The following is a 56,500-nucleotide window of genomic DNA, read 5'->3' as shown; positions in this document are numbered from 1 at the left end:
GGGCGACCTGCTCGACGAGAACCGCAACCTGCCGAAGTCGCAGCCGGTCCTGCTCGTCGACTCGCTGGCCGCCGCCGCCGGTGGCGCGGGCAGCGTCTCCTCCAACACCACCTACATCGAGAGCACCGCCGGCGTGGCCGACGGCGCCCGGACCGGGCTGGCCAGCATCGTCACCGGCCTGCTGTTCCTGGTCGCGGTCTTCTTCACCCCGCTGGTCGCGGTGGTCCCCTCCGAGGCGGCCGCACCGGCGCTCGTCATCGTCGGCGCGCTGATGATCAGCCAGATCAAGAACCTGACGTGGGACGACATGTCCCTGGTCATCCCGGCGTTCCTGACGATCGCGCTCATGCCGTTCACGTACTCGATCACCAACGGCATCGGGGCCGGCGTCATCAGCTTCGTGCTGCTGCGCCTGGCGGTCGGGCGGGGCCGGGAGATCCACCCGCTCATGTGGGTGGTGGCCCTGCTGTTCCTCGTCTACTTCGCGCTCGAGCCGCTGCAGCAGCTCCTCTGAGAGAGGACCCCCTCGCCCCCCACCACTCGCGAGCTCGCGGCGGGCCCTGCGAGGGGGCCGTCGGAGAGCGCGTCGACCGACAGATCGTTAGGTAGGCTACGAACCGTGGGCCGGACGACGCTGGACACCGCCGCGCTCGCCCACGAGCTGCGGCTGGCGGTCATGCGGTTCTCCCGGCGGCTGCGCAACCAGCGCGTGGACACCTCGGTGACGCTCACCCACCTCGCGGCCCTGTCGACGCTGAAGCGGCACGGCCCGATGAGCCCGGGGGAGCTCGCCGCCCACGAGCGGGTGCAGCCGCCGTCGATGACCCGCGTCGTCGTCGCGCTGGAGAACGCCGGGCTGGTCACCCGCACCCCGCACCCCACCGACGGTCGCCAGGTGATCATCGGGCTGACCGACGCGGCCGAGGAGCTTCTGTCGGCGGAGGCGCGGGCGCGCGAGGCCTGGCTGGCCGGCCGGCTGCAGGAGCTGACCGCCGAGGAGCGGGCGGTCCTCCGCGAAGCGGCCGAGATCATGGACAAGCTCGCCGGTGGGTGACCTGCACGAGCACTGACCAGCGGACGCCGCCCGAGCAGGGGAGCGGCATGTTCCGCGCTCTCCGGGTGCGGAACTTCCGCCGCTACGCCTCGGCCAACCTCGTCAGCCTGACCGGCACCTGGATGCAGCGCATCGGGCAGGACTGGCTGGTGCTGCAGCTCACCGACGGCAGCGGGGTCGCCCTCGGGCTGATCACCGCCCTGCAGTTCGGCCCCTCGCTGCTGCTGAGCGCCTACGGCGGCGTCCTCGCCGACCGCTACCCCAAGCGCCGGCTGCTCATCGCGGCCCAGGCCCTCATGGGGCTGCTCGCCCTGGTCCTGGGGGTCCTGGTGGCCACCGGGGCGGTGGCGCTGTGGCACGTCTTCGTGCTCGCCGGGCTGCTCGGCTCGGTCGCCGCCGTCGACGTGCCGGTGCGCCAGTCGTTCGTCCCGGAGATGGTCGGGCCCGCGCTGATCACCAACGCCGTCAGCCTCAACTCGACGATCTTCAACGGCGCCCGCCTGGTCGGGCCGGCGCTCGCCGGCCTGCTCATCGGCGCGGCGTCGGGCAACACCGCACCGGCGTTCTTCCTCAACGCGGCGAGCTTCGCCTTCACCATCGTGGCGATCGCCGGCATGCGCGCCGACGAGCTGACCCCCAGCCCGCCGGTGGCCCGGGGCCGGGGGCAGCTGCGCGCCGGTCTGGCCTACACGCGGGCGCACCCCGACCTGCTGCTGGCGATGGGGCTGGCCTTCGTCCTGGGCACCTTCGGCTTCAACTACCAGGTCACCATCGCGCTGATGGCACGGGAGACCTTCGGACTCGGCGCGGAGGCCTTCGGCCTGCTCTCGACCTGCTTCGCGGTCGGGTCGCTGAGCGGCGCCCTGCTCTCCACCCGGCGCAGCGTCCGCCCCCGGCAGCGCTTCCTCGTGGCGTCGGCGGTGCTCTTCGGCGCCTGCACCGTCGTCGCCGGGCTGATGCCCACCTACTGGGCCTTCGCCGCGATGCTGGTGCCCACCGGTGCGGCGGCGCTGGTCTTCAGCGTGGCCAACAACAGCTTCGTCCAGCTCGGCGTCGACCCGCAGATGCGCGGCCGGGTGATGGCGCTGTACTTCATGTGCTTCATGGGCGGCACCCCCGTCGGGGCGCCGCTGGTCGGCTGGATCTCCGAGCACCTGGGCGCCCCGTGGGGCCTCGTGCTGGGCGGCGGCGTCTGCGTGGTCGCGGGTCTCGGCGCCGCGGCCTGGCTGGCCCACCGCGGGTCGCTGCGGCTGACGGTGGAGCGCTCGCCGGTGCGGCTGCGCATCCGCCCCGTGGTCCCGTCGTCGCAGGTGCGCAGCGTCGAGGAGCAGCTCAGCCAGAAGGCCCCCGGTCAGCAGTCGCTCTGAGCGTTCCGCGCGTACCGTTCGCTGCACCCGTCCCGCCCGTGCGCAGGGGAACGCCATGGCCGCGCTGATCCAGCTCGTCGCACTGCTCGCCGCCTTCGCCGGCCTGGTCGCCGGACTGGGACCGCTCATCCGGCGGATCGAGGCGTGGTCGGCCCGCCGTCACGCGGTGCGCCACCCGGCACCCCCGGGACGCGCCCTGGAGGTCGTGGCCGCCGACGTGCGCCGGCTCGGCCGCCAGGTGGCGCTCGTCCCGGCCGGGATGCCGATGGCGCGCCGCCGCGCGCTGCTGGCCGCGTACGACGACGTCCTCACCGAGGCGGCCGGCATGCTGGGCCTGGCCTCGGCGCTCGCGGGTCTGCCGGAGGGCCGCGCCCGCGAGGTCGAGCGGCTCCGGGTCGCCGCCGAACTGCGCGCCGCGGGCCTGCAGGTGCCCCTCTGAGCAGCCCCGGGGCAGGGCGGCGGCTCTTCTTCGCCGTCGACCCGCCCGAGGGTGCGCGCCACGACCTCGAGCGCGTCCTGCTGCCGCTGCGCGACCTCCCGGGGGCGCCGCGCTGGGGCAGGCCCGAGCGCTGGCACCTGACGCTGCTGTTCCTCGGGGCCGTGCCCGACCCGCTGGTGCCCGGCCTGGTGGCCGCGGCCGCGCCGGCGGTGGCCGCGACCCCGCCGATGACGCTGCGACTGGCCGGCGGCGGGCGGTTCGGGTCGCTGCGCCGTCCCCAGGTCGCCTGGGCGGGGCTGGAGGGCGACGTCGACCCGCTGGTGGCGCTGGCCGGGCGGCTGGCGGCGGTCGCGCGTGCCCTGGGGCTCCCGGTGGAGGAGCGGCCCTTCCGGCCCCACCTGACCCTGGGCCGGTGGCGGCCGGGCCGGCCCGCCGACGCGACGCTGACCGACCGGCTCGCCGGCTATCGCGGCCCGGAGTGGCCGGTGGACCGGATCCGGCTGTGGGAGAGCCGCCTCGGCGCGGCCCCCGCCTACACGGTGCTCGCCTGCTGGCCCCTGGTGACGTGAGGGAACGGCCTCGTCTCAGGGCCCCGCGCCGAGCGAGCGGGGGGGGGGGGGGGGGGCGACGGTCCTTCACCAGGCGTACTCCATGGGGGCGGGGCGGTAGCCGGGGAAGATCTCGTCGAGCCGGGTCAGCGTGGCGTCGTCGAGCCGGATCTCCAGCGCCCGGAGCCCGCCCTCGAGCTGCTCCATCGTGCGCGGGCCGACGATCGGCGCGGTGACGGCCGGCTGGTGCAGGAGCCACGCCACGCCGACGTCGGCGGGCGCGTGCCCCAGCTCCCGGCAGAGCGCCTCGTAGGCCTCCAGCGCCGGGCGGTGCCGCTCCACCCGCTCCTGCGTGCGCTCCTCGCCGCGCCGGCCGCCCCCGGCCTCCTCCAGCACGCCGGCGAGCAGCCCGCCGGCCAGCGGGCTCCACGGGATGACCCCGATGCCGTAGTGCTGCGCGGCGGGCAGCACCTCGAGCTCCACGTGCCGGGTGAGGAGGTTGTAGTGCGACTGCTCGCTCACCAGCCCCTGGAAGTGCCGGCGGGCCGCCGCCTCGTTGGCCGCGGCCAGCTGCCACCCGGCGTGGTTCGAGGAGCCGACGTAGAGCACCTTGCCCTGGGCCACCAGCGTCTCGCAGGCCTGCCAGATCTCCTCCCACGGCGTCGCGAGGTCGACGTGGTGGAACTGGTAGAGGTCGATCCAGTCGGTGCGCATCCGGCGCAGCGACGCCTCGCAGGAGCGCACGATGTTGCGGGCGGAGAGGAATGTGTCGTTGGGCCAGTCGGACATCCCGCCGTAGACCTTGGTGGCCAGCACCGTCCTCTCCCGGCGCTCGCCACCCTGGGCGAACCAGCTGCCCAGCACCTCCTCGGTGCGGCCCTTGCCGGCCTCGAAGCCGTAGACGTTCGCGGTGTCCACGAAGTTCACGCCTTCGGCCAGGGCCCGGTCGAGGATCGCGTGGGAATCGCCCTCCTCGGTCTTCCAGCCGAAGTTCATCGTCCCCAGGCAGAGCCGGGAGACCGACAGACCGCTGCGGCCCAGGTGGGTGTGGTCCACGCCGGCCACCCTGGCACGCTGTCCGACGTGCCGCAGAACGATGACCAGGCTCTCTCCGACTTCGACGCCGCCACCGCCGTCCGGCGGGCCGAGGGTGGCGGCTTCGCCGCCGACCTGCACCCCGGCTGGGACGTCGGCAGCGGCATCCTCAACGGCGGGTACCTGCTCGCCGTCGCCGCGCGGGCGGCCGTCGCCGGCAGCCCGCACCCGCACCCGCACCCGGTGGCGGTGTCGGCCAGCTACCTGCGTGCGACGCCGCCCGGCCCGGCCACCCTGGCCGTCACGCCCGGCCCGGGCGGGCGCACGCTCGCGCACTCCGGCGTCGTCCTCAGCGGTGCCGAGGGGCCCACGCTCAGCGTGCAGGTGACGACGGCGACGCTCGGGGACGACGCCCCGCTGCGCTCGGTGCCGGCGCCCGACGTCCCGCCGGTGGAGGAGTGCCTGGACGCCCAACCGGGCGCCGACATGGGCGGGCACCCCGTGCCCGCGGTGGGGCTGCGGCACCGGGTGGAGACCCGGCTGGACCCGGCGACCGCCGGCTGGGTGAGGGGCACCCCGTCGGGGGAGCCGGTCATGCGCGCCTGGCTGCGGCTCGCCGACGGGCGGGAGCCCGACCCGTTCGCGCTCCTGCTCTTCGCCGACGTGCTGCCCCCGACGATCTGGTCCATGGGGCTGATGGGCTGGGCGCCGACCGTCCAGCTCCAGGTGCTGGTGCGCGCCCGGCCCGCCCCCGGGTGGTGCCTGGCCGAGGCGCGGGCCACCGAGATCGCCGGGGGCTGGCTCGACGAGGAGTACCGGATCTGGGACTCGACCGGCCGGCTGGTCGCGCAGAGCCGTCAGCTGGCGCGCGCTCCCCGCCCGCGCTGAGTGCCCCACGGTGAGCTGACCCGACCCGGAACGATCAGCGGTGGGGCAGCTCCACGTCGCCGGTGAGGTAGCGCTGCACCGTCGGGCCCACCGCCGCGACGATCGACTCCGGCGCGGCGGAGGCCAGCGGCTCCACCCGCAGCACGTACCGGGCCATGACCAGGCCCATGAGCTGGGAGGCGGCCAGGGAGCCGCGCGCCTCCCGCTCGGCGGTGGGCAGCCCCAGCGTGCCGACCACGCGCCGCAGGATCTGCGAGACCAGGAACTCGCGCAGCAGCTTCGCCGTCCACTCGTTGGCGACGGCGGAGCGGACCAGCGCCAGCGCCGCCGGTCGCATCGGGCCGTCCCACACCCGCAGCAGCAGCCGCACGATGTTCTCGCCCAGGTTCTCGCGACCGCCGGCGAGGACCTCGGGCAGCAGCTCCGCCGGGTTGGCGGGCGCCTCGATGGCGGCGAGGAAGAGCTTGTCCTTGTTGCCGAAGTAGTGGTGCACCAGTGCCGGGTCGACGCCGGCCGCGCCCGCGATCCCGCGGATGGTCGCGCCGTCGAAACCGCGCTCGGCGAACGCCTCGCGGGCCGCGGCCAGGACGGCGTCCCGGGTGTCGGGGTTCCCGGGGCGCCGTCCCGACCGTCGAGCCGGTCCTGCTGCGCTCAGCTGGTCCTCCTCCGCAGGGTCGCCGCCGCCAGGGCGAGGGCGAGCAGGGCAGCGCCGGCGACGATCCCGACGTCCACCCACATCGTGCCGGTCGCCGACGGCGACCGCCCGACCTCCTGCAGCGCCTCCACCGCGTAGGTGAGCGGCAGGACGTCGCTGATCGCCTGCAGCCACCCGGCCATCTGCTCGCGGGGCACGAGCAGCCCGCAGAGGAAGAACTGGGGCAGCACGACCACCGGCATGAACTGCACCGCCTGGAACTCGCTCCGGGCGAAGGCGCTGGCCAGCAGCCCCAGGGCGACGCCCAGCACCGCGTCGGCCACGGCGATGAGCACGACGAGGCCGATCGACCCGGTGACGTCGAGGTCGTAGAGCGTCGTCGCGACCGTCACGGTGACGACCGCCTGCAGTGCGGCGGCCAGGCCGAAGGCCAGGCCGTAGCCGAGCAGCAGGTCCAGCCGGGCCAGCGGGGTGGTGAGCAGCCGCTCGAGCGTGCCGGAGGTGCGTTCCCGCAGCATCGCGATGCTGGTGACCAGGAACATCACCACGAACGGGAAGATCCCGAGCATCGTCAGCCCGATGCGGTCGAAGGTGCCGGGCTGGCCGGGGAGCGTGGGCACGTCCTGCCACAGCAGGTAGAGGAGCCCGAGCAGCGCGCTGGGCAGCACCAGCATCATGGCGATGGTGCGGTGGTCGTGCCGCAGCTGGCGCAGGACCCGGCCGGCGGTGGCGGTGGTCAAGCGGGGGTTCGCCAGGGCGGTGGTCACGCCGCCACCCCCGTCCGGGCCCGGACCACGGCGAGGAAGGCCTCCTCCAGGTCCTCGGAGCCGCCGTCGGCGCGCAGCTGCGCCGGCGTGGAGTCGGCGAGCAGCTCGCCGTCGCGGAGCAGCAGCAGCCGGTCGCAGCGGCCGGCCTCGTCCATCACGTGGCTGGAGACGACCAGCGTCGTCCCGGCGGCGGCCAGGGCGTGGAACCTCTCCCACAGCTCGACGCGGAGCACCGGGTCGAGGCCGACGGTCGGTTCGTCCAGCACCAGGATTTCGGGTTCGCCGACGAGGGCGCAGGCCAGGGATGCACGACCCTTCTGGCCGCCGGAGAGGTCGGCGACCAGCTGGCCGGCGGCGTCGGCGAGCCCCACGTCGGCGATCGCGGCGTCGGCGTCCGCCGCCCGCCGCCCCTGCAGGGTGGCGAAGTAGCGCGCGTTCTCCCGCACCGTGAGGTCGGGGTAGACGCTGGGGGACTGGGTGACGTAGCCGACGCGGGGACGCAGCGCGGGGGAGCCGGCCGGCTCGCCGAGGACGGTGACGGTTCCCGAGCGGATGAGCTGCACGCCGACGAGGGCGCGCATCAGGGTGGTCTTCCCGCTGCCGCTGGGGCCCAGCAGCCCGGTGACCTGGCCCGCGGGGACGGTGAACGACAGCCCGGGCAGCACCCGGCGCTTCCCGCGGTCGACGACGAGATCGGTGACGGTGATGGCGTCCATGACGCACTCCCAGGAACTCAACGGGTGATGAACTCAACGCTAGGTGAGTTCCTTCACCCCGTCAACGGGCCAGCGCGCGGCCGAGCGCGGTGCCCGAGGACCAGGCACCCTCGACCTTCGCCGGTGCGTGCCACCCGTCCCCGCAGAGCCCGATCCCGTCGACCAGACCGAACGGCTCCTCCCGCGGCGCGGCCGGCCGGGCGAACGTCCAGCGGTGGACCTCCGTCCACTCGGGCTCCACGTCGATGCCGAGGGCGGACCGCACGGCCGCCACGACGGCCGGCACGGCGGCAGCGGGGTCCCCGAGGTGCTCGGCGGCCAGGCCGGCCGTCGTGTGCGCGACCAGCACCGGCGCGGCGTCGCCACGGCGGTCGCCGTCGTCGGCGATCCACTCCACGGCCGGGTCGTCGTGCACGAAGGCGCCGTGCAGATCGGCCGGCCAGCGCCGCTCGCGCCAGCCCAGCACCACCGCGAGGGCCGGCTGCCAGCTCTCCGCGGTGGCCAGGCGCCCCGCCCGGCCGGCCGGGTCGAGCAGCCGGGCGGCCTGGGGCCCGGGCATGGCCAGGACGGCGGCCGGCACGACCCGCCCGTCGACGGCGGGGCCGGCGGTCACCTCCCGGACGGTGGTCCCGGACCGGACGGGCAGCCCGGTGGCGAGGTCGACGGCCAGGCTGCGCGACCCAGCCGGCGTCCCGTACCGCAGCGGTCCGGACTTCCGCTCCCGGAGCCCCTCCGGTCCGAGCACCGCGAAGGTGTCCGTCCAGGGCCGGGCCAGGCCGCGGTCCACCCAGTCGGCCACCACGGCGGCGAACGGGGACCCGTCGCTCGCGGTGAGGTAGGAGGCGCCGAGGTCGACCGCCCGGCCACGCACCGTGCGCGAGGACAGCCGGCCGCCGGGGCCCCGCCCCCGGTCCAGCACCTGGACGTCGCGGCCGGCGTCCCGGAGGGCGCGGGCGCAGGCGAGGCCGGCGATACCGGCGCCGATGACGGTCACGCAAGCGTTGTCGGGGATCACGACCCGATCCTGGGTGCCGCGACCCGTCGGCGCCCACCCGGCAGAATCACCGGGTGCCCGAGACCATCACCGACCCGACCGACGAGCGGGTGGCCGACTTCCGCGACCTCAAGGCGGGGGACCGGCCCGCGGGCACCCCACGCGGCACCGGTCCGGTGATCGTGGAGGGCGTCCCCGCGGTCCAGCGGCTGCTCGCCTCCCCCTACCGGGTGCGGGCGGTGCTCGGGGTGCCCGGGCGGGTGAGCGCGCTCGACCTGCCCGACGACGTGCCGGCCTACGAGGCCGACAAGTGGGTGCTGTCGGAGGTGATCGGGTTCCGCCTCACGCGGGGCGTCGTCGCCTCGGCCGACCGCCGTCCGCCCGCCGACCTGGACGGGCTGCTCGCCGGGCCCGATCCGGGGGCGCCGCGCCGGCTAGCCGTCCTCGAGGCGCTGAACGACGCCGAGAACCTGGGGTCCATCGCCCGATCCGCGGTGGCGCTGGGGGTCGACGGCCTGCTGCTCGACCCGCGCTGCGCCGACCCGCTCTACCGGCGGTCGGTGCGGGTGTCCATGGGGCACGTGCTGTCGCTGCCGTTCGCCGTGCTCCCCGACTGGCCCGCCGGGCTGGACCTGCTGCACGACGCCGGCTACCTCACCGTCGCGCTCACCCCCGCCGCCGACGCCGTCGACCTGGCCGGCATCGACCCCGTGGCCCACCCGCGCACCGCGGTGCTGCTGGGCGCGGAGGGGCCGGGGCTGACCCCGGAGGCGCAGCGGGCGGCCCGGGTGCGGGCCCGGATCCCGATGCGCAGCGGGGTCGACTCCCTCGGCGTGGCCGCCGCGGCGGCCGTGGCCTTCGCCGCGCTGCGCAGCTAGCCGCGCTCCGCCGGCCGGGCTCCGTCAGCCCGCGCGCAGCGAGAAGCGGGCGAGCAGGGCGCGGGCCTCCTCGGCGTGCGCCGGGTGGCACATGATGTCGTACCGGCTGGCGATGATCTTGTTGGTGCTGGTGAAGTCGCGCTTGCCGCGGGTGGCCGCGTAGCCCATCCCGCCGAACGCGGCGCCGAAGGCCAGACCGATGAGCAGGCCGGTCAGCACGGAGCCGATCCAGCCCGAGCCGTCAGGGGCGAAGATGCCCAGCAGGAGCCCGACGAAGAGACCCCACCACGCGCCGGCCGCGGCGCCGGCGGCGATCGCCCGGCCCATGGTCATGCGGCCGGTCACGGTCTCCACCATGCGCAGGTCGGTCCCGATGATGGTCACGTTCTCGACCGCGAACTTCTCGTCGGAGAGGTGGTCGACGGCGGCCTGCGCCCGCTCGTAGCTGTCGAAGGACCCGACCTGCACGCCGCCCAGCGGCATCGACACCGAAGCACTCATACTGCATCAACTACCCAGCCGCGCGCGGGGTTCCACGCGGATCCGGTCAGCGGTTGCGGCGGACCCCGAAGACGATGTCCTCCCACGCCGGGATGCGGGCGCGCGGGTCCTCGTCGTCGTCCGTGCCGTCGCCGCCGCCCCGGCCGAGCACCACGGTGTCGTGCTCGGCGACCTCGTCCAGCAGGGCGGCCATCGGGTCGTCGTCGGCCGGGCTGCCGTCGGGGGCGTGCACGTCGCGGACGTGGGCGTCCTCCGCCGCGGCGGGGGCCGGCGCCGGCTCGGGGTTGCGCACCACCGCCACGGGGCGGCTGCGGGGCGCCGGCGTGGGCAGCCCGGCGGGCACCTCGGGCACGACCCGCACGAGGCGGGTGCCCTCGGCGAAGTCCGTCGTCGCCGCGTCGCCGGGGGTGACGGTGCGGGACGGGAGGTCGAAGTTCCACCGGGCGGTGCCGGACTTCGCCCCGGCGCGCCACTCGCCAGTGACCACCCAGGTGCCGTCCTCGTCGCGGAAGGCGTCCCACCGGACGGCGTCGATGTCGGTGTCGATCAGCCGCAGCCGCTCGACCATGAACTGCTGGAGCACGGCGCCCGGCGCGCCCTCGGTGAGCCGGACGCGCGCCTCGCGGGCCTGCGTGGCCACGCGCTCGCGCTCCTGCAGCACGGGGTGGGCGAAGCGCATGATCCGCTCCACCCGGGCGCCCGTGGCGGTGGCGACCTGCTCGGGGGTCTCGCCGGCGCGGATGCGCGACTGGATGACCCGGGGCGGCAGCTCGGTGCCGAGGTCGACGTCGATCTGGGTCAGCCGGCGGGCGTCCCCCCGGGCCGCGGCGCGCACGCGCTCGTCGATCGGGAGCTCGAACCGCTCGCCCTCGGGGTGCTCGGGGCTGTCCGCGACGAGGACGAGGCTCTTCCCGTCGTCGGAGAGAGCCACGAGGCGCAGCGTGCGCATGGGCGACCTCCTGCAGCCGGCGCGGCGGGCCCGGACGAGACCCCGGTCTCCGAGGCTATCGGGACCGGCCGCGCGCGGCGCGCAGGCGCCCCGGCGTGGCGCGGCCGGGCGCGGGGTGGTGCAGCTCCCTCCGGCGGGGGGTGCGGGCGGGCACGACGCACGCCGATGACAGCGCTGACACGTGCCGGAAACGAACCCCCGCCACAGTGGGGGGCTCGCCGGCGGCGCCGCACCGAGCCGAGGAGGAGCGATGGCCAGTCCCGTGACCGAGCAGTGGACGGCCGCCCCCGCGGGCTGCGCAGCGCTGGAGGCGCTCGCGCCGCCGGAGGCGCTCCCCGCCGCGGTCCGCCGGGCCATCGCCGGGATCGCCGGGGCGACCGCCGCCTGGTGCCCCGCGCCGTCGCCCGACGGCCGCCGCGTCGCCTACGTCACCGACCGGACCGGGCTGCCCCGGCTCGAGGTCGCCGCGCTGGACGGGCGGATCCCTCCGGTCCAGGTGTCGGGGGCCGAGCAGGAGGTCATCTCCGTCTCCTGGTCCCCCGACGGGGAGCGGCTGGCCTACCTGGTGAGCCCCGGCGGCTCCATCTGCGCCGAGTTGCACGTGGTCCGCCCCGACGGCACGGGTCACCGGCTGGTCGCCGGCGCCGACCCGCGGGCGGCCGTCCTCGCCGGCTGCTGGGTGGACGCCCGGCGCTACGCCTGCTCGATCGCCCCGGGCGCCGGGCCCGACGCCGACGTCGTGCTGGTCGACGTGGTCACCGGCGAGCAGCGGACGCTCGCCTCCGGGGGGTTCCTGGCCGTGACCGCGGTCTCCGCCGACCGGCGCACGGTGCTGGCCCGGCGCGGGCCGCGCGCCTACCGCCACATCGTCGTCATCGACGTCGCGACCGGCATCCAGCGGCGGGTGGTGCCGCTCGACGCCCCCGGCGGGATCGCCTCCGAGGACGGCCGCTTCACCGATGGCGGGGCCACCGTGCACGTGCGCGCCGCGCTCCCCGGCCCGCCCGGGGCCGACCGCGCCGGCCTGGTCGCGGTCCCCCTCGACGCCGACGGCGTGCCGGGGCGGGGTCGGGTCGTCCTGCAGCGGGCCGACGCCGACCTGGACGGGTACGCGGTCCGCCCCGACGGCACCGTCCTCGCGGTGTGGAACGCCGACGGGGTGAGCGAGCTGTGGCTGCACGCGCGCTGCGACGGCGCCGTCGTGCGGCGGATCGAGCTGCCCGAACCGGTGCTCTCCGGCTGGGCGCCGGCCGCCGACGGCGACGCGCTGGTCGCCGAGCTCTCCGGGCCGCGTGCGCCCCGGGGGCTGTGGCGGGTGCCGCTGGACGGCGCCACCCCCGAGCCGCTGCCCTGCTCGGCCGCGCGGCGGCGGCTGACGGGGCTGGTCGAGCCGGTGCGCCACGAGTACGTCGCCCCCGACGGCGTCCGGCTGTCCGGGTGGCTGTACGAGCCGGCGGGCAGCCGCGGCCCCAACCGCACGGTGGTCAGCTTCCACGGCGGCCCCGAGGGCCAGGCGCGGCCGAACTGGTCGCCGATCACGCAGAGCATGGTGGCCGCGGGGCTCACCGTCTTCGCCCCCAACGTGCGGGGCTCCGGCGGCTTCGGCCGCGCCTTCATGACCGCCGACGACGGGCCGGCGCGCGAGGCCTCCTTCGCCGACGTCCGGACGACGGTGGACGAGCTGGTGACGGCGGGCATCGCCGAGCCGGGCCGGGTCGGCGCGCACGGCTGGTCCTACGGCGGGTACCTCACCCTGGTCGCGCTGACCCGCTGGCCGGAGCTGTTCGCGGCCGGTACCTCGCTGGCCGGCATGAGCGACCTGCGCACCTTCTTCGCCGGCACCGAGCCGTGGATGGCCGCGGCCTCGGTGACCGAGTACGGCGACCCGGTCGCCGACCGCGACATGCTGGCCGCGCTCTCCCCGATGACGACCCTGGACCGGTTGACCGCCCCGGTGCTGCTGGCCCACGGGGACCGTGACACCAACGTGCCCGTGGCCGAGTCGGTGCAGGCCCACCAGGCGCTGCAGGCCCGCGGTGCCCGCGCCGACCTGCTGCTCTTCCCGGGCGAGGGCCACGCGATCGTGGGCCGGGAGAACCTGGTCGAACTGGGCGAGCGGCTCGCCGCCTGGTTCGATCGGTGGCTGTGAGCGGGGAACTCTTCGCCGGCTACCCCACCGACCGCACCGACGAGGCCGTCGGGGCCGACGGCCGGCTGCGCGACGGCTGGGCCGGGCCGGTCGCCGCCCTCGAGCGGCTGGGTGCCCCCGGGCTCGCGGCCGCGGAGGCGGAGCTGGCGCGGCGGCGGCAGGAGCACGGCGTCGTCGTCGGCACGTGGGCCGACGGCCGGCAGCAGCTGCGGCCGGTCGCCTTGGACCCGGTGCCGCGGCTGGTCGACGCCGGCGCGTGGCGGGCGGTGTCGGCCGGGATGGCCCAGCGGCACCGCGCGCTGAACGCCTTCCTCGACGACGCCTACCGGCCCGCGGGCCGCCGGCGCAGCGATCCGGACCGTGCGGCGGAGATCGTGCGGGCCGGTGCCCTGCCCGAGTGGGCGGTGGCGCACGGCCCCGGCCGGGACCCCGACGCCGTCTCCCGCGCCTGGCGGGGGCAGCCGCGCGCCGCCGTCGCCGCGGCCGACCTCGTCCGCACCGGCGACGGGGGCTGGGCGGTGGTCCGCGACCACCTGCGCGCGCCGGCGGGCATCGGCTACGCGCTCGCCGACCGGGACAGCGCCCGCGCGCTGCTGCCGCAGCTCCCCGCCGCCGCCGGGGAGCGGCTCCGGGACCCCGCCGACGCGATCCCGCTGCTGGCCGGCGCGCTGGCGGACGCCGCCCCGCCGGGGGTCGCCGGGGCGCCGCGCGCGGCGGTGCTCACCCAGGGCGAGAGCGACGGCGCCTGGTTCGAGCACCGGGTGCTGGCCGAGGCGCTCGACGCCCCGCTGGTGCGGGCCGGCGACCTCTGGCCGCGCGGTGACGGCGGGGTGGAGGCCGCCGTCGACGGTGGCCGTGTCCCCGTCGACGTCCTCTACCGGCGCTTCGACGACGCGCTGCTCGGCGCCTACCCGACCGGTGCGGGGGTGCCGCTGGACGCGGCCCTCACCGAGGCGGTGCGGGCCGGGCGGCTGGGGCTGGCCAACGTGCCCGGCAACGGGGTGGCCGACGACGCGGCCGGCTACGCGTGGGTGCCGGCGATGATCCGCTTCTACCTCGGCGAGGAGCCGCTGCTGGCGTCGGCCCGCACCTGGGTGCTCGCCGACCCGGCCGCGTGCGCCGAGGTCGCCGGCCGGCTGGACGAGCTCGAGGTGGAGACCGTCGCCGGGTACGGCGGCCGGCGTGTCGTGCACGGCCCGACCTGCTCGGGGGAGGAGCTGGCCGCGCTGCGCGCCGAGATCACCGCCGCCCCGCACCGGTTCGTGGCCCGCGAGCCGCTGATCCCCTCCACGGCGCCCACGCTGGTCGACGGGTGCCTGCGTCCGCGGCCGGTGGAGCTGCGGGTGTTCTCGGTGGCCGGGGGAGCCACGACCACGCTGCCGCTCGCGCTGACCAGGGTGCTGGGGGCGGAGCCCGTGACCAAGGACACCTGGCTGCTGCGCTGACGGCCGCGGTCGAACCCCGGCCGGTGGGCGAGCCTCGACTCCCGCGCCGGCGGCTCAGGCGGCCGGCCGCAGCGCCGACCGGATCCGGACCGTCGTCCCCTCGGGGCTCGGGACGGCGGTGACCTCGGCGACGGCGCTCATGATCGTCGAGCCGCGGCCGCGGTCCATGCTCGGGACGCGCTCCCGCCACTGGCCGTGGTCGCGGACGGTGATCTCCACGACGCCGTCCTCGACGACCGCGGTCACCTCGATGACCGGCTCGGTGGGGTGCTGGGCGTGCTCGATCGCGTTGCTGGCCGCCTCGCACGCTGCCAGGAGGAGGTCGTAGGACTGCTCCTCGCCGACCCCGGCGTCGGCCAGCAGGCCGCGGAGGCGGCGGCGCACGACGGGGATGGACGAGAGCGCGGACGGCAGCCGCCAGTGCGCCCGGTGCCCACCGTCCGGGGTGCCGGGCCGGGGCTCGGCAGCGGGCACCGGCCCCGGCCGCCCGACCGCCGTGGCGACCAGCGGGGCGGGCAGCGGGGAGGTCGCCGGCGGGGGTGGCTCGGCGACCCCGCCGGGCGTTGCCGGGGCCACGGCGCGCCCGGCTCCCCGCTCGAGCGCCACCCGGACCCGGGCGAGCAGCTCCGCGGCGCGGAACGGCTTGGCCAGGTAGTCGTCGGCGCCGGCCTCCAGCCCCTCGACGGAGGCCTCCTGCCCGGCGCGCGCGGTCAGCATGATCACCGGGAGGTGGCGGGTGGCCGGGTCGGCGCGCAGCGCCCGGAGCAGCTCGAAGCCGTCCACCTTGGGCATCATCACGTCGGTCAGCACGAGGGCCGGGCGCCGCTCGGCCACCGCGGCGAGCGCCTCCTCGCCGTCGGCCGCCGTGCGCACCGCCCAGAAGGACCGCAGCAGCCGGGCGAGGTAGCCGCGCATGTCGGCGTTGTCGTCGACCACCAGCACCTCGGCCGCGTCCGGGGAGGCGTCGGGCCGCCCGGACGGGCGTGAGCCGGCCTGCTCCCAGCCCTCGGCCTCCCCGCGGGCGGCGTCGGAAGGGGCGGCCGCGTCGCCATCGGTCGCGGCATCGGGGGTGCCGTACGGCAGGGCGACGGTGAAGGTGCTGCCGCGCCCCGGCTCGCTGGTGACCGTGACGGTGCCGCCGTGCAGCGCGGCGAGCTCCTGCACCAGCGCCAGGCCGATCCCGGTGCCCTCGCGCGTGCGTGCGGCCGCCCCGGCGACGCGGTGGAAGCGCTGGAACAGCCGGGGGAGCTCCTCGGCGACGATGCCCACGCCGGTGTCCGCGACGGTGAGCACGAGGCGGTCGTCGGTCCCGCGGAGGGCCACGTCGATCCCGCCCACGAAGGTGTACTTCACGGCGTTGGCGAGCAGGTTGACGACGATCTTCTCCCACATGCGGGGGTCGACGTGGGCCGCGCGGCCCAGGGGTGGGCAGTCGACGGTGAGGCGCAGCCCGGCCCGCTCGGCGGCCGACCGGAAGATGCCGGCGAGCTCGGCGGTGAAGGTGGCCACGTCCGTCTCGACCCGCACCGGCGTGGCCCGCCCCGCCTCGATGCCGGCGAAGTCCAGGAGGTCGTCGACCAGGCGCCGCAGCCGCCGGCCGTTGCGCACGGCGAGGGTGACCAGCTCGCGCACGTCGGGGGTGAGCGCGGCGTCGGGGTCCTCGAGCACGTCGACGAGCGGGCCCAGCAGCAGGGTGAGCGGCGTGCGCAGCTCGTGGCTGACGTCGGCGAAGAACGTCGTCTTGGCGCGGTCGAGCTCGGCGAGGGACTCGGCCCGCCGCCGCTCGCTCTCGAACGCCCGGACGGTCGTGACGGCGGCGGCGAACTGCCCGGCCATCACGTCGTGGAAGGAGGTGTAGTCCGCGTCCAGCGCGCGGTTCGGGTTGCGGCCGACCACCAGCCGGCCGAGCGGTCCGCCGTCGCCGCCGGTGGGCAGCGGCAGCACCACCGCATCGGTGACCGGATCGCCGAACGGGCCGCCGACGACTCCCAGCGCGGCCACGTCGCCGGGGAACCCCGCCGGGTCCAGCGGTGCGGTGGCCGGCAGCAGGTCGGCGGGGCACCCGGCGGCGGACACCAGGCGGAACCGCGCGTCGCCGGGCTCGGCCAGGTACACCGCGGCGAAGGGCACGTCCAGGCACTCCTGGGTCAGCGTGCGGCACATGGCGGCGACCACCTCGGCCTCCTCGCCCAGCCGCGTGCCCACGGCGGCGAGCTCGCGCAGCAGGTGCTGGCGGCGGCGGCCGAGCACCTCGTGGGTGACCTCGGCGCAGACGGCGTGGATGCCGGCGACCCGGCCGTCGTCGTCGAAGGCCGGTGCGTGGGAGACGGTGAAGTAGGTCTCCTCCCGGTACCCGGCCCGCTCCAGCGGCAGCAGCAGCTCGGGCATCCACGACGCGTCGAGGGTGCTCATCGCGTGCTCGATGGGTGGCCGCAGGGCGTCCCACGTCTCGGGCTGGGTCAGCCGGATGTCCTTGCCGATCGCCGGGTGCTTCGCGCCGAGCACCGGGGCGTAGGCGTCGTTGTAGAACTGCAGCAGGTCGGGGCCCCAGCAGACGATCATCGGGAACCGCGAGACCAGCACCGTGCGGACGGCCATGCGCAGGCTCACCGGCCACGTCTCGACGGGGCCCACCGAGGTCGCGGACCAGTCGAAGGCCGCCATCAGCCGCGCGGCCTCGCCCCCGGCGGCGAAGAGCTCACCACCGTCGGCGCCCGCGGGCACACCGGGTCCCACACCCACCTCCACCGAGAAAACCCTGCACGACCCCCCCGGTCGGCTGCCCGACCGGCTCCGACCCCACGGGGGCCGGCTCCCGCCGCCCCTACAGGCGCTCCACGACGTAGTCGATGCACGCCGTCAGCGCCTGCACGTCGTCCGGGTCGACGGCGGGGAACATGCCGACCCGCAGCTGGTTGCGGCCGAGCTTGCGGTAGGGCTCCACGTCGACGATGCCGTTGGCGCGCAGCGTCGCGGCCAGCGCCGCGGCGTCGACGGAGCCGGCGAAGTCGACGGTGCCGACGACGTAGCTGCGGTGGTCGCGCTCGGTGACGAACGGCGCGGCGTACGCCGACCGCTCCGCCCAGCCGTAGAGCCGCGACGAGGACTCCCGGGTGCGCTCGACCGTGCCGGTCAGGCCACCCAGGGACAGCATCCAGTCGATCTGGTCGGCGAGCAGGAACAGCGTGGCGACGGCCGGGGTGTTGTAGGTCTGGTCCTTCGCGGAGTTCTCGACGGCGACGGAGAGGTCGAGGAAGCCGGGCACCCATCGGCCCGACGCCTTGATCTCGGCGATCCGCTGCAGTGCGTCGGCCGACATCAGCGCCACCCACAGCCCGCCGTCGGCGGCGAAGGACTTCTGCGGGGCGAAGTAGTAGACGTCGGTCTGCGAGACGTCGACGGGCAGGCCGCCGGCGCCGGAGGTGGCGTCGACGAGCACGAGGGCGTCCTCGGTGCCGCTGGGCCGGGAGATCGGGGCCATGACGCCGGTCGAGGTCTCGTTGTGCGCCCACGCGTAGGCGTCGACGCCCGAGGTCGCGGCCGGCACCGCCAGGGAACCGGGCGGGGCGGTGACGACGACCGGGTCGCCGAGGAAGGGCGCCTCCGCCGCCGCGGCGGCGAACTTCGCGGAGAACTCGCCGTAGGTGCCGAAGGCGGCGCGGTCGCGGATCAGCCCGAACAGCGCGGCGTCCCAGAAGGCGGTGGTCCCGCCGTTGCCGAGCACCACCTCGTAGCCGTCCGGGAGGTCGAACAGCTGGGTGAGCCCCTCCCGGATCCGGCGGACCAGGGCCCGCACCGGCGCCTGGCGGTGCGAGGTGCCCATGACCGCCGCCCCCGCGCCGGCCAGGGCGCGCAACGCCTCGGGGCGCACCTTGGACGGCCCGCACCCGAACCGGCCGTCGGCCGGCAGCAGCGCGGCGGGGATGGTGACGGTCATGCCGGGCGAAGCCTCTCGAGGTGACGTGCTGGAACGGCCACCCTTCAGGGCCCCACGCCGAGCTCGCGAGGCGTGGGGGAAGGGCGGTCCTTCGTCAGGCCGGCTGGGCGGCCTGGTGGTTGATGGTGTCCCAGCCCTCGACGGCCTCGGGCTTGCGGGGCTCGGGCCCGATGTAGCGGGCCGACGGGCGCACGAGACGGCCGGTGTTCTTCTGCTCGAGGATGTGCGCGCACCAGCCGGCGGTGCGGGCGCAGGTGAACATCGAGGTGAACATGTGGCTGGGCACCTCGGCGAAGTCCAGGACGATCGCCGCCCAGAACTCCACGTTGGTCTCGACCGGCCGGTCGGGGCGCCGCTCGCGCAACTCCTTGAGGGCGGCGTTCTCCAGGGCCAGGGCGGCCTCGAAACGCGGGGCGCCGAGCTCCTGCGCCGACCGGCGCAGCACGCGGGCGCGCGGGTCCTCGGCGCGGTAGACCCGGTGGCCGAAGCCCATCAACCGCTCCTTGCGGTCGAGCAGGTCCTTCACGTACTTCTCGGCGTCGCCGGTCTTCTCGACGTCGTCGAGCATGTGCAGCACCCGGGAGGGGGCGCCGCCGTGCAGCGGGCCGGACATCGCGCCGATCGCGCCGGACATGGCGGCGGCGACGTCGGCGCCGGTGGAGGCGATGACGCGGGCGGTGAACGTCGAGGCGTTCATGCCGTGCTCGGCGGCGGAGGTCCAGTAGGCGTCGACCGCGGCCACGTGGCGGGGGTCGGGCTCGCCGCGCCAGCGGACCATGAAGCGCTCGACGATCGTCGCGGCCTCGTCGATGCGGCTCTGCGGGACGGCGGGGACGCCGATGCCGCGGGCGGACTGGGCGACGTAGGACAGCGCCATCACCGCGGCGCGGGCCAGCTGGTCGCGGGCCTCGTCGGCGCTGATGTCGAGCAGCGGGCGGTAGCCCCAGAAGGGGGCCAGCATCGCCAGGGCGGCCTGCACGTCGACGCGCACGTCGCCGCTGTGCACCGGGATGGGGAACGGCTCGGCCGGCGGCAGCCCGGGGCCGAACTTGCCGTCGACCAGCAGCGCCCAGACGTTGCCGAAGGTGACCTTGCCGACCAGGTCCTCGATGTCGACGCCGCGGTAGCGCAGTGCACCGCCGTCCTTGTCCGGTTCGGCGATCTCGGTCTCGAAGGCGATGACGCCTTCCAGGCCGGGTACGAAGTCGTCGGCCATCTCGCATGCTCCTCTGCGCGCGGACCACGTGCGCGCAGGGAACTGGCGCACGGATTGCCTGCCGACCCTAGGCCGTCCACCCCACGCCGGCACACGGGGGGCGGTGCGAGCGCCCTCCCGAGCCGCCGCGCCCGCCCGGTGTCAGCATGACGGCGTGCCCGACCTGACCCGCATGCGCAACGACTACACGCTGGGGCGGCTGCGCGAGGAGGAGCTCGCCCCCACGTGGGTCGAGCAGTTCGACCGCTGGTTCGCCGACGCGGTCGCCGCAGAGCTCCCCGAGCCCAACGCCGTCGTCGTGGCGACCGCCGACGCCGACGGCGCCCCGGACGCCCGGGTCGTGCTGATGAAGGGCTACGACACCGACGGCATCGTCTTCGGCACCAGCTACGCCTCGGCCAAGGGTGCGCAGCTGGCGGTGAACCCGCGGGCCGCGCTCGTCTTCCCCTGGCACGCGCTGCAGCGGCAGGTGCGGGTGAGCGGGCGGGTGGAGCGGATCGGCGACGCCGCCTCCGACGGGCTGTGGGACCCCCGGCCGCGCGGGTCGCAGCTGGCCGCCGTCGCCTCGGTGCAGTCGACCGTCGTCGACTCCCGGGAGGAGCTCGAGGCGCGCGTGCGGCTGCTGGACGAGCAGACGCCGGAGGGGAAGCTGCCCCGGCCCGAGGTGTGGGGTGGCTACCGGGTGGTGCCCGACCGGGTGGAGTTCTGGCAGGGCGGTGCGGACCGGTTGCACGACCGGCTGCGGTTCGTGCGCGACTCGGCCGAGGGCGGGGGCTGGATCGTGCAGCGGCTCGCGCCGTGAGCCAGCCGGTCGACCCGGTCGAGGGCGGGGCGCCGGTCGAGGAGCCCGTCCCGGAGCGGGTGCGCCGGCGGGGCTGGGCGATCGACACCACGCCGCTGCGGGACCCGCGCTTCCGGCGGCTCTTCTGGGGCATCGCCACCACCACGATCGGCCAGCAGATGACGCTGGTGGCCGTCCCCTTCCAGGTCTACCTGCTGACCGGCTCGTCGTTCATGGTCGGCGTGACGTCGGTCGTCGCGCTCGTCCCGCTGATCGTCTTCGGGCTCCTCGGCGGCGCGATCGCGGACGCCATGGACCGCCGGCGGCTGCTGGTGGTCACCTCGGTCGGCGCGGCGGTGACCAGCGCGCTGCTCGCGGCGCAGGCGCTGCTCCCGGGTGGGGGGAACCTCGTCCTCCTGTGGATCCTCACCGCGGCGGTCTCCGCCTTCACCGCCGTCAACTCACCGACCCGCTACGCCGTCATCCCGGCGCTCGTGGGCACGGCCGGCGTGCCCGCCGCGAACGCGCTCGCCATGACCGTCCGGCAGATCGGCGTGATCGTGGGCCCGCTCCTCGCGGGGCTGCTGATCGGCCTCGGGTCCCTGTTCACCGCCTACGCCATCGACGCCGTGGGGTTCGTGGTCGCCGCCGTGCTGCTCCGCGGGCTGCCGCCGCTGCCGCCGGGCCGGGACGCCGGGAAACTGCGGCTGGGTGCAGCCGTGCACGGCGTCTGGGAGGGCTTCGCGTTCCTGCGCACCCAACCCGTGCTGCTCATGACGTTCGTCGTCGACATCATCGCGATGCTGTTCGCCTGGCCCCAGGCGGTGTTCCCCGAGCTGTCCGAGACCCGGTACGCCGACTCGCCCAACAGCCTGGGCTGGCTGTTCGCGGGGATCTCGATCGGCGCGCTGGTCATGGGGCTGACCTCGGGCTGGGTGTCGAAGGTCGACCGGCAGGGCGCGGTCGTGATCGTCTCGATCGCGGTGTGGGGCGTGGCGATCATCGGCTTCGGCTACGCCCCGACGCTGTGGCTGGCGGTGCTGTGCCTGGCCGTCGCGGGGGCGGGGGACATGGTGAGCGCGGTGCTGCGCAGCGCGATGCTGCAGACGGCGGCCCCGGAGGAGATGCGCGGCCGGATGCAGGGCGTCTTCATCGTCGTGGTCACGGGGGGCCCGCGGCTGGGCGACCTGCGCGCCGGTGCGCTGGCCAGCGCTGCGGGCGTCTCGTTCGCGATGGTGTCCGGCGGCGTCGTCGTGGTGCTCGCGATGGTCGCCGTCGCGCTGCTGGTGCCCTCGTTCTGGCTGTTCCGGGCCTCCCGCTCGACCGTCGACCGCACCGGCTGAGGGAAGGTCCGGCCGGGCTCGCCCGCCCCCGAGAGTGGCGAGGCCGGCCGGACGCCGGGAGGGCATAACCGGCACCTGCCGTTCCTACTCACCGGTAGTCCCGGAGAGTGGGATCAGGCCAGTGTGGCGGCGACCGTGCGCAGGTCGGCGACGAGGGCGTCGTAGGCGGCGGCGCGGGCCTCGCCGGGGGTGCGCAGGATCGCCGACGGGTGCGTGGTCGCGAGGATCCACGTCTGGTGCGGCGCGTCCTCGTCGTCGTCCTCGGTCGGCGCCGGCGCGCCCGGCGGCGTCCAGGGCAGCAGCTGCCCGTGGTCGCGGGTGATGCGGAACGACGGGGAGATCAGCCCCTTGGCCGCCGTCGCGCCGAGCGCCACCACCACGTCGGGCTGCAGGATGGCGAGCTCCGCGTCGAGCCACGGCCGGCACGCGCGCAGGTGCTCCGGCCGCGGCGTCTGGTGGATCCGCCGCTTGCCCTTCACCGTGTGCGAGAAGTGCTTCACCGAGTTGGTGACGTAGCTGTCCCGCCGGTCGATGCCGGCGTCGGCCAGGGCCTTGTCCAGCAGCCGGCCCGCCGGCCCCACGAAGGGCTCGCCCGTGCGGTCCTCCTGGTCGCCCGGCTGCTCGCCGACGAAGACCACCCGGGCGGTCTCGGGCCCCTCGCCGAACACCGTCTGGGTGGTGTCCTGCCACAGCTCGCAGGCGGTGCACCCGGCCGCCGCCGACCGCAGCTGCTCCAGGCCCACCCCGGAGGGCGGCTGCGCCACGCCGTCGCGCTCGCTCATGGGCCGATGAGACCCCACCGGCGCGGAGGTCGCGAGGTGAACAGTCGGGGTCGATCACCCCGGGGGCGGCTCGGTCGCCCCGCGGTGATCGTGAGCGCCGCTACGGTTCCCGGCGGTGGTGTCGGCAGCAGGAGGAGACAGGTGCTCGAGTTCGACGGGCTGCAGAAGAGCTTCGGCGACCTCCGTGTCCTCGACGGCGTGGGCTTCGCGGTGGCGCCGGGGTCGATGTTCGGGTTCTGCGGCTCCAACGGGGCGGGGAAGACGACGACGATGCGGATCGCCATGGGGCTGGTCAGGCCCGACGCGGGCGAGGTGCGCTGGCAGGGCCGCCCGCTGGACGAGGCCGCCCGCAGCCGCATCGGCTACATGCCGGAGGAGCGCGGGCTCTACCCGAAGATGAAGGTCGGCGAGCAGGTCACCTACTTCGCCCGGCTGCACGGCATGGACGCCGCCGCCGCGGCCAGGGCGTCGGAGGAGTGGGTGGGCCGGCTCGGCCTCGGTGACCGCCGCGGCGACCCGGTGGAGAAGCTGTCGCTGGGCAACCAGCAGCGGGTGCAGCTCGCCGCCGCCCTGGTGAGCCGGCCCGAGGTGCTCATCCTCGACGAACCGTTCTCCGGCCTCGACCCGGTCGGCGTCGACTCCCTGGCCGAGGCGCTGCTGGAGCAGGTGCGCACCGGCGTCCCCGTCGTCTTCTCCAGCCACCAGCTGGACCTCGTCGAGCGGCTGTGCGACTCGGTCGGCATCCTCGCCCGCGGCCGCATGGTCGCCACCGGCACCGTCGACGAGCTGCGCCGGCGCGAGGCGGGCCGGTTGCTCCGGGTCGTCGTCCCCGACGCGCCGCAGGGCTGGGCCGACGCGCTGCCCGGCGTCCGCGTGGTCTCCGAGTCCGCCGGCGACACGCTGCTCGACCTCGGCGCCGGCGGCGACGACCAGGCCGTCCTCGCGACCGCCGTCCGCACCGGGCGGGTCACCCACTTCGCCTGGCGCGAGCCCACCCTCGTGGAGCTGTTCCGCGAGGCCGTCGCCCAGCCGCAGGAGATGGCCGCGTGACCGCGCCGAGCACCCTGAGCAGCGCCGCCAAGGTCCGGCTGGTCGCTGCGCGCGAGCTCTCCACCCGGATCCGGGACAAGAGCTTCATCATCAGCTCGATCGTCATCCTGGTCGCCATCGTCGGCGCGATGGCCTTCCAGGTGGTCGTCAGCTCCGGCGGCGACGAGACGCGGGTCGGCGTCGTGGGCGGCGACGCCGCCGTGACCGCCTCTCTCGAGGCCCAGGGGGAGGCGCTGGACGTCGACGTCACCGTGGTCGAGCTCGACGACGAGGCCGCCGCCCGCGCCGCGGTGGACGCCGAGGAGGTCGACGGCGCCCTGCTGGCCGGCGCCGACCCGGAGCTGCTGGTCCGCGAGTCCGCCGGCGGCGCCCTGCAGGCGGTCGTGCAGGGCGCGGTCGGCCAGCTCGCCGTCGCCGAGCAGCTCGCCGAGGCCGGCCTCACCGGCCTGGACGTGCCCGAGGTCGAGGTCACCCCGCTGGAGAGCGGCGCCGCGACCGACGGCCAGCGGGTGGTCACGGCGATCATCGGCGTCGTCCTGCTCTACAGCCTGCTGATCCTGTTCGGCCAGTTCATCGCGCAGGGCGTGGTCGAGGAGAAGGCCAGCCGGGTCGTCGAGCTGCTGCTGGCGACCATGCGCCCGTGGCAGTTGCTCGCCGGCAAGATCCTCGGCCTGGGGGTGCTGGCGCTGGGCCAGATGGTGCTGATCGGCGTCGTCGGCGTCGTGGGGGTCCTCGCCTTCGACGTCGTCGAGGTGCCCGGGGAGCTGGTCGGCACCGTGCTCACGGTGATCGCCTGGTTCCTGCTCGGCTACGCCTTCTACGCCGCGGTCTTCGCGGTGGCGGCCTCGCTGGTGAGCCGCCAGGAGGACCTCGCCACGGTGCTCATGCCGACGTCCATGGTCCTGATCGTCGCCTTCTTCGTCGGCATCCAGGCCGCCTCCGACCCCTCCGGCGGCCTGGCCCGGGTGACGTCGTACGTGCCGGGGCTCTCGCCGCTGGTCATGCCGGTGCGGCAGGCCGCCGGCGACGTCGCTCCCTGGGAGGTCGGGCTGGCCGTGGCGCTGATGCTGGCCGCCATCGCGCTGATCGTCCGGCTCGGCGGCCGGGTCTACGCCGGGGCGCTGCTGCGCACCAGCGGGAAGATCAAGGTCCGGGAGGCGCTGCGCGCCGAGCGCGTCTGAAGATTGGCCTCCGGGGCGACCCGGGTAGCCGGGCGGCATGGCGATGCAGCTGGGCTACACGATGATGACCGAGCAGGCCGGGCCGAGGGACCTCGTCCGCCACGTGGTCGGTGCCGAGGAAGTGGGCTTCGACTTCGCCGTCAGCAGCGACCACTACTTCCCGTGGCTGGACGAGATGGGTCACTCGCCCAACGCCTGGGTGACCCTGGGCGCTGCGGCGCAGGCGACCAGCCGCATCCCCCTGATGACCTACGTGACCTGCCCCACGTTCCGCTACCACCCGGCGGTCGTGGCGCAGCAGGCCGCGACCCTGCAGATCCTCTCCGAGGGGCGCTTCACCCTGGGCCTCGGGGCGGGCGAGAACCTCAACGAGCACGTCGTCGGCGGCGGGTGGCCCGGGGCCGACGTGCGGCACGAGCGGATCGTCGAGGCCCTGGAGATCATCCGCGACCTGTTCGACGGCAAGGGGTACACCAACTTCCGCGGCGAGCACTTCGACGTCGAGTCCGCGAAGCTCTGGGACCTCCCGGAGAAGCGGGTGCCCATCGGGTTCGCCGCCGGCGGGAAGCAGGCGGCCAGGATCGCCGGTGAGCTGGCCGACGTCCTGATCGCGACCGACCCTCTGAGCGAGCTCGTCGAGGAGTTCGAGGGCGCCGGCGGTGCCGGCAAGTCCAAGATCGCGCAGATGCCGATCAGCTTCGGCACCGACGAGGACGCCGCGGTGCAGCGGGCGCACAGCCTCTTCCGCTGGTTCGGCCTGGGCTGGAAGGTCAACGCCGAGCTGCCCGGCCCGGCGGCCTTCGAGGGCGCGTCCCAGTTCGTCACGCCGGACGACGTCGCCGGGTCGATCCCCTGCGGCGACGACGTCGAGGCGGTCATCGAGGCCGCCGAGGAGTACGCCGAGGCGGGGTTCACCCACCTGGCCCTGGTGCAGATCGGCGGGGACCAGCAGGAGCCCTACCTCGACTGGGTGCGCAGCTCGCTGATGCCGGCCTGGCGCGAGGCCTTCGGCAGCTGATCGGGTGATCCCGCCGCCGCGGGCCGCTCCCTTGGGGTGAGGTCCGGCGGCGAGGGGGCGCGCCGCGGGCCCCCTCGCCGCGATCATCGGCGGCATGACCGAGGACCTGGACGGGCGGCTGCGGCGGCTGCTCGCCTCCGACGACGCCGACGCGCTGATCGACCTCGGCTGCGATCTGGCCGACGCCGGCCGGCAGACCGACGCCGAGGCCTGCTTCCGCCGCGCGTTCGACCTGGGTGACTCGGTCGCCGCCTTCAACCTCGGCAACTCCCTCGCCGCGCAGAGCCGCTGGGAGGAGGCGGTCGACGCCTACGAGGTCGCGCTGCGCGGCGGCGAGGCCGACGCCTGGCGCAACCTCGGCCTGGTGCTGGAGGACCTCGGTGACCTCGCCGGGGCCATGCGCGCCTACCGGGGCGCCGCGGCCGCAGGCGACCTGGAGGGCGGGCTGCAGCTGGCGTTCCTGCTCCGCGAGCAGGGTGAGCGCGAGCAGGCCATGGCGGTGGCCGAGGAGTTCGCCGCCGCCGGCGACGAGGAGGCGGCAGCCGTCGTCGCCTGCTGGCGCTGGTGCTCGTCGCTGGACCCGGCCCTGGAGGAGGACCTCCGCGCCGGCCAGCACCACTTCCCGGCCGCCCGCGCCGACCTCGCGCACCTCCTGCGCGAGACCGGCCGCGCGGCCGAGGCCCGCTCGGTGCTCGAGCGCGGCGCCAAGCTCGGCGAGCAGGTGGCCTGGCTGCCGCTGGGCAACCTCTACCGCGAGGAGCTCGGCGACGAGGAGGCGGCCGAGGAGGCCTACCGCAGCGGCATCGCCGCCGGTGACCCCTACTGCCACCAGAACCTCGGCGTGCTGCTGGCCGACCGCGGCGACCTCGAGGGGGCGGTCGAGCAGTTCCGCCTGGGCGCGGCGGCCGGCGACCAGCTCGCGGCGCAGTGCCTCCGGGAGCTCGAGCACTGAGAGGACCCCGTCCTCCTCACCCCTCGCAGGCTCGGGGTGAGCCTCTGGACGGAGCCTGTAGCGGGGGCGACACGAATGCGTCACCTGCATCCCCGATAATCGCGGTGTGAGCGAAGCCACTGTCGACGTCGCCGATCTCCGCCGCCACGGTTCGCCCGGTGCCGCTGACCGGGCGGACGACGAACCGCTGCGGGAGGACATCCGCCTCCTGGGGCGCGTCCTCGGCGAGGTGATCGGCGAGCAGGCCGGGCCCGACGTGCTGGAGCTGGTCGAGTCCACCCGCGTCGAGGCGTTCCGCATCCGCCGCTCGGAGGTGGACCGCGCCGAGCTCGCCGACCGGCTCGCCGGGCTCGACGTCCGCTCGGCCAACCACGTCATCCGCGCTTTCAGCCACTTCTCGCTGCTGGCCAACCTCGCCGAGGACATCCACCACGAGCGCCGCCGGCGGCACCACCGGCGCGCGGGGTCCCCACCGCAGCAGGGCAGCCTGGCGGCGGCGTTCGCGCTGCTGGACGAGGCGGGCGTCGGCGAGGACACGGTCGCCCGCGAGCTCGCCGGCGCCCTGGTCTGCCCGGTCGTCACCGCCCACCCCACCGAGGTGCGCCGCAAGACCGTCTTCCAGGTGCAGCGGCAGGTCACCGAGCTGATCCGGCAGCGCGACCGCGCCGCCGACGGCGACGTGGACCCGCAGTGGTCGGCCCGGCTCTGGCGCTCGGTGCTGACGCTGTGGCAGACGGCGCTGCTGCGGCTCTCCCGGCTGCGGCTGACCGACGAGATCGACGAGGCGCTGCGCTACTACGAGCTCTCGCTGTTCGAAGTGGTACCGGCGATCAACGCCGAGGTGCGCCGCGCGGTCGAGCAGCGCTGGCCCGGGGCGGGGGTGCTGCGCCGGCCGATGCTGCTGCCCGGCTCGTGGATCGGCGGGGACCGCGACGGCAACCCCTTCGTCACCGCCGAGGCGCTGCGCCGGGCCACCTCCCGGCAGGCCGCGACGGCCCTGACGCACCACCTGGCCGAGCTCGCGGCGCTCCGCGACGAGCTGTCGATGTCCGACCGGCTGGTCACGCCGACGCCCGAGCTCTACCACCTCGCCGAGGCCTCGCGGGACGACTCCCCGTTCCGCGCCGACGAGCCCTACCGGCGGGCGCTCACCGGCATCTCCGCGCGGCTGGCGGCCACCGCCGCACGGGTACCGGGGGCGGAGCCGGGGGACGCCGGGGCGCTGCCGTCGCTGCCCCCGTACGACGGTCCCGACGAGCTGCGCGCCGACCTGGACCTCGTCGACGCCTCGCTGCGCAGCCACGGGGCCGGCGCCCTCGCCGACGACCGCCTGCTGCGCCTGCGGGAGTCGGTCGAGGTGTTCGGCTTCCACCTGTGCGGGCTGGACCTGCGGCAGAACTCGTCGGTGCACGAGCAGGTGGTCGCGGAGCTGCTCGCCTGGGCCGGGGTGTGCGACGACTACGCCGGGCTCGACGAGGCCGCGCGGGTGGAGCTGCTGGCCGGCGAGCTGGCCCTGCGTCGGCCGCTGGTCCGGCCCGGCGCCGAGCTGTCGGAGGAGGCCCGGAAGGAGCTCGACGTCCTGCTCGCCGCGGCCGAGCGGGTGGCGCTGCTGGGGCCGCGGACGATCCCGAACTACGTGATCAGCATGTGCGAGTCGGTGAGCGACGTCCTCGAGGTCGCCGTCCTGCTCAAGGAGGTCGGCCTGCTCGACCCGGCCGGCGCTTCGTCGTCCCCCACCCACCCCGGTCCCACCTGCCCGGTGGGCATCTCGCCGCTGTTCGAGACGATCGACGACCTGCAGGCCGCCGCCACCACGCTCGGCGCGGTCCTCGGCCAGCCCCTGTACCGCCGGCTCCTGGCCAACCGCGGCGACGTGCAGGAGGTCATGCTCGGCTACTCCGACAGCAACAAGGACGGCGGCTACCTCGCCGCCAACTGGGCGCTCTACCGGGCCGAGCTGGACCTGGTGGAGCTCGCCCGCCGCGAGGGCATCCGGCTGCGGCTCTTCCACGGCCGCGGCGGCACCGTGGGACGCGGCGGCGGGCCCAGCTACGAGGCGATCCGCGCCCAGCCGCCGGGCGCGGTGGCCGGCGCCCTGCGGGTCACCGAGCAGGGGGAGGTGATCGCCGCCAAGTACGCCGATCCCGACCTCGCCCGGCGGAACCTCGAGGCGCTCGTCGCCGCCACCCTGGAGTCGACGCTGCTCGACGTCGAGGGGCTCGGCGCCGACGCGGAGGAGGCCTACGCACTGCTCGACGACCTCGCCGCCCGCGCTCAGCGCGCGTACCGGGAGCTGGTGCACGACACCCCCGGGTTCGTGCAGTGGTTCCGCGCGGCCACGCCGATCGGCGAGCTGGCCGAGCTCAACATCGGCAGCCGCCCGCCCTCGCGGAAGGCCGGGGACTCCATCGCCGACCTGCGGGCGATCCCGTGGGTGTTCAGCTGGTCGCAGACGCGGATCATGCTGCCCGGCTGGTACGGCACCGGCTCCGCGCTCGAGGAGTGGGTCGGGGACTCCGCGGAGCGGCTGGAGCGCCTGCGCGAGCTGCACCGGCGGTGGCCGTTCTTCCGCACGGTGCTGTCCAACATGGGCATGGTGCTGGCCAAGACCGACCTCGGGCTCGCGGCCCGCTACGCCGAGCTCGTGCCGGACGAGGAGCTGCGCTCGCGGGTCTTCGACACGATCGTCGCCGAGCACGAGCGCACCTGCCGGATGGCGCTGGCGGTCACCGGCGACGACGACCTGCTGGCCGACAACCCGTCGCTGGCCCGCTCGATCCGCAACCGGTTCCCCTACCTCGAGCCGCTGCACCACCTGCAGGTCGAGATGCTGCGGCGGCGGCGAGGCGGGGAGGACGACGAGCTCACCAGCCGCAACATCCAGCTGACCATCAACGGCATCGCGACCGCGCTGCGCAACAGTGGCTGAGCCAGGGCTGCGCACCGCGACCCGCTGCGACCTCCCGGCCGCGGCCGAGGCGCTGGGGCTGTCGCCGGCCGCGCTGGCCCCGGCGGTGCTCGACCCCTGGGCGCGGGTGCTGGTCGGCGACGAGGGCCAGGTGGCGCTGGTCCGCCGGCAGTGGACCGAGGACGCCACCGCCGTCGCCGTGGTCATCCGACGGGCGGGGGTGCCGCTGGACCACCCGGTGGTGCTCGCCGCCGCGGCCGCGTGGGGCTGCGACCGGGTGCGGCACCTCGCGACCGGCCGGTCCGTCGAGGTGCCGGCGCCCCCCGCCGACGCGCCCCTCCCGCTGCGCTTCGCCCACCTGGCCGCGCTGGCGGCCACCCGTGTGGAGACCGCGGTCGCGCTCGCCCACGGCACCGGGGAGGCGCGGACCAAGCACGACGGCAGCCCCGCGGTCGCCGCCGACGACGCCGCCCACGCTGCTGCCGTCGCCGTCCTGGGGAACCTGGGCGTTCCGGTGCTCAGCGAGGAGAGCCGCGACACCGTGGTCGCCGCCGGGCGGCCCTGGATCGTGCTCGACCCGCTCGACGGCACGGGGAACTTCGCCGCCGGCCTGCCGCCGTGGGCGTTCTCGGCCGCGCTCGTGCACGAGGGCCGGCCGGTGGCCGGGCTGGTCGCCGACCTCTCCTCGGGGCGGCGGTGGGCCGCGGTCGAGGGTCACGGCGCGGTGCGCGACGGGGTGCCGGTGCACACCCGGGCCGGCGGCACCGTCGTCGTCCCCAGCGGGCCGCGGGGCGGGGCGGTGGCGGTGCCCGCGACGGCCCGCCGGGTGCGGATCACCGGCTGCACCGCCGTCGACCTCTGCCTGGTCGCCGACGGGGCGGCGGCGGCCTGGCACGACCTCGACCGCGGCGGCACCCACGTGCACGACGTCGCCGGCGGGCTGGCGGTGCTGCTGGCGGCCGGGGGCGCGGTCCTCACCGACCGCGGGGAGCCGCTCCGGCTGCTGCCCGACACCGGCGGGCTGATCCGCTTCGTGGCCGCCGCCGACGAGGCGGCGGCGCGGGAACTGCTGGCCGCGCTGCGCTGACTCAGCGCCCCCGGGCGGCGGCCTCCCGCACGGCGGCCAGCAGCGACTCCCGCTCGTGCAGGGTCGTGCGGGCCCGGCCCCGGCTCGCGCCGAGGGCCTGCTCGGCGGCGTCAATGGCCCGCCAGTCGTCGAGGAGGACCGGCTCGGCCCCGCGCGCCTGCAGGGTGCGCACCAGGTCGTCGGCCGGGCCGCGCACCCGCAGCGCGCCGTCCGCGGCGTCCGCGAGCAGCGCCGCGACGGTCTCGCGGGCGTCGTGCTTGTTGTGCCCGACCACCCCGGTGGGGCCGCGCTTGATCCAGCCGGCCACGTACTCGCCGGCCGAGGGCGCGCCGTCGCGGAGCACCCGGCCCACGCCGTCGTGGGCGACGGTGCCGGTGCGCCGGTCGACCGGCAGGCCGGGCAGCGGGGTGCCGAGATAGCCCACCGAGCGCACCACGAGGTCGGCCGGGAGCACCTCGAACTCGCCGGTGCCGATCGCGCGGCCGTCGCCGTCGACGGCGGTGCGCTCCACCTCGACGCCGGTGACCCGCTCGGTGCCGAGCAGCCGCACCGGGCGGGAGTAGAAGCGCAGCCGCAGCCGCGTGCGGCCGGGCTCCGGCTCGTGGGTCGCCCACTCGCGCAGGACGGCGAGGTTGCGGGTGGCGTTGCGGTCGGCCGCCGCGCGCTCCTCGGTCTCCGCGTCGAGCTCCAGGTCGGCGGGGTCGACCAGCACGGTCGCCGCCGCGAGCCCGCCGAGCTCGCGCAGCTCCTGGGTGGTGAAGGTCGCCTGCGCCGGACCGCGGCGGCCGAGCACCGTCACCTCCTCGACCGGCGCGGCCGCCAGCACGTCGATGACGTGCTGCGGCATGTCCGTGGGCTCGAGCTCCTCGGCGGTGCGGGCGAGGATGCGCCCGACGTCGAGCGCGACGTTGCCCACCCCGACGACCACGGCGCTCCGGACGCCGGCCAGGGCCGCCTCCACCCTCGCGCGGTCGGCGTCGGGGTGACCGGTGTACCAGGCGACGAGGTCGGTCGCGGCGAGGCTGCCGGGCAGCTCCTCGCCCTCGATGCCCAGGTGCCGGTCGAGGGCCGCGCCGTAGGTGTAGAGGACGGCGTCCACGTGGGCGCGGAGCTCGTCCAGCGAGAGGTCGGTGCCGACCTCCACGTTCCCCACGAAGCGCACCAGGGGGTGGTCGAGGCTGCGGTGCAGCGTGTCCCGGATCGCCCGCATCTTCGGGTGGTCGGGGGCGATGCCGTGGCGGACCAGACCGAAGGGGGTGGGGAGCCGGTCGACCAGGTCGACGGCGACCGGGATCTCGCTCTGCCGGGTCAGTGCGTCGGCGGCGTAGATGCCGGCCGGACCGGCGCCGACGACCGCCACGCGCAGCGGGTGGTCAGCGGTCGGGGGAGGGGGAACGCCGTCGTCGACCACCCTGGCATCCTGACCCGGCCGGCGCTGCGCCACCAGGGCAATCGTCCGGGCCGTTCGATCCGTGTCGTCCCCAGGAGGCCCCGTGTCCGTCGTCGTCGTCGCCACCATCACCCCGAAGCCGGAGGAGGTGGACGCCGTCCGGGAGGCGATCCTCGCCGCCGTGCCGCAGGTGCACGCCGAGCCCGGCTGCGAGCTCTACGCGCTGCACGAGGGTGAGGGCGTCTTCGTCATGGTGGAGCGGTGGGAGAGCCCGGAGGCGCTCCGCACCCATGGCAAGGCCGAGGCGCTCACCACCCTGGGCGGCGCGCTGGCGGGCAAGCTCGCCGCCCCGCTGGAGGTGCGCCGGCTCAGCGCCGTCCCGGCGGGGGAGCCGGGCAAGGGCGCGCTCTAGCCCCTGGTCGCGGTCGCGCGGCAGGCGTGGTTGTGGTCCAGGTCGTCCTCGATGTACTGGACCATCACCACCCGGCCGCCGGCGACCAGCGGGTCCTCGTCGCAGCGCTGCCGGGCGTCCGCGCGGTCGTCGGCGCCGGCGAGCCAGCTGTCGAGGCCGGCCAGCTCGCTCTCCTCCGGCACCTCACCGACGATCCGGCCCCACTGGTAGCCGGTCGAGTACAGCCCCACCCGGCCGTCCCGCTCGGTCAGGTACCGGGTCATGCCCTCGAGCGCCGCCCGGTTGCGCTCGAGCGCGTCGGAGGACCCGAGCTGCCAGGTGTTCATCGTCTCGACGTCGAGCCACCACGTGTAGCGCCCGGGCCGGCTGTCCAGCTGCACCGAGCGGGCGGCGGGGCGGAAGAAGGACTCCACGCTGGTGCGCGCCCGCTCCCAGCCGTACTGCCACGAACACGCCGTCGAGTTGCTGCCGTCGCAGTCGCCGTAGGGCGTGTCGCCGTCGTCGGGCCAGGTGGTGACCAGGTGGCGCACCTGCCCGGGGTTGGCGGTGTTGAGGTAGAGCTGCAGCGGTTCCTGGCCGGGCACCTCGCCCGACGAGCCGGCGGCCCACTCCAGCTGTTCCGCGAGGCACGGGTTGGTGCGGGTCGCCAGGCCGCCGTTCACGCCGACGACGGCGAAGGCGGCGTCGTCGGGGAGCTCGGTGCCGCACTGGGGGTGGGAGACGTCGTAGCCGACGCTGCTCCGCTCGGGCTCCCGCTCGACGGGCGCGGCCGAGGCCGCGGCGGGCGGTCCCACCAGGGCGGCCACCGCGGTCAGCGTGATCGCCCAACGTGACCGGTGTCTCATCCACCTCGACGGTACACGCGCCGCGAGCGGTCCCGGTTCAGACGGCCTGGCAGACCGGGCACCAGTAGAGGTTGCGCCCCACCATGACCTGGGTGCGGATCTCCGTGCCGCAGACCCGGCAGGGCAGGTCGGTGCGCCGGTAGACGTAGTGGGCGTCCTCGCGCGTCACCGCCCCGCCGCGGCGGGACCGGTCGTCGGGGCGGGTGGTCACGATGCGGCCCATCCGGACGCCGGACCGCATGAGGGTCACCAGGTCCCGCCACATGGCGGCCCACAGGTCGGCGCCGATCTCGCGGCCGGGGCGGAACGGCGAGACCCGGTGCCGGAACAGCAGCTCGGCGCGGTAGACGTTGCCGACGCCGGCCAGCACCGACTGGTCCATGAGGAGCGCACCGACCGCCGTGCGGCTGCCCGCGATGCGCCGGTGGGCGAGCGCGCCGTCGGCGCGGGGCCGCAGCGGGTCCGGGCCGAGCCTGCCCAGGATCCGGTCGACCTCCGGCGTGGTCAGCACTTCACAGGCGGTGGGGCCGCGCAGGTCGCCCCAGACCCCGGCGCCGTCCGGCCCGTCGCCCACCCAGCGCATGCGCAGCGCGCCCTTGGCCACCGGGGGCGTGCCGACGCCGGTGAGGAACGTGCCGTAGAGGCCCAGGTGCACGTGCAGGTGGTCGCCGCCGAAGCGGGCGAACAGGTGCTTGCCGTAGGAGAAGACCTCGTCGAGCACCCGGCCGTCCAGCAGCGCGGCGCCGGCCTCGAAGCGCCCCTGCGGGCTGGTCACGTGCACCGGGCGGCCGGCGAAGGGGAGCTGCAGGTGCTGGGCCAGGCGGAAGAGGGTGTGGCCTTCGGGCACCCGCGCAGCCTAGGTCGCGGCCCGCGCCGCCTGCTCAGCGGTCGGCGGTCTCCAGGCCGAAGTGCGGCCGGTCCGCCGGGGCGACCAGGTCGGCCGTCTCGGGGTGCTGCTGGATGTAGTGCCGGACGAACGAGCAGTACGGCAGCACCGTGAGCCCGCGCTCCCGAGCCGCGGAGAGCACGCCGGCGACCAGCATCTTGCCGAGGCCCTGCCCGCCCATGGCGGGGTCCACCTCGGTGTGCGGGAGGGTCATCTGCCCGTTCTCGACGTGGTAGCTGGCCAGTCCGACGACGCGCTCGCCCTGCCGGACCTCGAACCGTCCCCGCTCGGGGACGTCGACCACCGTGGTCTCCATGGTTGTGACCCACCTTCCCTGACCCCCGGCCACGCTGCCGGAGCTCGGCTCGGACCCCAGCACCGTAACCCGCTGGAAGCGTGCGCTCTCTCTCCCGTACCGACGAGTCGGGTGCTCCCCGGGTTCCGCCGGGCCAACCGATAGCCTCTGGGCGTCGGTCCGGGGCGGGAGATCGCGCCGTGGCCCCCGTAGCTCAGGGGATAGAGCATCGGTTTCCTAAACCGTGTGTCGCAGGTTCGAATCCTGCCGGGGGCACCCACGAGTGCTAACCGTTGACCCCCGGTCGGGCTGACCGTTGGTCACCGGTCGGCCTCCCGGGGGACGCTGAACGGCCCCGCCGGCCCCGATGAGGGGGTCCGGCGGGGCCGTCGTCGTGTGTGCGGGGTGGTCGCGGCCGCGGTCGCGGTTCCGTGGCTGCCGTGCCGCCGCCGTGGGGGCGTCCGGGGCCCTCTGCGGGCATGCCGAGGCCCCGGCGCGCCCGTCGTGGGCGCGCCGGAGCGTGGGTGGTGCGGTGCGGGGTGGTGCGGCCGGTGGCTAGGCGCCCGGTGGTGCGCCGGCGCGGGCGTCGCCGGCGGCGGCGAGCTCGCGGCGGGCGTCGATGCGCTCGCGCATCTCGTGGCGCAGCCGGTTGTGCATGCGCGGCTTGCGGGTGGCCCGCGGGGCCGGGCGGTGGCCGGCAACGGCCAGGGCGGCCGCGGCGGCGGCCTTGTCCTGGCGGGCGGTGAAGGTCTGCATCAGGCGCAGGTTGGCCGCCATCACCAGGAACAGCGTCATCAGGCTGACCCGGGCCAGGCCCATGACGCGGAACCGGCCGCGGGTGACGTTCTGCGCGGCGTCGTTCTTGACGTTGCCGAAGATGCCCTCGACGCGGTTGCGCCGGTTGATGCTGTCCCACCACTCGGCCGACCCGTGCGGCAGCGGCTGCCAGAACGGCAGCTCGGTCATCTGCACCCGGGACTTCTCCTGCCCGCAGATCTTGGGCAGCGCGCGCGGGGTGAACACCGTCGGGTCGGTCGTCGGCCGGCGCGCGCTCGGGGCCTTGCCCATCGAGTGCGGCTTGAGGTCGCAGCGCAGCGACCCGAGCAGCTTCATCGCCTTACAGCCGAAGTCCCAAGAACCGTCGTCGCGGCGGCCGCCGACGGCGTGCAGCGCGTACGGGGCCCGCTGGGCGATCTGGGCTTGGTACGCGAGGATCTCGGCCTTGGTTGCGCCGACCTTCGGCGGGGTGAGGTCGCGCAGGTGCTCGGGCAGCCGCGGGCTGTAGGGCTGCCCGTCGACGACGATCGCGCCGTTGAGCAGCGGCCAGCGGCCCTGCCCGATCTGGTGGGCGGTGAGGTAGTGCACCGAGTCGAAGCCGAGGGCGAACACCGGCCAGATCCAGTCGTCGGCCCGCTCGACCTCGGAGGTGTAGAAGCGGTCGGCGAGGATGTCGCGGCGGGGCCGGTGCTCGCGGCCGGCGGCCTCGTCGGCGCGCTCGTGGTCGGCGACCATCCGGGTGAGCAGCTCCAGCCCGGCGACGCGGGAGTCGGCGTTGGCCGCGGTCAGCTCGAGCCGCTCGGTCAGGCACGGGGTGTCGGGGCCGCCGACCTCGCCGACGCGGACCACGCCGTGCAGCCAGTAGCCGAACCAGCCGCTGCCCTTGCCGTTCCACCGGGCGTCGGGGTCGCTGATCATCTCCGGGCGGCGGGGCTGCTTGTGGAACTGGTGGGCCCAGCTGGCCACCTCGGAGGCGTCCACGGCGTAGGAGCCGGTGTGCACGGTCTCGGGCAGGGTGGCGTCCAGGCCGCGGTCGAGCACGTACCGCAGCCGGTTCAGGTTGACCGCCAGGGCCTCGGCATGCGCGGCCTCGAGCTCGCGGTGCAGGTCGCGGCGCAGCGCCCGGTTGTCCTCGCCGGGGTGCTGCTCGCGGATGGCCTCGTGGCCGGCGCGGCGGGCGGCGAGGTTGTGCGGTGAGTGCGGCGACGGATCCAGGGCATGCGCGACCTGGTTGAACAGCCGGGACACCATCCGCTCGGTGAGCCGCTCGGGCACGCCGAGGCGGTGCTTGTCCGACGGGTGCAGGGCGTTGAGCAGCGCGACCGCGTCGCGGACGATCATCGCCTGCTCGGCCAGGGCGAGCAGCAGCAACCCGACAAGCAGGGTGCGGACGCGCAGCACCCGGACGCGGCCGCCGGTGGGGCGCCTTTCCTGGGCGGGCAGCAGCGACTCGAGGTAGCCCACCAGCGGGCCGCGGTCGACAGTGGCCTCGGCCAGAGCGACCAGTGCGCGCGGCACCCGCACGACGGTCACCTTGTCCGGGCCGACCAGTGGCGCGTCGGCCGAGGCGGCGGCGAGCGCAGCCCAGCCACCGGGCCGCCCGCGGACCGGCAGCGTGACCTCCACGTCCCCGTCCGCGCCGCCGGGGCCGTCGGCGGGGTCGTCGGGCAGGACCTCGCCGGTGTGCGGGTCGATCCTCACGGCTGCTCCTGCAGGGGCGGTCGCGGGGCGGGGTGGGTGAGCCCGGGCAGCAGCAGCTGCCCGGCGGTGGGCAGCGGACCGGTGCTGCAGCGCAGCGCGGCCTCGTAGGCAGCGTCGTCGAGCGCAGGCAGCCGGGCGGACAGCGATCCGAGGATGCGCTCGCCGCCGATGCCGGCGGCGCGCAGCAGCGCCGGGTAGGGCACGCCGCCGGCCAAGACCGCGGCCAGCCAGGTGTGCCGCAGGCGCAGCGCGTTGAGCGTGAACCGCTGCTCGGCCGCCCAGCCGGAGGAGTCGATGACCCGGTCGGTGACCTGGGTGGCGCGCGGCAGCCGCTCCAGCAGCGGCCGCTCGCCGGCGGCGGCCGCGGCGTCGAGGACGGCGCCCTCACACGTGGCGAGCACGGGGATCCGCCGCGGCGACGGGCCGGCGGTCGTGAACGCGACCGCGTCCGCGGTGCGGGTGACCGCCTCGCCGGTGACGTGCACCGGCTTGCCGTCGACGACGGAGACCAGGTCCTCGTTGCGGGCGCCGGTGCCGCAGATCAGCCAGACCATCCGGGCCAGGCGCTCGCCGACGCGCCCGCCGAAGCGGGGGCTGCGGTGCGCGGCGCAGAAGTCGAGGACCTCCTCCAGCTCGGCCGCGGTGAGCGGGGCGGCGGGCTCGCCGGCGGTGAACTTCCGCGCCGGCGGCGGAGTGGAGGGCACCAGGACGCGGCCGATGGTCCGCAGCCGGGCGTTGTAGGCGGAGGCGAACTGCGGCGGCACGGTAAACGCGTCGGCTCCGTGGCCGACGCGCCCGCCGGCGAGGGTGGTGGCGACCGCGTCGGGGCCGTACCAGCCGGCGACGGTGCGGTTGGTGCCCAGCAGTAGGTGGACCCGGGCGTGCAGGCCCATCGCCCAGCCAATGTTGCCGCCGCCGCGGCGGGCGCCGGCCGGCCAGCCGACGGCCATGCCGAGGCGGACCAGGTCGGCGACCAGGGCCCACTGCTCGTCGGACAACGAGCGGTTGCGGTAGCCGGTGATCGCGTCGGTGGCCTCGGTGGGCAGCTCGGCCAGCGCGATCGCCAGCCGCACTGCCACCTCGTCCTCCGCCGGCGCCGGGTTCGTCTCGGCCGGCGGGACCGCTGTGGGGGCGGGTGCCGGCCCCGGGCGGTGGCGGCGCGGCGCTCGCGGCGCAGCCGCCGCCGGCTTGCGGGCCGCGGCGCCGCTGCGGGTGAACGCCGGGTCAGCCACGGCGGACACCGCGAACCGGCCCGGGGGTCGCCGCCATGCCACGCTCCGTGGATTCGAACGTATGTCCAAGATCGATCCCCCGGGTGCATGTTGCAGGGCCGCGCGGCCACAGGCAACCCCGCAGCGAACCGATCCGGTGCGGTAGCGCGCACACGCAGCACGGCGCGCGACAGCACCGGGCGGTCGGAGGGGAAGGCGGTCACCGCTGCCCCCGCCGGGACTCGGAGAGAAACCACTCCAGCTCGCCCGCGAGCGTGTTCCCGATGGCGTCCGCTACGGCCTTGGCCGGCGTGGCGTTCGGGTCAGAGGCGAGCGCTTCTTCGTAGCTGGGCAGGAGCAGGTTGCCCAGCGACATGAACCGCGGTTCGCGCAGTCGCCAGCCGTGCGGGCGGCGGTCAGGGTCCTGACCAGTCGGGTTGTTAGCCATGTCGGAGACCGTTCGAACGCCCGCAGACGGTCGCTGTCGTTCGGCACAGACGGGATCGGTCTGCTTACGCGGACAGTTTCGGTGCGGAGCCACGGACGACGCGCATGCCGTGTGACGGTCGCTGCGTGCCGCCGCGCGAACGCTCCCCGATCTCCTACGTGATCTCGGGCAGCTGGGACGACGGCACTGCGGTCTTCGACACCGGTGACGCCGTCTTCGATGAGGCGCTGCAGCGGTACAACCGCACCGCGAAGACGATCCGCGAGCGCAGGAAAGCCCTCGACTGGTCGTTCGAGACCGTCGGGCGACGGGCCGGGAAGATGCGCCGCCAGACCGTCAGTGAGCTGGAGAGCGGGCAGAGCTGGCCGGACGCGGTGACAGTGCATCGCATCGCGATCGCCCTGGGGTTCGACAGTGAGGTACGAGACGACCCGCAGGCGCGCCCGTACCCGCGCCCGGCCGCAGAAGGCTGATCCGACTCTCGGGCGGTGTGCCCGCCTGGCCTCCGTTCAGCCGCACTACGTGCCCCAGTACTGGGACGGCCGCGACTGGGCTGGCCCGCCCACCCAGCCCTAGGACACTGCCGGTCCGTCTCGGCTGGAGGGTCAGTCCCACCACAGGCCGACCACCGCTGCGCGGGCCGGCAGCGGCCGGGCGAGCAGGTCGGTCCCAGGCCCGCGCCACGTCGGCCACCCGGCGGTCCACGAGGTCCAGATCTCGGCCGTGGCTGCGGCGAGCGCGCCGTGCAGGTCTCCGGCCGCAGGCCAGTCGGCGGCGACCCGCGCAGCCAGCTCAGGTGCGACGGCCGCGTCGACCTGGATGCCGTCGAAGGTCACCAGCCCGCGGCCGGCGGTCAGGGCTCCGACCAGCCGCCCGCCCAGCAGCGTGGCGTACTCGACCAGCCAGGTCATCGGCGGCCGGACGCCGTTGAGCCGGGCGGCAGGCAGGTCGCCCGGCAGGAGCTCGAGGGCTCGGGCGGCGGTGGGTGGCGGCACGTCCAGCAGCCGGCCCGCATCCGGGAGGTCGGGGTCGAGGTGGGCGCTCAGCAGCTCGGCCAGCGCGTCGGCGGCCGGCGCGCTCACCGGCGACCTACCCGGTACACGGTGTGCACCGGGTCAGTGTGCCGCGCGCCGCCGTAGATCGTCGATCCCCGCCGCGGCGCACCCACAGGCCGACGTCCCTGCGGAACACAAGACGATGTCGACGGCGTCGGTACCGTCCGCCGGGCAGCAGACAACCGAGGAAGGGAAGCGCAAGTGGCAGCGGCTGACGGGGACCGATCGCGGACGAGTACGCCCATCGAGCCCGGAGAACTCGGCCGGCTCCGCGACGACGGCCTGGCCGCCGCCGGCGAGTACACCGCGCTCGCCGCTGTCGCTGCCCGCCAGGGCGGCGACCGTGCACTGCAGCTGCTCGCAGAGCATGGCGACGACGCGGCGGCCTTCACCTGGTGGTGGACGCTGGCGGCCCAGAGCCCTGAGCGGTTCGCCAGCGCGAAGCAGCTGGCATCCCAGCTGGCAGTGCCGGAGAGCCTCACTGACGCGGTCACCGACCATGTCCTCGAGGAGATGACGCAGCGCGACCGCCAGCTCATCTCGGCTGCCACTGCGAGCCGCGCGGAGATCCTCCGGCGCCTCGACGACACCGCGCCCTGGGTGGTGTCCCTGGCGCACGACGTGGTGCGGGATCCGGCGGACCGGTTCCCGGAGGTGCTCAATGCTGCTCTCGACATCCTGGGCGCGTCAGAGCGCCCGGAGGATCGCGCGGCGGTCTTCGACCTCGCGAACCAGCAGCCCTACTCGAAGCGCGGCGCGGTCCTCGCCCGGCTCCGCGACCCGATCGAGGCCGAGGAGGCGCGCCGGATCGTCGCATCCCTCGCAGAGATGCAGCGGCGCGGCGGCGGCGACCGCACCGACTGGGAGCCCGTCGCGCGGCTGCTCGGCCGACTCCCGGTGAAGACCACGACGGAGTTCCTCACCGGGCCGTTCGGCGGGACAGGACGTCGGACGCTGCTCGAGGCGGGGCTGATCTCCAAGCTCGGCGCCGCGGGGCTGCGGGAAGTGCTGACGGCACTCGATCAGCCGGCCGTTGCCGAAGAGCTGCTGCACCGCGCGGCAGCCGACCTCCGGCTGGAGGACGTGGCCGCCTTCTCGGTATGGGCCCACGCGCGCTACACCGCGGCAGCGTGCGCCGGCTTCCGGCGGCGGCTCGCCGAAGGCCTGCAGGGTCACTTCTCGCGCCGTGAGGAGCGCCGCCGCGAAGCCCTCGACGGGCTGTGGGCCAGCGCGCTCGCTGGTCACGACGCCGACGCCGTCGCCGACGAGCTCATCGACGCCGTCGACCCAGCCGAGCTGGCTGCCCGCGCTGCTGACGTGAGGACGAAGGGTGCCGCACGCCAGCTCGGCGCCGCCGCAGCCAAGATGCTCGCCATCGACCCCCGCACCGCCGATGCTGCGCGCACCGCCCAACTCGTCGATGCCGCCGCGGGCGCGGCCCGCGCGCTGAGGTCCAACTTGGTCGCTGACTTCTTCGCAGGGCTGATGCGGACCGCCGTCGGCACGACGGCGAGCCAGCAGCTGCGCGCCGCACTTCTGGACGCGGTGCTCGAGCACCCAGCCGCCATCACCGCGTTCGCCGCTGAAGGTGGGTTGGCCGCCCTCACCGCTCACGCAGCGCGCACCCCCAATGAGGCCGCAGCGGTGCTGCTCGCGGCGCGGGAGGATCTCTCCGCTCAGGCGGCCAACACCCTGCTCGGGGCTCAGCCCGCCCGGCAGGAGCGGCGGCGCCCGCTGGACCCGCCCGCGGAGGAGTCGCCGGCGGGCGTGGACTGGACGACGGCCGACACGGAGACGTACCTGCGGATCCTCGAGGTGGTAAGCGCGTGGCCCGAGGTCGTGTTCGGCGTCCTCTCGCGGGCGCTGGCCGCACTCGACGAACCCGAGGCACGGCACCCCAACGCCGTGGTCCTGCGAGCGGTCCTCGAGCACGCGGCGGCTCACGACCTCGCCGACCAGCTGGGCGAGGACACCACCGACCACATCCGCCGACTTCTCACCAAGCAGCGTGACATCGACGTGCTCCGCGCCGCCTGCCAGTGGATCCGCCGGCTGGACCTGGACGCCGACGGCGCCGACCTCGACCGGGCGCAGCTGGTCCTCACCGCCGACAGCAGCCGCGGTGGCCGTCAGCCCGACCTCCGCGCTCTGCGCGGCGAGCTCGCAACGCGGCACGCGCAGCTGGCACAGAACCTGGCGCTCGACAGCGAGCGGCGGATCGCGCACCTGCGCACGGCAGTCGACCTCGACGCTGCCAAGGCCCGCGAAGCCGCTGTGCCCCTGGCGGGGTCTTCGGCGACCGGGATCCGCCTGGCGGCCGCCCGCGTCCTCGCCGAGACCCAGGGCTCCCCGGACGAGCATCAGACCCTGGTCAACCTCGCCGCGATGGAGGACCACGCCGAGGTCGCCGAGCTGTTGGACGCGGCGCTGCACCGGCTCACCTCCGGCGACACCGGCGAGGCACTCCGCAATCTGGCCGAGCTGCTCGACCTGTCGACCACCGGCCTCGACCCGAACGTACTCATCCCGGACGAACAGCACCGCGACCGGTTCTCGGAATGGGTGGACAAGGCGCGGGCCCGCTCAGCCAACCGCCACGACCCGGGGGCCTTCATCGAGGCAGCCATCAACGTCGCCGACCAGATGGTCGACCTCGCCCTCATCGCTCGTCACGATGCCGGGCAGCGCGTCGTGCTCAAGGCGGACCAGGTGGACGCGCTGCGCGCCAACGCGGCGAACCGCCTGGATGTCGGCGCACTGGTGACCCAGCAGCAGAGCGTTCAGCAGTTCACCTGGTTCACGGCTGTGGCAGCGCTGCGCAGGAAGCGTGCCGCCCAACCGTCCCCCATCGGCACCACCACCCCGCCTCGCTTCATGCCCGACGACCTGGTCGCCGCCAAGGTGCTGCTCCGCGACATCACGGCGGGCTGGATCAAGGACATGCACGACAGCGCACAGCGAGGCGCGGCTGAACCTGCCTAGCCAGCGGCCGTCCGGTGTGCGCCGCCATGGCACGCTGCGCACCGTGAGCGACAACGTCTTCGAGCCCGACACCCTGCAGGCGATCGGAGAGCTGCTGGCCGCCGGCGAGCAGCACGGCATCGGCGTGACCTTCGAGCCGGACGCCGAGGGTTGGCACGTCGGGTACCTCGTCAGCAGGGGTGGGGGCGGCCTCGTCGCCGGGTACGACCTCGGGGACACGGCGCGCGCAGCCTTGCGCCCCCTGGAGGAGTTGGCCGCTCAGCGTACGCAGGCACGCCGGGATCGCGGCTGACGGTTCCAATCGGTGCGATCGGGTGCGGCTCATGACAGATCGGCGGTCGAGTCAGGCGTCCCGGAGTCCGCCCCGGCTGAGTGTCGAGCTGGACCACCGCTCACGCCACCGGGGTGGTTGGTCCGCAACCTCATTGCACCGGGGCCGCCCCTCCGGCACAATGAATAGCTCAGGAGGTGCTATTCATCATGACTTCCCCGGTGCTCATCAACCAGGAAGCGCTCGGCAACCGGCTGCGGGAGGTCCGCGAAGCGGCGGGCGTCTCGCAGGAGGAGGCGTGCGAGGTGATCGACGTGTCGCAGCCGACGTACTCGCGCATCGAGACCGGTAGTCGGCCCCTCAAGGGCCACGAGCTGATCTTGCTGGCCGACCGCTTCGGGGTGCGCGCGGGAGCCATCACGGGTGTGGCCGCGCTGCGCGACCGGGTGCGCTACGCCGCCCGAACGGACGGGTCCCAGCCGCAGATGGTGGCGATGCGGGAGAAGCTGCACGCCTACCTGGAGCTTGACGCCTACCTCACCGACCAGGGCATCGAGCAGACGTGAGCAACGAACAGATCGCCCGGGAGCGGGCGGAGGCGTTCCGGCTCAAGCACGACCTCGGGACGCGCCCCCTCGGCGACCTGTTCGAGCTCGCCCACACCGCTCTGGACTCTGACGCGCTGGCGATGGACGCCGGGGACGCCGAGCACGGACTGTCGATGCTGGACCCGGTCACCGATCGCGTCGTCATCGTCGTGGCCACCACCCGGCACCCGATGCGGCAGCGGTCGTCGCTGGCTCACGAGATGGGCCACGTGGTCGGCGGCGACCTGAATGCCGCCGACGCACCCGTGCCTGGTGCCCGCACGCCCGCGGAGATCCAGGCCGACGCGTTCGCCCGGCACCTGCTGCTGCCAGTCGCCGCGCTGCGCGACCGGTTCGGCACCGCGGCACGCAAGGCAGGTATCGGCGATGGCGATCTGGCCGCCGTCGTCCAGGAGTTCGAGGCCTCCCCGGCGATGGCGGCCATCCAGTTCAAGCAGGCGCGCCTGATCGACCCGGACACCTGCGCGGCATGGATGGCGCTGTCCGCTCCGTCTCTGGCCGCCCGCTACGGCTGGCTCAGCCAGTACCAGGCTCTGGCGCTGGGGTCGATGCGGCCGCGTGCGCCGCAGCAGCTGATGCGCCGCGCGGTCGAGGGCTACCACCAGGGCGCCGTCGGGATCGCTGAGGTCGCCGCCTGGTACGAGCAGGCGCCGGAGGAGTTGGCCGAGCAGCTCGGAGCGGCACGGCACACCCTGGACGACGTGGCCGGACCCGACGACGTCGACGACGACGACGCTCCGCTGTTCCCGCCTGGTTTCGCCAGTCGGGCGTCGTCGACCTCGTGAGCGTCCTGCTCGACGCCGGCCCGACCCTGAACTTCCTCGCGGTCGGTCAGCAGAACGTGCTGCTGCAGACCGCCGAGCACGGCGGCCTGCAGCTGACCGTGCCCGAGCGCGTGGACGCCGAGGTGGCCGGCAAGGGCAGCAGCGCCCGGTTCCGCCGCACGGGGGTCGTGCGCACCTGGGCTGCGCTTCGAAGTTCCGAGCGGGTGGTGGTCCTCTCCGACGACCTGACCACCGAGCCCTTCTCTACCGCCATCTCCCGCGTCAGCGGAATGCCCGCGGAGAAGCGCATCACCGACACCAGCAGCCTGGGCGAGATCTTGGTTCTGGCGCACGCCTCGGTGCTGGCACAGGCGGGCACCGACGTCTTCGTGCTGATCGACGAGCGCGACGGCCGCCGGCGAGCCGACCGCGAGCGGCGGTGGCTGTCGGCCAAAGGCGCGCCCGGTCAGCTGCACCTCTGGAGCACGAAGCAGGTGCTGAAGAACGCAGACCCGAGCTGGTTCGTCGGGGGTCACTCCTGGGCGAAGGTCTACAGCCAGATGCGTCCGTTCGACGACGGCCTGCTCCCACTCTGACGTCCAAGGTGGGCCGGCGGAGCGGGGAGCATCCGGAGGCGCGCCCTGCAATGCCGACCCTCTGGTCGACGACCACCGTGTCGCCCACGTGCTGCCGCCTGGACCCGTGTTCTCGCCGTCGGGTGAGCGCCACCTCTGCATAGGGCGCCCGCCGAAACCGGCGCGGACCAGCACGGCCGCACCAGGAATCACCGGAGCCCCCCCCCCGAATCATCCAGTACGGCAACACGTGGGGGGAAATGTGGGACATCTCTGCGTCCCTCGACGGGCCTCGGTGACCGCTGCGCTCGGCCGACCCAGGGGGTTCTGAGCTTGGCCGTGTGCGGCGGCCAGCTGCGGCAGCGACACGCGGTGCACTGGGCGATCAGCAGCCCGCTGGCGCGCAGCAACGTCTCCCTTGCGTCACGCTTCGGGTGGAGCTGCTGGACTCCGAGGTCGTAGGACCGCACGATGCGAGCTGTGAACCGACCCCGGCCGGTGTGGCCCCTGCTGGCGATGGCGGCGCTGCTGGCCGCCACGCCTGCGCTGGCCGCCTGCGGCGCCGGCGGGCCGGGCAGTTCGCCCTACGTCGCGGAGTTCGGCCTCGGAGCTGATACGCCCGAGGCCCGGGAGTTCGTGCTCACGCCGCTCCCCGGACCACGCGTTGAGGTGCTCCCCGCGCCGTCCCCTGCGCCCCGAATCACGCTGCCCGACCCCGGGGAAGGGTTCGACGAGCGGACCTACACGCCCTCGCCGGCGCCTGCGCCCGACTCCGGTGGCCCGTCGCCCCTCGAGTCGGCCTTCCAGCCCTCGATCGCCTGGGTCAACGACGGCCAGTACCTCGCGGTGGTCACCTTCGGCAGTTCCAGCTGTCCCAGCGGACCGCTTGGTATCGAGGTGGTCGCAGAGCAAGAGATCGAGGTCCGCCTGGGACCGCTGTTCCCCGACCGGGACGTCTGCTCTGCGGACATGAGCGGGCACGTCACGGTGGTGGAGCTGCCGTCGGGGGTCACGCCGACGAAGCCTCTGGCGGCCCGCTTCGGGGACCACGAGGTGACCATCGAGGCCACGGGTCGCTGACCCGGTCCCGCCGTACCGACTCGCTTGCCTGCGTCCGGTCACGGACCGGCTGTGTCAGCTGGCGGGCGGCAAGCGGTGCAGCTGGTAGCGGTACGTGTGGGTGCTCTGCGGCGGGCGCAGTTCGATGTCGGCCGGTGTGCGCACCGGGTCGGCTTTCCGCTGCCGGGTGATCCGGCCCGCGGCGGCCTGGCGGGCTGCGGCGGCGCGGCGGAACGACCCGTGGAACCACACCTCGAGGTCGAGGTAGCCGGGGTTGCTGTTGGCCTTCGCCAGCACGGTGGTGACGAGCTGCTCCACGTCGCCGTCGCGGTCGGGGCTGCGGGCCCAGTGCCGGGCGACTTCGAGCGCGAGGTGCGGGTCGGCCAGGTGCAGGCCGCGCTCGACCGCCGAGGCGAGCAGCTTGCTGACGGTGGTGTGCTGGTGCTTGGCGCGGGCCTCCTGCACGACGACCCACAACATGTGCGCGGCCATGTCGGACAGGCCCTGCGCCGGCCAGGTGTCGATCTTGCGGGCGCTCTTGCCGTAGTACAGGTCCTTCTTCACCTGCTTGGACAGCAGGCTGACCGGGACGCCGGCCGCGGTGGTGCCGTAGTCGAGGGCGCGGCGGGTGAGCAGCCGGTAGATGACGTCCCGCGGGCAGGGGCGTCCGGCGACGCAGGCCGGGCAGGCGGCGTGCGGCTCGCACGGCTGGGCGTCGCGGATCTGCTGATGGTTGGCCCTGTACCAGGCCCGCGCCGCCGGCCGGTCGAGGCGTTCCAGCAGCGGTTCCAGCGCGACGAGCAGGGTGCCCACGTCGCCGGGGTCGCGCGTGGTGGCCAGCAGCGCGGTGAGCCGGTCGAGGAGGCGGGGCGCGTGACGCTCGTCGTAGAGCACCTTCTCCGCGATCGTCGGGCAGTGCAGCCGCACGCAGGCGGCGATCTGCGCGGTCCAGGCGTCGAGCGCGGCCTCGGTCGGTCGGGCCGGCAGCCGGGTGCGGCCGTGGCAGGCGCGGATGTGGCCGGCCGGGATCTGCGGAGCGCGCATCCGCCGTCGGCGGCGGACTGTGGCAGCGATGTCGCTGCTGCGCTTGGGCTTGGTGACGCGGCAGAACTCGTCCCAGGTGGCGATGCCCAGCAGCGCGGCCTCGGCCAGGAGACAGTCGAGCACCTCGGCGGTGTCCTGAGCGTCCTTGAGCGCCTTGTGCAGCCGGGCCTGGGCGCGCGGCACGGCGAGGGTGGTGTTGATGCCGTACCGGGTGGCGAGGTCGGTGAGCTTGGCGAAGTTGGCGACGCCGGGCAGCTTGAGCCGGACGCCGAGGAACTCGGTGTCGAAGACGAGCCGGTCGAATGGGGTCATCCCGGCGCGGGCATAGGCGGCGGCCAGGTGCCCGACGTCGAACAGGGCGTTGTGGCAGACCAGCGCGGCGTCGGGGTGCCCGGCGAGGAAGGCGTCCAGCTCGGCCAGCACGGCGGCGACGTCGGGCTGGCCGGTGAGGTCGGCGGTGCGGATGCCGTTGTAGGCGCTGCTGTCCCTGTCCACCGGGACGCGGGGGTTGGCCAGCCGGTGGAAGGTCTCCCGACGGGTGCCGTTGAGCAGCACCACCGCCCCGACCGAGATCGGGTGGAAGGCGGCCTCGGCGGTCTTGGTTGCCTTCGTGTGCGTGGTCTCGATGTCGAGGACGACGAACTCGCGGCCGGCGACCAGCTCCTGGTACGCCGCCCCCTTCTCCGGCGCGGTGCTCACGAGGAGTGCCGTTCGAGCAGCTCGGTGACGGAGAACGCGTCGCGCAGGCCGAGCACGCCCGCGGGCTCGGTCAGGGCGCGCGGCGGCGGTGCCCAGCCCGCGGTGCGCTTGGACGCCTCGCGCAGGGTGCGGGCGACCTCGTGCTGGTCGAGCAGCGCGCCGTTGGCGGCGGCTACGACGAGGTCGCCGAGCAGGTTGGTGCGGGCCAGGTTGGAGAACATCGCGCCGCGTCGGGTGGTCAGCCGCTTGACCCACGCCCGGATCTGCGCCTCGACCGCCGAGTTGCTGACCTGCACCTCCGGGTCGTTCTGCCGCTGCGCCACCAGCGCGGTGCGGCGCAGCAGCGGCTCGTAGCGGCGGCGCTGCGCGGCCACCAGGTCGGCCGGCAGGTCGGCGGCGGCCGTCGCGTCTTCCAGCTCGTCGAACCAGGTGCTGACGGCCTTCGGCCCGCCGTCGCGCATCAGCTCGCGGCTGAGCCGGTACATGTGGTCGCGCACCTTGTCGGCCAGCCGCCCGCGGGGCGGGGTCAGCCTGGCCTCGATGTTGCGGGTCGCGTGGTACATGCACGGCACGAACGTGGTCTTCTTGCCCCACACGGCGGTCGCGGCCTTCTCGATCGCCGCCGCGCCGTCGGCGACGAGGAAGTTCGGCGCGTCGAGCTCGGCCAGGACCAGCCGCCAGGCCTCGGTGGAGGCGTTGGGCAGCGCCCGCACCCGCACCAGCCGGCTCGACCGGCCGGTGACCTTGCCGTCCTTGTCGCGCTCCCAGCTGGTCCGGGTGACCACCAGCGCGGTCCACACAACCGGGGCGTTGGTCAGCGTGGCCGACCGGGCGTAGTCCCGCTTCACCGCCACCTCGTCGGCGAAGTACACCACCGGCAGCCCCTCGGCCCGGTAGGCCGCCTCCTCCACCTGCATCGCCGCGAGCGCCGGCTCGGTGATGAACGGGGCGAACCGCTCGAGGATGTCGGCCGAGAGGTGCCAGTGCGCCTTCAGCTCCCGGCGCGGACCGAACTGGCCGGCCTCGTGCAGCTCCTCGGGCGTCTTGCCGCCGACCGTGCGCACTCGCCCGGTCGGGCGCTTCATCTGCTCCAACGCTCGCTTCGACACCGCCGTGTAGGCGTGCCCGTCGGCCAGCTCGCGCAGCACCGACACGACCACCGGTGTCGGCACGTTCAGCCGCCGGCTGACCGCCTCCTCCCCGGCGTGCCTCGGGGTCAGCACCTCGCAGTCCGGGCAGCAGGTGTCGTCCTCCACCGCCGCGCGCGGCAGCGGAGCGGAGAAGGTGTGGGCGTCGCCGTCGTCGGTCCGACTCACGCAGCGGTACCGCTGCCGCTCGCCGGCGGCGGTCTTGTAGGTGCCGTGGGGCCACACGTAGCGCCCGCCGTGCCCCGGCCTGGGGCACTCCGGCGCACTCACCACCTGGTCGATCAGCAGCCGCGCGTCCGCCTTCGGCCGGGTGAGCACCGTGAAGTAGTGGACGCCGGCCTCGCCGTCCTGCTCGAACCGGCAGCGGAACACGCGCGTCGCTCCGCGCCTCGACTGCCTGGCCTCGTGAGCATGGACCTGCGCGCCCGCGTGCCCGTCCGGGCACGCGGGCGCAGGCACAGACCGGCGAGCGGCCACCGTGTGCACCTCCGACGCCGAGGGCGCGGGCGGCCCTTACGCAGCGTCAAGATCAAACCACACAGCGCGGACAAAGTCCCACATTTCCCCCCACGTGTTGCCGTACTGGCGAATCATCCCGCCCCGTCAGGACGCGGACCTACGGTGCGCCGGTGAGCGGGGACGCAGACTCGTAGCGCTGGTGCGTGCGCCCGTCCAGACGCCCCGGCTAACGTCACGCCGTGCCCGGTCCTGCAGCGCATGGTCGTGGGCAGTGGCCGCACATGACCTTCATCGACGTCAAGGACACCGGGCTGCGTGCGGCGTGCGTGCTGGTGCAGGACGTACTTGTCGCCCTCGCCTAACAGCTCGCCGCCGGCGACCCGGTCGGCGACGGCCTGCAGGCGGTGGAGCTCAGTCCCGGTCCGGGTCGGTGGCTTCGTCCGCACTCCACCGGCGCAGCAGCTGCTCCAGGTCGCCGGGGTCAAGGGGCTTGGTGAGGTGGGCGTCGAATCCGGACTCCAGGGCCCGGGACTTGTCCCTGTCGCGGCCGAATCCGGAGATGGCGACGAACCGCGTCCGGCGGTGTTGTGTGGTACCGCGCAGCCGGCGAGCGACCTCGTAGCCGTCGACGTCCTCGCCGAGGGCGATGTCGCAGAGGACGACGTCGAAGGCATTCTGGGCCTGGGCGAGCCCGTCGCGGGCGGTGAAGGCGGCGGTGACTTCGTGGCCGCGGAGGGTCAACGCCGTTTGGTAGGCGCGGGCGAGGTCCTCGTTGTCGTCGATGATCAGGATGCGCAGCGGCGTCGGCGGCGCGGACGGTGTCGATTCCGCGGGAGGCCCCTGGCTGCCGGTTGAGGCCGGTTCCCTTGCCGGTTCCGTAGCCGGCGCGGCGTCGGGCAGCTCGACGCGGAGCGGCAGCCGCATGGTGAACGTGGCGCCGGTGCCGGGGCCGTTGCTGTGCGCGGTGACCGTGCCGTCGTGCAGCTGGGTGATGCCGCGGACGACGGCCAGCCCCAGACCCAGGCCGCTGGGTGCCTGCCTCCGGGGATCCGGCTCGCGGTGGAAGGGTTCGAACAACCGCTCGGCGACGGCGGGGTCGAACCCGGGCCCGTCGTCGTGCACCTGTAGCTCGGCGTTGCCGTCGTCGGCAGTGAGCCGGACGCCGACCGCGGCGTCGGCCGGGGTGTACTTGCAGGCGTTGTCGATCAGGTTGGTCACGGCCTGGCCCAGGCGGACCGCGTCGCCGTCGACTGGCACGGGCGTCTCTGGTAGCACCAGGTCGATGGTGCGGGCCCGCCCTCCGTGTGCGGATCCGACGTCGGCCACGACCTGCTCCACCAGCGTCCGCAGGTCCAGGGGGTGACGCTGCACGGTGAGCCGTCCGGCGATTCCGCGGGCGGCGTCGAGCAGGTCGTCGGTCATGCGGGTCAGGGCCGCGGTCTGGCGGTCGAGCACCGCCAGGACCGGGTTCCCGGCGATGTCGAGGGCGAGGACGTCGAGGGCGGCTCGGACGGCGGCGAGCGGGTTGCGCAGCTCGTGCGAGAGCGTGGCGATGAACCGGTCTTTCTCCTGGTGCTGGGCCTGCAGCTGCGCGGTGGTGGTCTCCAGCCGGGCGATGACCTCCCGCAGGTTGCGGTCGGCCTCCTGGATCTCGCCGGCGCGGTTGAACAGGTCGACCTCCAGATCCTCCAGACGAGTCTGCAGCGCTTCCTCGCCCCGCTCCTGCTCGACCTGCCGCAGCTGCCGTTCCCGGATGAAGTCCGTGACGTCCTCCACCCGGTGCAGCAGCAGCACTACGCGGCCGTGCTCATCGAGCACCGGGACGTTGACCGGGCTCCAGTACCGCTCCACGAACTCGCCCGTCGACTGGTCGAGGATGTCGTAGGGCTGCACCGCCATCGTGTGCGGTTCCCCCGTGGACAGCACCCGCTCCAGCGAGGCCCGCAGGTGGCGCACCCCACTGGCTCGCGGGTTCTCCGGGTTGTCGGGGAATGCCTCGAACAGATGGCGCCCGACCAGGTCGGCTCGACGCGTCCCGGTGACCCGCTCCCGCGCTCGGTTCATCCCGACGATCACCAGCTCCGGCGTGAGAACCAGGAATGGGGCCGGCAGCGCGTCGAACACCGCCGTGTAGTCGACCTCGTCGGGAGTCATGGTGCGCCTCATGGGTCCAGTCGGTACCCCACGCCGCGCACGGTCACGATCCGCGGGCTGGCGGCGCCGGCGTGGGTCAGCTTCTGCCGGATCCGGTAGACGTGCTCGGACACGGTGGCGTCGGCCCGCCCGGCGGCGGAGCCCCACACCTGCTCGAGCAGTTGGGCGGTGGAGTGGACCTGCCGCGGGGACAGGGCGAGCAGGGTGAGCAGGTCGTACTCCAGGGGCCTGAGCGCCAAGGGGGTGCCGTGCACGCTCACCTCGTGCGCGGACGTGTCGATGACGAGCTCGCCCACCGGTACGAGCGGGCCGGCGGACGGGGGGGCGGAGCGGCGCAGCACCGCTCGGATGCGCGCGGCCAGTTCGGGCAGGGAGAACGGCTTGACGATGTAGTCGTCGGCGCCGAGCTCGAGGCCGAGCAGCCGGTCGCCCTCCAGCCCGCGGCCGCTCAGGACGACGACGGGCACCGGGTGGTCGTCCTGGCGCAGGGTGCGGAGCAGTTCCAGGCCGTTGCCGTCGGGCAGCCCGAGGTCGAGGACCACCAGGTCGACCGGGCGCTCCCGCAGCTGCGCCGCCCCGGTCCGCGTGTCGCCGGCGGTGAGCACCTCGAAGCCGCTCCGGGTGAGGTAGTTGCCGGCCATCGCGACCAAGTCCACCTCGTCGTCGATCAGCAGGACGACCGGGCGCGGGAGCGGCCGGTGCGACGTCCCTTCGACGGCCGGATCCTTGACCCCCCGTTGATCCGGAAGTCGGGTCTCAACCATGTCTCGAACCTACCAAGGGAACTACTGTCGGCGAATGTGGCGCAGGGCACACCGTCGCGTGGCGGCGGGACGTCACCACCTGGACCTAGCCTCAACATTGTCTCAACGCGCGGTCAAAGAGTGGCCCGCAGCCGTGACTGAAAACAACCGGTCAGGACGACAGGAAATCCCCGTGCCAGACGATCGTGTCCCCCCACCCCGAGCTGACCTCGGCCTCCCCGCGCCTGCCGATGAGGCCCCGCCGGGTTTGACGGGCTCGGCCCCGCGGGTCGCCGAGAACGCGGCGGCGGGGATGACCGGCAGCGGTGATCCTGTGCTCGCCACGGTGACGGCTCCCGCCCCTGTGGCGGGGACGCCCTGGGTGCTCAGCCCGCGCCCGGCGCCTCGGTCCGACGGCCGCATCCTGGGGCGCTGGCGCCCGATGCGGCCGTCGGACGTCACGGCCGCCCGCAGGCAGCTCGGTGCCGCTCTGCACGACGGCGTGCGCCCCCGGGGGGCGACCGAGGGAGGCGTCGAGCGGCTCCTCCTGGCGTTCGAGGAACTGGTCAGCAACGCCGTGCGGCATGGCCGGTCGCCGGTCGAGGTGATGGTGACCGACCACGGCCAGTGCTGGCTGCTCGAGGTTGTCGACGCCGCCGGCGACGTGCCGCCGACTCCCGACCCGGGCCGGGACGCCGCGCTCGGAGGACTGGGTCTGGCCCTGGTCGCCGAGATCAGCGGTGCCCACGGTTGGGAGCCACTCGGGAGCGGGAGCAAGACGGTGTGGGCGCGTGTGGACTACACGCGCGAGGAGGCGCCCCCTTCGCTGTCCTGAACCCCGGAGTTCAGCTCGTCCGTGAACGCGCTCCCCGGCGATCCGTGGCTGCCTGCCGACGTCCCGGTGACCGGGGGTGCTCGCGTTCTTCGACGCCGACTGGCCGCTGTTCCCGCCCGACCAGATCGAGGACGTCCGGCTGGAGGGACCGAAGTCGACGGGGAAGCTGGTCCTGCGGGGCGGCCCCCGTACCCCGTGGGCATCGCGATGATTGCCGAGCGGCTGCGGGAGCAGTTCGGGGGCGTAGTCCGCGGTGTCCAGGGAGCTCCTTGTGCGAACGCCGCTGCCCGAGTTGTCCAACAGCCTGTTGGCGACTGCCCCCACAGGTTTGCGGGAGATCCCCAGCAGCGTGCTGGGGAACTCGTCGGCAGCCTGAGCGCCGCCGCGCGGCGGGGAGGCCTGTGCTTCCGCCACCAGCTGCGCCAACGGGACCCCGGTCGCGCCTCGTCGAGCACCTGATTCGCACCTGCGAGGCGGCATCGGCTCCGGCCGGCGGGCGGCCGGCGGGCAGCCGCTGCCCGAACTGCCGGGGCACTCTCTTGCATGTGCTGACTGCCGCGGCGGCAACCACGACGTGGCCGACCGCACCGCCGGACCGCCCGGACTGGAGGTTCCATGGCGCGCCAGGCCGCTGGCCGTTCCCGACTCGGTGCGGGTCACGTGCTCACATGGCGGTGATCGTCGCCCCGGCCCCGGGCCGGGCCGCGTGAGCTGCGGCGTTGGCCGCACACGCCACCGCGGCCCTGGCCCCCCATGTGCTGCTTGAACGTCAGTCGGCGGGGACGGTAGGTGGCACCCGGTTCGGGCCGGCCTCCGGCGGCCGCGGCCGGTCCTGGGGGTGTAGCCGCACCGCGACGAGCGCGACGTCGTCATCGGGCTGGTCGGGCAGCATCCGGGCCAGCAGCTCGTCGCACAGCTCGTCGAGGTCGTGGCCGGCGAGGTCGGCCAGCGCGGCCTGTAGCCGGGCGGCGCCGTGGTCGAGGTCGGAGCCGCGCCGTTCGATCAGCCCGTCGCTGTAGAGGATGACGACGGCGCCGCGGTCCAGGGTCACCTGCGCGTCGCGGCGCCGGGTCCCGGGGTCGACGCCGAGCATCAGGTCGGTGTGGCCGGCAGTCAGCAGCGTCACCGTGCCGTCGGGAGCGATGACGGCCGGCGCCGGATGGCCGGCGTTGGACCAGCGCAGCCGGGTCACGCCGAGGTCGCGGTCGGCGGCGCTCTGCTCGAGGCGGGCGACGACCACGGTCGCGAGGATTCCCGACTGCAGGGTCTGCATGACCTCATCGGCCTGTCGCAGGATCGCGGCCGGCCCGTCCCCGTCGATCGCGCCGAGCGTGCGCACGATGCTGCGGAGCTGCCCCATCGCGGCGGCGGCCTCGACGTCGTGGCCGACGACGTCACCGATGACCAGCACCGTGGCCCCGGCGGGCTGCATCAGCGCGTCGTACCAGTCTCCGCCGACCTGCGCGGACTGCCCGGCGGGCACGTAGCGGACAGCGATCTGCAGGTGGTCGGGCTCCGGCGGCGGGGTCAGCAGGGACCGCTGGAACCCCTCGGCGAGATTCCGCTGCTGTCGGTAGAGCCGCGAGTTGTCCAGCACCAGCCCGGCCCGGGAGGCGACGATCCGCATGGTGACCAGATCCTCGGGACTGAACGTGCCGCGTTCGAGGCCGTTGGCCAGCGTGAGCATGCCCACCGGGCCGGTCCGGCCGGGCAGCGGCAGCACCGCCACCGCCTCGGGCGCCAGGGTGGTGAGCAGCTCGCGGGTCGGGCCGGGCTGCACCATCGACAGCGCCTGAGCGGTCGCGTTGCCGTTGAGCAGCTGCGGCTGCCCGGTCCGCAGGGCGCCGACGATGAGGGCGTCGTCGCGGAGCGCGGCCAGCCGCGCCTGCGCGTAGGCCTCGGTCGCCGGCCGCAGTTCCGGATTGGCGTGCCAGGACTCCGAGGTGCGCAGACCGCGCCGGGACCCGGCGGCGCGGTCGTCGCCGATCAGGGTGACTATGGCCAGATCCGCGACCGCGGGAATCACCAGCCGCGCGAGGCGGCCGACGGCCGTCTCCGCGTCCAGGTCGGCGGCGAGGTCCTCGGTGATGCGGCTGAGCAGCCGTTCCCGCGCCGCTGCCTGCTCACCCTGCTCCTGCACGGCGCGGCGACCGGTGATGTCCCACGCGGAACCCAGCAGGCGGACCGCGGCGTTGCCCTCGTCGCACAGCGCCCGCCCGCGCGCGGCGACCCAGCGCAGCCCGCCGTCGGGCAGCAGCACCCGGAACTCCGCGGCGTAGTCGCCACACCCGTCGATCGCCTTCTGCATCTGCACGCCGACGGGGCCGACGTCCTCGGGATGCAGCCGGTCGTTGAACGCCTCGATCGTCTGGTCGAACTCGGTCGGCCCGTACCCGAACAGCTCGAGCAGCCGGTCGTCCCAGGTGAGAATCCCGGTGGTCAGGTCCCAGTCGAAGGTGCCGATGCCGGCCGCCGCCACGGCCATGTCCAGCAGCGAGCGGCGTGCCTCGTCGCCGCTGATCAGGCGTGACAGTTCAGGCTCGGTGCCATCGCCGTCGTGCGTGCTCATCTGGTCCCGTCTCCCGCCCACCACGGGGTCGCGGCGAAGCTCCGGCCCGATTGTCCCAGCCCACCCGGTGAAGGAATGCGCCCGGGGAATCGCACTCCCCGGCACCCCTCCGTCGCCGGGGACTCGTGCAGCGGCTTCCTCATCCTCCTGCTGGTCGTCGCGGCCGTCGTGTACGGCTGCACCCGGATCGGAGGCGGGGACTCCAGCGGCTCGTCGGCCGGCGAGGTCGGCGAGGTGTCCCGCGCCGAGTTCGAGGGCGAGGGCCGGACCTGGCCGCTGACCGTCGACCGCGGCACGCTCGACTGCGAACCCGGCAGCCGGGTCACGTTCACCGCCGACGGCACGACGTACGCCGTCAACGGCACCGCGAAGGGCTCCGGCGAGTGGGCCGACATCGACCCGATCTGGGCCGACGATGGCAGCGGTCTGGACCTCAAGGTGAGCATCGGTGACCTCATCGAGGCTGGCTTGGCGCTGTGCGACTGAGCCGGGACCGGGCATGACCGAGGTGACGGTCGGGCAGGCGGCCAAGCTCGCCGGCGTGCCGACCGACGTGCTGCGCGAGCTGTGCGAGGCGGGGAAGGTCTGGCACGCAGGGGTGAACGCGGCCACTGGTACCTCCACCCCGACGACATCCCGGCTCGGGACTGGGTGCTCGAGGCGGTGCGGCAGCGGTACCGCCAGGACGTCGCCGGTACGCAGCAGGCGATGGCCCGGTTCGTGAAGGAGGTCGAGGCGGTGCAGCTGGATCTGGCGGAGGCTGCCGAGGACACCACCGGCCTGGGACGGCTCGGCAACGACCTGCGGGCGGTCTACAGCAGGGACAGCCCGTTCAACCTGGCCGAGCACAGCCTGATGCGGCGGCTGATGGACGTGGAGCTGACCCACCGGCGCTTGCGGGCCACCGCCGAGACACCGGCCCCGCAGGAC

53 protein-coding genes and 1 tRNA gene (1 of these 54 running past the window's edge) are annotated in these 56,500 nt (G+C 74.8%); 30 read left to right on the top strand and 24 right to left on the bottom strand.

Going from position 1 to position 56,500, the window contains the following annotated elements; all coding sequences use genetic code 11:
- The 5 genes from ACI79P_RS02665 to thpR all read left to right on the top strand — a co-directional run.
- On the top strand, nucleotides 1-514 hold the end of the coding sequence (locus ACI79P_RS02665) for an NCS2 family permease (protein ID WP_456579491.1). It extends 1,046 nt beyond the left edge of the window; only the last 514 of its 1,560 coding nucleotides appear in the window; its start codon lies off the left edge, out of view; it ends in the stop codon at nucleotides 512-514.
- A 105-nt stretch (nucleotides 515-619) separates the two neighbouring features.
- Entirely contained in the window at nucleotides 620-1,054 is a 435-nt protein-coding gene (locus tag ACI79P_RS02660; RefSeq protein WP_456579490.1) for a MarR family winged helix-turn-helix transcriptional regulator, read from the top strand.
- 47 nt (nucleotides 1,055-1,101) lie between these two features.
- A complete protein-coding gene (locus tag ACI79P_RS02655; protein ID WP_456579489.1) occupies nucleotides 1,102-2,421 on the top strand; it encodes an MFS transporter in 1,320 nt (439 codons plus the stop codon).
- 55 nt (nucleotides 2,422-2,476) lie between these two features.
- Complete coding sequence (locus ACI79P_RS02650) at nucleotides 2,477-2,860, top strand: hypothetical protein (RefSeq protein WP_456579569.1); 384 nt, start codon at nucleotides 2,477-2,479, stop codon at nucleotides 2,858-2,860.
- Nucleotides 2,857-3,429, top strand: coding sequence for an RNA 2',3'-cyclic phosphodiesterase (gene thpR / locus ACI79P_RS02645; RefSeq protein ID WP_456579567.1), 573 nt, complete (start codon nucleotides 2,857-2,859; stop codon nucleotides 3,427-3,429). The genes ACI79P_RS02650 and thpR overlap by 4 nt, the downstream gene beginning before the upstream one ends.
- 66 nt (nucleotides 3,430-3,495) lie before the next feature.
- Here the strand turns inward: thpR and ACI79P_RS02640 are convergent, their stop codons facing one another.
- Nucleotides 3,496-4,464: an aldo/keto reductase gene (locus ACI79P_RS02640; protein WP_456579488.1), complete on the bottom strand. Its 969-nt coding sequence runs from the start codon at nucleotides 4,462-4,464 to the stop codon at nucleotides 3,496-3,498.
- 27 nt (nucleotides 4,465-4,491) lie between these two features.
- Between ACI79P_RS02640 and ACI79P_RS02635 the strand changes: the two genes are divergently transcribed.
- The gene (locus ACI79P_RS02635) at nucleotides 4,492-5,331 is read left to right on the top strand and encodes a thioesterase family protein (protein WP_456579487.1); all 840 of its coding nucleotides are present in this window, start codon (nucleotides 4,492-4,494) and stop codon (nucleotides 5,329-5,331) included.
- Nucleotides 5,332-5,365: 34 nt separating this feature from the next.
- On the opposite strand, the gene ACI79P_RS02630 is transcribed toward ACI79P_RS02635, so the two are convergent.
- From ACI79P_RS02630 to ACI79P_RS02615, 4 genes are all read right to left on the bottom strand, one after another.
- Entirely contained in the window at nucleotides 5,366-6,067 is a 702-nt protein-coding gene (locus tag ACI79P_RS02630) for a TetR/AcrR family transcriptional regulator (RefSeq protein WP_456579486.1), read from the bottom strand.
- The gene (locus ACI79P_RS02625; protein WP_456579485.1) at nucleotides 5,983-6,753 is read right to left on the bottom strand and encodes an ABC transporter permease; all 771 of its coding nucleotides are present in this window, start codon (nucleotides 6,751-6,753) and stop codon (nucleotides 5,983-5,985) included. The genes ACI79P_RS02630 and ACI79P_RS02625 overlap by 85 nt, the downstream gene beginning before the upstream one ends.
- Nucleotides 6,750-7,469: an ABC transporter ATP-binding protein gene (locus ACI79P_RS02620; RefSeq protein ID WP_456579484.1), complete on the bottom strand. Its 720-nt coding sequence runs from the start codon at nucleotides 7,467-7,469 to the stop codon at nucleotides 6,750-6,752. The genes ACI79P_RS02625 and ACI79P_RS02620 overlap by 4 nt, the downstream gene beginning before the upstream one ends.
- A gap of 61 nt (nucleotides 7,470-7,530) precedes the next feature.
- On the bottom strand, nucleotides 7,531-8,484 hold the full coding sequence (locus ACI79P_RS02615) for an NAD(P)/FAD-dependent oxidoreductase (RefSeq protein WP_456579483.1): 954 nt from the start codon (nucleotides 8,482-8,484) through the stop codon (nucleotides 7,531-7,533).
- 53 nt (nucleotides 8,485-8,537) lie between these two features.
- On the opposite strand from ACI79P_RS02615, the gene ACI79P_RS02610 reads away from it, so the two are divergent.
- Nucleotides 8,538-9,341: a TrmH family RNA methyltransferase gene (locus ACI79P_RS02610; protein ID WP_456579482.1), complete on the top strand. Its 804-nt coding sequence runs from the start codon at nucleotides 8,538-8,540 to the stop codon at nucleotides 9,339-9,341.
- A gap of 24 nt (nucleotides 9,342-9,365) precedes the next feature.
- Here the strand turns inward: ACI79P_RS02610 and ACI79P_RS02605 are convergent, their stop codons facing one another.
- The gene (locus ACI79P_RS02605) at nucleotides 9,366-9,824 is read right to left on the bottom strand and encodes a general stress protein (RefSeq protein ID WP_456579566.1); all 459 of its coding nucleotides are present in this window, start codon (nucleotides 9,822-9,824) and stop codon (nucleotides 9,366-9,368) included.
- A 64-nt stretch (nucleotides 9,825-9,888) separates the two neighbouring features.
- Nucleotides 9,889-10,791 carry a septation protein SepH gene (gene sepH, locus ACI79P_RS02600; protein ID WP_456579481.1) on the bottom strand — a complete coding sequence of 301 codons (903 nt, stop codon included), beginning with the start codon at nucleotides 10,789-10,791 and terminating at the stop codon, nucleotides 9,889-9,891.
- A gap of 250 nt (nucleotides 10,792-11,041) precedes the next feature.
- Here sepH and ACI79P_RS02595 point away from each other — a divergent pair, with 250 nt between their 5' ends.
- Together ACI79P_RS02595 and ACI79P_RS02590 are read left to right on the top strand one after the other, a co-directional pair.
- On the top strand, nucleotides 11,042-12,940 hold the full coding sequence (locus ACI79P_RS02595; RefSeq protein ID WP_456579480.1) for a S9 family peptidase: 1,899 nt from the start codon (nucleotides 11,042-11,044) through the stop codon (nucleotides 12,938-12,940).
- Nucleotides 12,937-14,385: a circularly permuted type 2 ATP-grasp protein gene (locus ACI79P_RS02590; protein WP_456579479.1), complete on the top strand. Its 1,449-nt coding sequence runs from the start codon at nucleotides 12,937-12,939 to the stop codon at nucleotides 14,383-14,385. Before ACI79P_RS02595 ends, ACI79P_RS02590 begins: the two co-directional genes overlap by 4 nt.
- 54 nt (nucleotides 14,386-14,439) lie before the next feature.
- Here the strand turns inward: ACI79P_RS02590 and ACI79P_RS02585 are convergent, their stop codons facing one another.
- The 3 genes from ACI79P_RS02585 to ACI79P_RS02575 form a co-directional block, all read right to left on the bottom strand.
- Nucleotides 14,440-17,121, bottom strand: coding sequence for an ATP-binding protein (locus tag ACI79P_RS02585; RefSeq protein WP_456579478.1), 2,682 nt, complete (start codon nucleotides 17,119-17,121; stop codon nucleotides 14,440-14,442).
- A gap of 88 nt (nucleotides 17,122-17,209) precedes the next feature.
- The gene (gene serC, locus ACI79P_RS02580) at nucleotides 17,210-18,322 is read right to left on the bottom strand and encodes a phosphoserine transaminase (RefSeq protein WP_456579477.1); all 1,113 of its coding nucleotides are present in this window, start codon (nucleotides 18,320-18,322) and stop codon (nucleotides 17,210-17,212) included.
- Nucleotides 18,323-18,416: 94 nt separating this feature from the next.
- Nucleotides 18,417-19,538, bottom strand: a complete 1,122-nt coding sequence (locus ACI79P_RS02575; RefSeq protein WP_456579476.1) for a citrate synthase 2 — start codon at nucleotides 19,536-19,538, stop codon at nucleotides 18,417-18,419.
- Nucleotides 19,539-19,692: 154 nt separating this feature from the next.
- Here ACI79P_RS02575 and pdxH point away from each other — a divergent pair, with 154 nt between their 5' ends.
- On the top strand, nucleotides 19,693-20,340 hold the full coding sequence (gene pdxH / locus ACI79P_RS02570) for a pyridoxamine 5'-phosphate oxidase (protein ID WP_456579475.1): 648 nt from the start codon (nucleotides 19,693-19,695) through the stop codon (nucleotides 20,338-20,340).
- Nucleotides 20,337-21,662, top strand: coding sequence for an MFS transporter (locus ACI79P_RS02565; RefSeq protein WP_456579474.1), 1,326 nt, complete (start codon nucleotides 20,337-20,339; stop codon nucleotides 21,660-21,662). The genes pdxH and ACI79P_RS02565 overlap by 4 nt, the downstream gene beginning before the upstream one ends.
- A gap of 113 nt (nucleotides 21,663-21,775) precedes the next feature.
- On the opposite strand, the gene ACI79P_RS02560 is transcribed toward ACI79P_RS02565, so the two are convergent.
- Complete coding sequence (locus ACI79P_RS02560; protein WP_456579473.1) at nucleotides 21,776-22,444, bottom strand: UdgX family uracil-DNA binding protein; 669 nt, start codon at nucleotides 22,442-22,444, stop codon at nucleotides 21,776-21,778.
- 141 nt (nucleotides 22,445-22,585) lie between these two features.
- Between ACI79P_RS02560 and ACI79P_RS02555 the strand changes: the two genes are divergently transcribed.
- From ACI79P_RS02555 to ACI79P_RS02530, 6 genes are all read left to right on the top strand, one after another.
- Nucleotides 22,586-23,494 (top strand): ABC transporter ATP-binding protein, encoded by a 909-nt coding sequence (locus ACI79P_RS02555; RefSeq protein ID WP_456579472.1) that lies wholly within the window; start codon nucleotides 22,586-22,588, stop codon nucleotides 23,492-23,494.
- Nucleotides 23,491-24,675 (top strand): ABC transporter permease, encoded by a 1,185-nt coding sequence (locus tag ACI79P_RS02550; protein ID WP_456579471.1) that lies wholly within the window; start codon nucleotides 23,491-23,493, stop codon nucleotides 24,673-24,675. The genes ACI79P_RS02555 and ACI79P_RS02550 overlap by 4 nt, the downstream gene beginning before the upstream one ends.
- 37 nt (nucleotides 24,676-24,712) lie before the next feature.
- Nucleotides 24,713-25,693 (top strand): TIGR03557 family F420-dependent LLM class oxidoreductase, encoded by a 981-nt coding sequence (locus ACI79P_RS02545; RefSeq protein ID WP_456579470.1) that lies wholly within the window; start codon nucleotides 24,713-24,715, stop codon nucleotides 25,691-25,693.
- A gap of 94 nt (nucleotides 25,694-25,787) precedes the next feature.
- A complete protein-coding gene (locus ACI79P_RS02540) occupies nucleotides 25,788-26,645 on the top strand; it encodes a tetratricopeptide repeat protein (protein ID WP_456579469.1) in 858 nt (285 codons plus the stop codon).
- Nucleotides 26,646-26,751: 106 nt separating this feature from the next.
- The gene (gene ppc / locus ACI79P_RS02535) at nucleotides 26,752-29,574 is read left to right on the top strand and encodes a phosphoenolpyruvate carboxylase (RefSeq protein WP_456579468.1); all 2,823 of its coding nucleotides are present in this window, start codon (nucleotides 26,752-26,754) and stop codon (nucleotides 29,572-29,574) included.
- Entirely contained in the window at nucleotides 29,567-30,640 is a 1,074-nt protein-coding gene (locus tag ACI79P_RS02530) for an inositol monophosphatase family protein (RefSeq protein WP_456579467.1), read from the top strand. Before ppc ends, ACI79P_RS02530 begins: the two co-directional genes overlap by 8 nt.
- Nucleotide 30,641: 1 nt before the next feature.
- Here the strand turns inward: ACI79P_RS02530 and ACI79P_RS02525 are convergent, their stop codons facing one another.
- On the bottom strand, nucleotides 30,642-32,051 hold the full coding sequence (locus ACI79P_RS02525; protein WP_456579466.1) for an NADP oxidoreductase: 1,410 nt from the start codon (nucleotides 32,049-32,051) through the stop codon (nucleotides 30,642-30,644).
- An 82-nt stretch (nucleotides 32,052-32,133) separates the two neighbouring features.
- On the opposite strand from ACI79P_RS02525, the gene ACI79P_RS02520 reads away from it, so the two are divergent.
- Complete coding sequence (locus ACI79P_RS02520; RefSeq protein ID WP_456579465.1) at nucleotides 32,134-32,442, top strand: putative quinol monooxygenase; 309 nt, start codon at nucleotides 32,134-32,136, stop codon at nucleotides 32,440-32,442.
- Here the strand turns inward: ACI79P_RS02520 and ACI79P_RS02515 are convergent.
- Genes ACI79P_RS02515 through ACI79P_RS02505 form a run of 3 tightly spaced genes read right to left on the bottom strand, consistent with a single transcriptional unit; the run spans nucleotide 32,439 to nucleotide 34,489 of the window.
- Complete coding sequence (locus ACI79P_RS02515) at nucleotides 32,439-33,287, bottom strand: hypothetical protein (protein ID WP_456579464.1); 849 nt, start codon at nucleotides 33,285-33,287, stop codon at nucleotides 32,439-32,441. The two genes, ACI79P_RS02520 and ACI79P_RS02515, sit on opposite strands and share 4 nt — an antisense overlap.
- A gap of 37 nt (nucleotides 33,288-33,324) precedes the next feature.
- Nucleotides 33,325-34,134 carry an Fpg/Nei family DNA glycosylase gene (locus ACI79P_RS02510; protein WP_456579463.1) on the bottom strand — a complete coding sequence of 270 codons (810 nt, stop codon included), beginning with the start codon at nucleotides 34,132-34,134 and terminating at the stop codon, nucleotides 33,325-33,327.
- A 34-nt stretch (nucleotides 34,135-34,168) separates the two neighbouring features.
- On the bottom strand, nucleotides 34,169-34,489 hold the full coding sequence (locus tag ACI79P_RS02505; RefSeq protein WP_456579462.1) for a GNAT family N-acetyltransferase: 321 nt from the start codon (nucleotides 34,487-34,489) through the stop codon (nucleotides 34,169-34,171).
- 182 nt (nucleotides 34,490-34,671) lie between these two features.
- Between ACI79P_RS02505 and ACI79P_RS02500 the strand changes: the two genes are divergently transcribed.
- Nucleotides 34,672-34,744: transfer RNA gene (locus ACI79P_RS02500), tRNA-Arg, on the top strand.
- Nucleotides 34,745-35,023: 279 nt separating this feature from the next.
- On the opposite strand, the gene ACI79P_RS02495 is transcribed toward ACI79P_RS02500, so the two are convergent.
- The 3 genes from ACI79P_RS02495 to ACI79P_RS02485 form a co-directional block, all read right to left on the bottom strand.
- The gene (locus ACI79P_RS02495; RefSeq protein ID WP_456579461.1) at nucleotides 35,024-36,946 is read right to left on the bottom strand and encodes a hypothetical protein; all 1,923 of its coding nucleotides are present in this window, start codon (nucleotides 36,944-36,946) and stop codon (nucleotides 35,024-35,026) included.
- On the bottom strand, nucleotides 36,943-38,178 hold the full coding sequence (locus ACI79P_RS02490; protein ID WP_456579460.1) for a hypothetical protein: 1,236 nt from the start codon (nucleotides 38,176-38,178) through the stop codon (nucleotides 36,943-36,945). Before ACI79P_RS02490 ends, ACI79P_RS02495 begins: the two co-directional genes overlap by 4 nt.
- 199 nt (nucleotides 38,179-38,377) lie before the next feature.
- On the bottom strand, nucleotides 38,378-38,605 hold the full coding sequence (locus ACI79P_RS02485; RefSeq protein ID WP_456579459.1) for a hypothetical protein: 228 nt from the start codon (nucleotides 38,603-38,605) through the stop codon (nucleotides 38,378-38,380).
- 125 nt (nucleotides 38,606-38,730) lie between these two features.
- On the opposite strand from ACI79P_RS02485, the gene ACI79P_RS02480 reads away from it, so the two are divergent.
- Nucleotides 38,731-39,078 carry a helix-turn-helix domain-containing protein gene (locus ACI79P_RS02480; protein WP_456579458.1) on the top strand — a complete coding sequence of 116 codons (348 nt, stop codon included), beginning with the start codon at nucleotides 38,731-38,733 and terminating at the stop codon, nucleotides 39,076-39,078.
- 132 nt (nucleotides 39,079-39,210) lie between these two features.
- On the opposite strand, the gene ACI79P_RS02475 is transcribed toward ACI79P_RS02480, so the two are convergent.
- On the bottom strand, nucleotides 39,211-39,687 hold the full coding sequence (locus ACI79P_RS02475) for a hypothetical protein (protein ID WP_456579457.1): 477 nt from the start codon (nucleotides 39,685-39,687) through the stop codon (nucleotides 39,211-39,213).
- Nucleotides 39,688-39,861: 174 nt separating this feature from the next.
- On the opposite strand from ACI79P_RS02475, the gene ACI79P_RS02470 reads away from it, so the two are divergent.
- The 6 genes from ACI79P_RS02470 to ACI79P_RS02445 all read left to right on the top strand — a co-directional run bounded on the left by ACI79P_RS02470 (nucleotide 39,862) and on the right by ACI79P_RS02445 (nucleotide 45,940).
- On the top strand, nucleotides 39,862-42,642 hold the full coding sequence (locus ACI79P_RS02470; RefSeq protein WP_456579456.1) for a hypothetical protein: 2,781 nt from the start codon (nucleotides 39,862-39,864) through the stop codon (nucleotides 42,640-42,642).
- A gap of 43 nt (nucleotides 42,643-42,685) precedes the next feature.
- Nucleotides 42,686-42,934 (top strand): hypothetical protein, encoded by a 249-nt coding sequence (locus tag ACI79P_RS02465; RefSeq protein WP_456579455.1) that lies wholly within the window; start codon nucleotides 42,686-42,688, stop codon nucleotides 42,932-42,934.
- 188 nt (nucleotides 42,935-43,122) lie between these two features.
- Nucleotides 43,123-43,479: a helix-turn-helix domain-containing protein gene (locus ACI79P_RS02460; RefSeq protein WP_456579454.1), complete on the top strand. Its 357-nt coding sequence runs from the start codon at nucleotides 43,123-43,125 to the stop codon at nucleotides 43,477-43,479.
- On the top strand, nucleotides 43,476-44,306 hold the full coding sequence (locus tag ACI79P_RS02455) for an ImmA/IrrE family metallo-endopeptidase (protein WP_456579453.1): 831 nt from the start codon (nucleotides 43,476-43,478) through the stop codon (nucleotides 44,304-44,306). The genes ACI79P_RS02460 and ACI79P_RS02455 overlap by 4 nt, the downstream gene beginning before the upstream one ends.
- Nucleotides 44,303-44,881: a hypothetical protein gene (locus tag ACI79P_RS02450; protein ID WP_456579452.1), complete on the top strand. Its 579-nt coding sequence runs from the start codon at nucleotides 44,303-44,305 to the stop codon at nucleotides 44,879-44,881. The genes ACI79P_RS02455 and ACI79P_RS02450 overlap by 4 nt, the downstream gene beginning before the upstream one ends.
- Before the next feature lie 459 nt (nucleotides 44,882-45,340).
- On the top strand, nucleotides 45,341-45,940 hold the full coding sequence (locus ACI79P_RS02445) for a hypothetical protein (protein WP_456561900.1): 600 nt from the start codon (nucleotides 45,341-45,343) through the stop codon (nucleotides 45,938-45,940).
- Between the two features lie 54 nt (nucleotides 45,941-45,994).
- Here ACI79P_RS02445 and ACI79P_RS02440 read toward each other — a convergent pair whose 3' ends face one another.
- Together ACI79P_RS02440 and ACI79P_RS02435 are read right to left on the bottom strand one after the other, a co-directional pair.
- A complete protein-coding gene (locus tag ACI79P_RS02440; RefSeq protein ID WP_456561899.1) occupies nucleotides 45,995-47,662 on the bottom strand; it encodes a 3'-5' exonuclease in 1,668 nt (555 codons plus the stop codon).
- Entirely contained in the window at nucleotides 47,659-49,182 is a 1,524-nt protein-coding gene (locus ACI79P_RS02435) for a hypothetical protein (protein WP_456561898.1), read from the bottom strand. Before ACI79P_RS02435 ends, ACI79P_RS02440 begins: the two co-directional genes overlap by 4 nt.
- A gap of 326 nt (nucleotides 49,183-49,508) precedes the next feature.
- Here ACI79P_RS02435 and ACI79P_RS02430 point away from each other — a divergent pair, with 326 nt between their 5' ends.
- Nucleotides 49,509-49,631, top strand: a complete 123-nt coding sequence (locus tag ACI79P_RS02430) for a hypothetical protein (protein WP_456579451.1) — start codon at nucleotides 49,509-49,511, stop codon at nucleotides 49,629-49,631.
- Nucleotides 49,632-49,680: 49 nt separating this feature from the next.
- Here the strand turns inward: ACI79P_RS02430 and ACI79P_RS02425 are convergent, their stop codons facing one another.
- Complete coding sequence (locus tag ACI79P_RS02425; RefSeq protein ID WP_456579450.1) at nucleotides 49,681-51,423, bottom strand: ATP-binding protein; 1,743 nt, start codon at nucleotides 51,421-51,423, stop codon at nucleotides 49,681-49,683.
- A gap of 8 nt (nucleotides 51,424-51,431) precedes the next feature.
- Nucleotides 51,432-52,187 carry a response regulator transcription factor gene (locus tag ACI79P_RS02420; RefSeq protein ID WP_456579449.1) on the bottom strand — a complete coding sequence of 252 codons (756 nt, stop codon included), beginning with the start codon at nucleotides 52,185-52,187 and terminating at the stop codon, nucleotides 51,432-51,434.
- A 247-nt stretch (nucleotides 52,188-52,434) separates the two neighbouring features.
- On the opposite strand from ACI79P_RS02420, the gene ACI79P_RS02415 reads away from it, so the two are divergent.
- The gene (locus ACI79P_RS02415) at nucleotides 52,435-53,001 is read left to right on the top strand and encodes an ATP-binding protein (protein WP_456579448.1); all 567 of its coding nucleotides are present in this window, start codon (nucleotides 52,435-52,437) and stop codon (nucleotides 52,999-53,001) included.
- A gap of 76 nt (nucleotides 53,002-53,077) precedes the next feature.
- On the top strand, nucleotides 53,078-53,212 hold the full coding sequence (locus tag ACI79P_RS02410; protein WP_456579447.1) for a hypothetical protein: 135 nt from the start codon (nucleotides 53,078-53,080) through the stop codon (nucleotides 53,210-53,212).
- 558 nt (nucleotides 53,213-53,770) lie between these two features.
- Here the strand turns inward: ACI79P_RS02410 and ACI79P_RS02405 are convergent.
- Complete coding sequence (locus ACI79P_RS02405) at nucleotides 53,771-55,570, bottom strand: SpoIIE family protein phosphatase (protein WP_456579446.1); 1,800 nt, start codon at nucleotides 55,568-55,570, stop codon at nucleotides 53,771-53,773.
- A 75-nt stretch (nucleotides 55,571-55,645) separates the two neighbouring features.
- On the opposite strand from ACI79P_RS02405, the gene ACI79P_RS02400 reads away from it, so the two are divergent.
- Complete coding sequence (locus ACI79P_RS02400; RefSeq protein ID WP_456579445.1) at nucleotides 55,646-56,056, top strand: DUF2511 domain-containing protein; 411 nt, start codon at nucleotides 55,646-55,648, stop codon at nucleotides 56,054-56,056.
- Nucleotides 56,057-56,500: the final 444 nt, after the last annotated feature.

This window comes from Blastococcus sp. SYSU DS0510, from assembly GCF_054050835.1.
This window is presented reverse-complemented; position numbering and strand designations above follow the sequence as displayed.

Coding starts and splice junctions, on each gene's coding strand:
- ACI79P_RS02655 (WP_456579489.1), top strand. CDS start 1,102: ATGTTCCGCGCTCTCCGGGTGCGGAACTTCCGCCGCTACGCCTCGGCC.
- ACI79P_RS02650 (WP_456579569.1), top strand. CDS start 2,477: ATGGCCGCGCTGATCCAGCTCGTCGCACTGCTCGCCGCCTTCGCCGGC.
- ACI79P_RS02620 (WP_456579484.1), bottom strand. CDS start 7,469: ATGGACGCCATCACCGTCACCGATCTCGTCGTCGACCGCGGGAAGCGC.
- ACI79P_RS02605 (WP_456579566.1), bottom strand. CDS start 9,824: ATGCCGCTGGGCGGCGTGCAGGTCGGGTCCTTCGACAGCTACGAGCGG.
- sepH (WP_456579481.1), bottom strand. CDS start 10,791: ATGCGCACGCTGCGCCTCGTGGCTCTCTCCGACGACGGGAAGAGCCTC.
- ACI79P_RS02595 (WP_456579480.1), top strand. CDS start 11,042: ATGGCCAGTCCCGTGACCGAGCAGTGGACGGCCGCCCCCGCGGGCTGC.
- serC (WP_456579477.1), bottom strand. CDS start 18,322: ATGACCGTCACCATCCCCGCCGCGCTGCTGCCGGCCGACGGCCGGTTC.
- ACI79P_RS02575 (WP_456579476.1), bottom strand. CDS start 19,538: ATGGCCGACGACTTCGTACCCGGCCTGGAAGGCGTCATCGCCTTCGAG.
- ACI79P_RS02560 (WP_456579473.1), bottom strand. CDS start 22,444: ATGAGCGAGCGCGACGGCGTGGCGCAGCCGCCCTCCGGGGTGGGCCTG.
- ACI79P_RS02545 (WP_456579470.1), top strand. CDS start 24,713: ATGGCGATGCAGCTGGGCTACACGATGATGACCGAGCAGGCCGGGCCG.
- ACI79P_RS02540 (WP_456579469.1), top strand. CDS start 25,788: ATGACCGAGGACCTGGACGGGCGGCTGCGGCGGCTGCTCGCCTCCGAC.
- ACI79P_RS02515 (WP_456579464.1), bottom strand. CDS start 33,287: ATGAGACACCGGTCACGTTGGGCGATCACGCTGACCGCGGTGGCCGCC.
- ACI79P_RS02505 (WP_456579462.1), bottom strand. CDS start 34,489: ATGGAGACCACGGTGGTCGACGTCCCCGAGCGGGGACGGTTCGAGGTC.
- ACI79P_RS02485 (WP_456579459.1), bottom strand. CDS start 38,605: ATGGCTAACAACCCGACTGGTCAGGACCCTGACCGCCGCCCGCACGGC.
- ACI79P_RS02460 (WP_456579454.1), top strand. CDS start 43,123: ATGACTTCCCCGGTGCTCATCAACCAGGAAGCGCTCGGCAACCGGCTG.
- ACI79P_RS02425 (WP_456579450.1), bottom strand. CDS start 51,423: ATGACTCCCGACGAGGTCGACTACACGGCGGTGTTCGACGCGCTGCCG.
- ACI79P_RS02420 (WP_456579449.1), bottom strand. CDS start 52,187: ATGGTTGAGACCCGACTTCCGGATCAACGGGGGGTCAAGGATCCGGCC.
- ACI79P_RS02405 (WP_456579446.1), bottom strand. CDS start 55,570: ATGAGCACGCACGACGGCGATGGCACCGAGCCTGAACTGTCACGCCTG.
- ACI79P_RS02400 (WP_456579445.1), top strand. CDS start 55,646: ATGCGCCCGGGGAATCGCACTCCCCGGCACCCCTCCGTCGCCGGGGAC.